Source organism: Actinoplanes sp. NPDC024001 (assembly GCF_040638955.1).
Lineage (GTDB): Bacteria > Actinomycetota > Actinomycetes > Mycobacteriales > Micromonosporaceae > Actinoplanes.
Genome location: NZ_JBEZZB010000044.1, coordinates 1 through 56,231, shown reverse-complemented (window position 1 = coordinate 56,231; position 56,231 = coordinate 1). Strand labels below are relative to the sequence as shown.

Genomic DNA, 56,231 nt, shown 5'->3' with positions numbered 1-56,231 from the left:
ACGGGTGGACCTCGATCGGGTGCACCGATGGTTGTCCGAGGAGTCGTACTGGGCGGCCGGCCGCGAGCGCGACCTCGTGGCCCGCTCCATCGAGGGCTCGCTGCCGTTCTCGGTGCTCCACGACGGGGTGCAGGTCGCCTTCGCCCGGGTGGTCACCGACGGGGCGACGTTCGCGTGGATCTGCGACGTCTTCGTGGACAGCAGCCACCGCGGCCGCGGACTGGGCACCTGGTTGATCGACAGCATCGTGGAAAGTTTGTCGTCGCAGGGCCTGCAAAGGTTCCTGCTGGCGACGAAAGACGCACAGGAGGTTTATCGGCGGTCCGGGTTTGCCGAGCTGATGGGTGCGCACCGGTTCATGGAGATCGACCGCCGGCCCACGCGCAACGCCATCCTTGGCAAGTCATGACCTGATCGAGCCGGTAAGGCAGCGCACCGCGCGGCCGCGCCCAGTTGCGGCTTGGTGTGCCGGGCCCGGTGGCGGCCGGCGAGTTCGGGCCTGTCGGGTGGGCCAGGTCGGCTTGCGCGTGGGGCGGGGGCAGGTCGGCGGCCGCGGGAGCTGCGGCCGCCGACGGGTCTTCGGTTGCGGGTGTGGTCAGCCGGCGATGGCCAGGGCGAGGGGTAGGACCGCCTCGGCGCCGGCTCGGCGCAGAGCCCGGCCGGCCAGGGACATGGTCCAGCCGGAATCGACCAGGTCGTCGACCAGCAAGATCGGACCGACGAGGCGGGTCAGCTCGTCGGCGATCGTGGGAGGGACCGTGAAGGCCTCGTGCAGAGTGCGGACCCGCTGGGCGCTGTTGCCACGGTGACCGGTTTCGCTCACCCGATCGGTGGACAGGACACCCAGGAGGGGTAGCCGTCCGACGGTCGAGATGTGCTCCGCGAGGCTGTGGATAAGTTGTGGATGGCGGTGGGAACCGACCGCCACCACGGCCACTGGGCGCTGGCGCCAGGCGTCGTCGCCGCGGGCCCACGCCTTGAGGACCTCGACGACGGCGCCGGCCAGCTCGGACGGAATCGGAGCGTCGGGTGAGTCGGGCGAGACCACACCGCGCAGTCGACTGCCCCACCCCAGATCGGAGAGGCGGCCGACGGCCCGGCCGGGCTCGATCTGCTCCGCTGAGCCGATCTTGCCCTTGAGGGTAATGCCGACCGCCGCGAGGCCGGTGGGCCACATCTTCTTCGGCGCGATCTCCACACCGGGCCGGCCGAGGAAGGCGTCCGCCGCGGCCAGGGATGCCGAGGAGACCTCGGCGTCGAAGAGCGGGCCGGCGCAGTTGTCGCACCGGCCGCACGGGGCGGCACCGGGATCGTCCAGGCAGCGCCGCAGGAATTCCATGCGGCAGGTGGTCGTCCTCGCGTACTCAATCATGGTTTGCTGCTCGGTCTCGCGCGCCTCGGCGACGCGCCGGAGCCGGGCCGTGTCATAGGTCCACGGCTCGCCGGTAGCGAGCCAACCGCCGCGTGTGCGGCGGACCGCGCCGTCGACGTCGAGCACCTTCAGCATCAGCTCGAGCCGGTTGCGCCGCAGGTCCACCAGGGGTTCGAGGGCCTGGGTGGAGAGCGGGCGGTCGGGTGACAGCTGTGCCAGGACGGCACGCACCTGGTCTTCCGGCGGGAAGGCGAGCGAGGCGAAATAGCGCCAGATCGCGGCGTCTTCCGGGCCGGGCAGCAGCACGACCTCGGCGTGCTCGACGGCGCGGCCGGCCCGGCCGACCTGCTGGTAGTAGGCAATCGGCGAGTTCGGCGCGCCGAGATGGACGACGAAGCCCAGGTCGGGCTTGTCGAACCCCATGCCGAGAGCGGACGTCGCCACCAGAGCCTTGATCTTGTTGTCGAGCAGGTCCTGCTCGGCGACCCGGCGCTCGGCATCCTCGACCTGGCCGGTGTAGGACGCCACGGCAAAACCACGGGACCGCAGGAAATCGGCGGTCTCGGTGGCGGCGGCGACCGTCAGTGTGTAGACGATGCCGGAGCCCGGGAGCCGGTCGAGGTGGTCGGCCAGCCACGCCAGCCGGCGCGCGGGATCGGACAGGCTCAGCACGGCGAGCCGCAGTGAATCCCGGTCGAGCGGGCCGCGGAGCACCAGGGCGTCGCCGAGCTGATCGGCGACGTCGGCGGTCACCCGGGCGTTGGCGGTGGCCGTGGTGGCGAGCACCGGCGTGCGGGTCGGCAGGCCGCTCAGGAAGGTGCGGAGACGCCGGTAGTCGGGGCGAAAGTCGTGGCCCCAGTCAGAGACGCAGTGGGCCTCGTCGACCACGAGCAGGCCGGTGCTCGACGCCAGGCCGGGAAGCACGTTGTCGCGGAAGTCGGGGTTGTTGAGCCGCTCCGGGCTGATCAGCAGCACGTCGACGTCGCCGGCGCGGATCTCGTGCTCGATCTCGGACCACTCGTCGAGGTTGGCCGAGTTGATGGTGCGGGCCCGGATGCCCGCCCGGGCCGCGGCGTCGACCTGGTTACGCATCAGCGCCAGCAGCGGCGACACGATGACTGTCGGGCCGGCCGGTGGGTCACCGGGCTCCGCGGTGGCGCCGCCGCGAAGCAGGGCCGTGGCCACGAAGTAGACCGCGGACTTGCCCCAGCCGGTGCGCTGCACGCAGAGCACGCGGCGCCGGTCCACAGTAAGAGCCTCGATGGCACGCCATTGGTCCTCGCGGAGCACGGCATGCTCGCCGGCCAGTTTCCGCAGCACCTCCTCGGCCCGCTCGCGCACCGCCGCTCGCTCGGCCGCACCGGCCGCCATCCGCGTCGAATCAGTCACCCGGCATGTCTATCAGCCCGCGGCGGGTGGTCCGGAGTTATCCACAGTCCGGAGTTGTCCACAGGCTGGAGGAGCAATTCGCACGCCGGGCTTGCCGACCGGCGATGCTGCTGGGGCGAACACGCATCGAGGGTTCGCAGTCCGATCGGGATCGTCGAGAGGTGGGGTGCGGGGGATGGACGGGCTCACAGCGCCGGCGCCGATTGGGGTGGATCGCCGGGCTCGGCAAGGTCCGGTGCGACGTGGCGTCTGGCCGGGGCAGCCGCGGCCTCGCCCACCACCAGGCCGGGCCGGCCGATGGCCGGCCCGGTGCCCCGACGGTCTGCTGCGCCGGCGGGCTGGTCGGCCGGCGGGCCGGTCTGCCGGCGAGCTGATCCGCCCGCGAGCTGGTCGCCGGCGACTGGCGAGCCGGCGAGCTGGTCGGCTGGCGAGCTGGTCGGCTGGCGAGCTGGTCGGCTGGCGAGCTGGTCGGCCAGCGGCTGGCCGGCCGGCGGCTTCCTTGATTGCGACGAACGAGGGTCACCAGGGTGTAAGTCTCTAAGACATGACCAAAACCATCGCCGAGAAGTTGCTGATCAAGCCGAACTCGACGCTGTGGCTCAACGAACCGGCACGGCTGCCGCTGCTGACACCGATGCCGGAGGGTGTTCGGGAGAGCGGCACGCTGGCGACCGCCGGGACCGCGGTGATCTTCGCCGAGAGCGCGGACGCCGTCCGGGAGCAGCTCACGAAGAACCAGGCTGACCTGGACAAGCCTGGTGCCTTCTGGATCGCCTATCCGAAGGGGAACAAGGCCGACATCAACCGGGACACGCTCTGGCCGATCGTCGCCGACTTCGACATGCGGCCGTGTGGGCAGGTAGCAATCGATGAGCGGTGGTCCGGACTGCGCTTCCGCCCCAACCGGCCAGGCGAGGAACGGTTCACCGGCGGCGCGGCCGGCTGACGGCGCGGGCAGCGCGACCGCTCAAAGCCGGATAGCTGACGGCGCGGGCGCGTGGGCAGCTAACAGTGCGGGCGGCGCGGCCGCTTGGGCGGGTGGGCGGCTGACAGTGTGGGCGGCGGGGCCAACTGACGGCGCGGGCCGCGTGGACGGCACGGCCGGCTGAAGGCACGGGCCGCACGGCCGGCTGAAGGCGCGGGGCTGCGCGCCGCCGGCTGAAGGCGCGGGGCTGCGCGCCGCCGGTCTGCGGCTGGGAGGCGCTGACGCGCGGGTCGGTGTGGAGGTGGAGAGGGCTGCTGGGAAGGGCTTCGTCAGCGGCCGAGGACGGAGCCGCCGTTGACGTTGATGATCTGGCCGGTTACGAAGCTGCCGCCGGGGCCGACCAGCCAGCGGACCGCCTCGGCGATGTCGGCCGGCACGCCGGCGCGCTTGACCAGGGTGGCGTCGACGCGTGACTGGTGGCCCTCCGGCGTCATCCGGCCGAGGAAGAACTCGCTGTCGGTCACATAACCCGGCGCGATCACGTTGGCGGTGATGCCTTCGCCGCCGTGCCGGGTGGCGAGGTCGAGGGCGTACCCGTGCAGGGCGGCCTTGGCCGCGGAATAGGGGCCGCCGCCGCCCCGCTGGGCGGCGATCGAGCTGGTCAGGATGATTTTGCCGCCGGGGCGGCGCAGCTGGGGCAGGAGGGCGGTGGTCATGAGCACGGCGGTGAGCACGTTCGAGTCCAGGTTGGCGCGCCAGCGGGCGGCCACGCCCTCCAGGGTCTCCTCGTCGCCGGGAAGGAACGCGCCGGCGTTGTTGACCAGCACATCGACCGTGCGCCCGGCCACGGCTTCGACCACGGCGGGGATCTGGGCCGGGTCGGCCGCGTCCGCGGTCACCGCGGTGGCCTGGGGGCCGATCCACTTCACCGCGTCGGCGAGCACATCCGGGCGGCGACCGACGATGATCACGTCGAAGCCTTCGCCGGCGAGCATGCCGGCTGTCGCCTTCCCGATGCCGGTTCCGCCGCCGGTGACCACTGCGAGTCTCGTCATGGCACCGACCCTATCGGGGGACGCACCGCGCGGCGCGCGGTCACAGGGCCAGGGAAAAGCCGGTGCTGCGCTTCGGTACGGGGACAGCCACCCGACCACTCGGCACCTCGTCGACCTGCTTGCGCGGCGTCCCCCCTCGGCGCGTGGTCGTCCGCTTGCGTTTCGGCGTTCCGTGGTCGCGCGACGGGGTCTCCTCGACGGTGGCGCTGACCGAGTTGTTATTGACCGTGTCCGGATTCGTGCTGCCGAGGACCTCCGTCCGGCAGCTCTGGTCGTTCAGCACGAACGAGAGCGGCAGCGGGTTCCGGTCCCGGTATTCGCCCTGCAGGGTGATCACGCGCGAGCGGCCCTTGCCGGTGACCACGACCCGGCGGCCGTGCTGGGCCACCGACTTCGACAGCGAGGCGAGACGTTGCGTGCCGGGGTAGCTGAACGCGACCTGCCAACCCGACTTCTGCGCGCCGGTCGCCTGCACGGTCAGTTTCGCCTCGAAGTCCGTGCCGGAGTCGTGGCGGACCTCGTACCGGATGGCGCATCGTGGCCGGCGGGTGCCGCCGGCGGCCGCCGCTCCGACCGCCGGGCCGCCAGCTCCCGCGGCGGTGGTGTGCGTCCGGTCGGCGTCGTCGGCCTCGCGCCGGGCCGACCAGCTGAGCGCGGTCGCCGCCAGCAGGATCACGGTGGCGAGGGCGGCGATCGCCGGCATCCGGTTCCGCCGGCCGCCGGCCGGCCGGTCGGCGCGCACGCGACGACCGATGAAGACGCCGCCGCCGAGCGGGCGTACGCGGCCCATCCGGAGCGCGGCGCCGATCTTCAGCCCGGCGCGCAGCCGGAGCTTCGCGGCTCGGGTTCGGCACGGTCGGATCGCGCTCAGACTGGCGCCCACGAAACTGTGCAGCGCGGTGGCCACGCGAGGCGGCGAGACCGCGCCGCCAGCGGTGACCTCCGGCTCGGCGAGCGGCCGGCGAAGCAGTTTGCGGCGGGGCTGTCCGGCGGTGGGCACCGGGACGACCGCGCGGGCGGCCGGAACCGCTGGGCGTTCACCAGCTCGCAGCGGCGGGATGATCACCCGCACGCCGACGGTCGCGGCCAGGGCCCGGGCGACTTCGGCGGCCCCGGGACGGTCGGTGGGGCTTTTCGCCAGGCAGCGCAGGCACAGGTCGGCGACGGCGTCCGGCATCCCGGGGAGTTCGGGGATGGGCTCCGGGTCGGCGTAAAGGTGGGCGCGTAGCGCCTCGGCGGTGTTCCCCGCCGGCCAGGGCAGTCGTCCGGTGAGGGCGCGGTACAGGAGCAGGCCGAGGGCGTACACGTCGGTGGCGGGCGACACGGAGGCGCCGCCGAGGCGTTCCGGAGCGAGGTAGGCCGGGGTGCCGAGCAGGCTGCCGTCGGGGGCGGCGTCGCGCTGCCCGATGGCGGCCGAGATGCCGAAGTCAACGACCTTCGCGCCGGCGCCGGTGAGCATCACGTTCGCCGGGGTGACGTCGCGGTGCACCACGCCGCGCGCGTGGGCGGTGGCCAGCGCGGACGCGACCTCTGCGGAGATCATGACGGCTTCGCGCCAGTCGAGCGAGCCCTGCCGGCTGATCCGGGCCCCGACGGACTCGCCGTCGTTGAGTTCCATCACCACGTACGGGACGGTGAGCCGGTCGGAGATCGGCGCCTCACCGAAATCGTGGATGCCGGTGATGTGCGGGTGACTGAGGCGGGCGGCGGCCAGCGCCTCCTGGCGGAGCCGGTCCCGGAAGGCCCGGTCCTCGGCGAGCCGCGGCGAGAGCACCTTGACCGCTACGTCGCGGCCCAGCGTCTCGTCGTAACCGCGCCAGACCACCGACATGCCGCCGGTGCCGAGCTTCTCGACCAGGCGATACCGCCCAGCGAGACGGAGCGATCCATCGTGACCGTTTCGCTCCGTACGCCCCATGCGCCGATTCTCGCCCGAGCGGATCGCCGCCGGTGCCGCACAGCGAAAACCCGCGTCTAAACCCTCAAATCCGACCGAAGCGCGAACGAGGCGGACTCCGCGAACGGAAGCTCGGGCTCAGCCGGCCAGGAGCTGGTCCACCGGGGCGTAGTCGTCGGTCAGGACGCGGGCATCGCCGATGAAGTCGGCCAGTTCAGCACCGGCCAGCAACGTCACCGGTGTCCTGATGCCGGCCAGCCGGGACCGGATCGCCTCGATCGGGAGCGGCCTCTGCGACGCCACGATCACGAAGTTCGCGCCCGTCTTCCCCGCGATCGCATCGGGCGGGGCGATCAGCGCGACCTCGGAGAACGCCGCCGCCACCGTCGCCAGCTCGGCCCGGATGAAACGGTTCGGCGGGTAGTCGATCACGTTCTGCGTGTACACCCCGGCCGGCCGCAGCACCCTCGCCACGTCCTCGGCCATCTCCCTGGTCGCCAGGTGCCACGGGACCACCAGGTGGCCGAACGCGTCGCCGACCACCAGGTCGTACCCGGCGTCCGGCTGGGCGGCCAGGCCGACCCGGGCGTCGCCCACCTCGACGCGCAGGTCCGGGCCCGTGGTCAGGCCGAGCCGGTCCCGGTCGAGGGTGACCAGGCCGCCGTCGAGTTCCAGCACGTACTGCGAGCTGCCCGGACGGGTGGCGCGCAGATAGTTCGGCACGGTGAAGCCGCCACCGCCCAGGTGCAGCGCGTCCATCCGCTCGCCGGACGGTTTCAGCACGTCGGCGACGGCCGCGATCCACTGCACGTATTCGAATTCCAGGTGCAGCGGGTCGGCCAGGTCGACGTACGAGTGCCGCGCCGAGTTCAGCACGAGCGTCCGCCCGTCCGGGCGGTCCGGGTCCTCGACGACGCTGGCGCAGTGGTAGGCCGTCTCCACGTCACAGGGCGTCGGCGCGGTCGCGCCCAGCCCGGCCCCGACCAGCCCGACGACTGCCAGGACCGCCCGGGCCCGCGGCGAGCCGGGCAGCTCCGGCCGGTTGCCGTCGCGCCGCAGCCACCAGCCGAGGACCAGCCCGCTCAGCGCCAGAAGCACCGCCAGGCTCAGGATGATCACGCTGCTCGGCATCGCCGCCACGAAGACGAAACCGGTGACCAGGGTGGCGGTGATCGCGCCGAGGGTGCCGATGCTGGACAGCCGGCCCACCACGGTGCCGGCCCGGCGCAGGTCGGCGAGCTGCAGTTTGACCACCATCGGCGGGATGGTGGAGAGCACCAGGGCGGGGAGGAAGACCGCCAGTGCGGCGAGCATCAGCACGGCCGGGGCGGCGCCGCCCCGCAGCAGCTCACCACCCCACCGGACCAGGGGGAGCGTGACGGCCGTACCGATGGCGCCGAGGATCAGGGCGGGGGCGAGCAGGGCCCGCGGGTCGTAGCGGTCGGCGAGGCGGCCGCCGACCCACGCGCCGTAGGCGATCGCGGCCAGCGCTACCCCGATGACCGAGCTGCTCACCTGGAGGGTGACCCCGACGTACGGGCCGACCAGGCGTAACGCCACGATCTCCAGCACCAGGACGGCGCCGCTGGCTCCGAACGCGAGGGCGGTCGCCAGGGCCGAGGGCAGAGCGCGCGGCACAGGGTCCATCGGCGGCGGAGTGTCCATCGCCGGGATGCTACCGGCGCCCGCTGTACCGGCACGGCATCGACAGGCCGCTCAACGAATCAGGTGTGCGTTCGCTTCCATGGCCGGCCCGGCGAACTCCGGCAGTTCGACCACCTCGATGCCGGCCGCGATCAGCAGTGCGACCCCCTCGCAGGTGACGAAGATGTCCGGCTCCCGCCAGGCGAGCACCACCCGTGGGATGCCCGCCGCGATGATCAGGCTGACGCAGGTGGCGTGCGGCCGGCTGCTCCGCTTCGAGCAGGGCTCCAGCGTGCTGTAGAGGGTGGCGTCACGCAGCCGCCGGTCACCGGCCGCACGCAGCAGCGCCGACTCCTCGGCGTGCACATACGGGTCGGTGTCCCGCGAGTACCCGGAGGCGATCTCAGTGTCCCCCGCGACGATCACGGCCCCGACGGCGAAAGCGGTCTCGGAGCGCGGGCAGAGGTGCGTCAGGTCGACGGCACGTCGCATCCACCTCTGGTCGTCCATGACCGGAAACGCTATCCGGGGCAACCCGGTCGGGAGCGGCCGGGTTCAGAGCATCGAGAGGTGTACGTGGTTGGTGTGCGCCGCCGACGGCCCACCGCTCCCGCTGTACGCCCGCCAGCCGCTGCTCGGCATCCAGATCTGCCGGTACCAGATCACGTACATGACTCCGAGCTTGTCGGCGTTCTTCACGAAGTAGGAGGCCAGCCGGTCACCGTAGGCCTTGTCCTCGCCGGTGGCCGCCGCGTTCTTGAAGGTCCCGACCGCCGACGAGAAGTCGCAGGCCCGGCCTTTCGGGTGTTCGCCCGACGACCGCTGGCTCCAGCACTCCGTGTAGCGCTTGAACCCGTCGGAGCGCGCCTCCTCGTAGGCGTGCAGGGTCCGCGGCGTGATGCATCCGCCGGAGGTCGGGTCGTTCACCGTGCAGGACTCCCTCGGCCACGACCCGTCGGAGTTGCGCGGCGCCGGCTTGGCGGCCGGCGAATCCACCGAGACGAAGCCGCCGGCCGAGCCGCCGCCGACCTCGGCGAGGGCCAACTCGGCCTCCCGCTTCTTCCGGGCCATCACGTTGACCTGGCGTTTCTGCTCAGCGATCTCGGCGGTGAGCGCGGTCTGCGCCTGTTTCGCGGCGTCGATGTCCCGCTGGTACTGCGCGAGGGTGCTGCTGTCCATCTGGGCGAGCACGTCGAGGCTCTGCACCTTGCCGATGAAGTCGTCCGGTGAGGCGCTGTTGAGCAGCAGCGTCACGGTGCTGATCCGGCCCATCTGGTACGACCGGTTCGCCACCGCGTTGACCTGCGCGGTGAGTGCTTTGGCGCTCGCCTCGGACGTCGAGATCGTGGTGGCGAGCTGCTTCTGACGCTTCTTGGAGGCAGCCAGTTTGTTCTTGGCCTGGTCGTATCCTTTCGCGGCGCTGTCCAGCGCGGCACGCAGCTTCTTCGAGCCGCCTTCCGGGTCGGACGGCGCCGCGACGGCGGGCGCGCCGAGGATCATCGAGAAGGCGACGGCGAGGAGCGTCAACAGGGCGATACACCTGCGCGGGAGAGTGGCCTCCACGAATACCTCCAAGTCCTAAGCGCGGGTACTTTACCGTGCCGGACCTGGGAAAAGGGAGATCGGCTAGGTGGCCGAGTAGCCACCGTCGACGAAGAGTGTCTGACCGGTTACGGCCTGCCCAGCAGCACTCGCCAGAAAAACCGCACACCCGGCGAAATCGGTCGGCATCCCGTTGCGGCCGATCATCGTCCGGGCCGCGTGCGCCGACACTTTCGTGGGATCGCTGAACACCGCTTCGGTCAGCGGCGTGTGCACCACACCGGGCGCCACCGCGTTGCAGCAGACGCCGTGCCGGGACCAGGCCTCGGCCTGCGACCGGGTCAGCCCGACGAGACCGGCCTTCGCCGCACCGTAGGCGCCACTGTTCCCATATGCCCGGAACGCCTGCTGGGAGACGACGTTGATGATCCGGCCCCAGCCGCGGCGGGCCATCGCCGGCCCGAACGCCTGCCCGAGCAGGAACGGGGCGGTGAGATTGGCGGCCAGCGTGACGTCCCAGTCGTCGTCGGTGAGCTCGTCGAGGGGCGGGCGCAGGTTCACCGCCGCCGAGTTCACGAGAATGTCCGGCTCGCCGTACCCCTCAGTGATCTTTGTCGCGACGGCCTTGACCGCCGTGCGGTCCGCGAGGTCCGCGGAGATCGCGTCCGCCTCGGCGCCGTGGCCGCGCAGCTCGGCCACCACCTCGGCCATCGGCGCTTCGCGCCGGGCCACCACCACGACCCGCGCGCCGGCGCGCCCCAGCGCGACGGCCATCGCGCGCCCGATCCCCGAGCTGCCGCCGGTCACCACGGCGACGCGCCCGCTCAACCCGAAAAGATCATCGAGGTACGAGGACATGCACGCACCTTAGATCACTCGACAGCGGGTGCCCCATCGGGAAAAAGCGTGCCGTGGGCCGAGCGCCAGATGTCCTCGTTGGCGGCGACCAGCAGACCGCGCTGCCGGTTGGTCGGCCGGTACTCGGCTCCGTCGAGGTGCCGCACCACCCCGCCGGCCTCCCGGACGATCAGCGAGCCGGGCGTGTGGTCCCACGGCAGAATCCGCCAGAACATCCCGAACTGCTGCTCGTCGGTGGCGATCGCCGGGTACTCGTATCCCGCGCAGTGCTTGCCGGCGGTGTAACCGCCGAGGCCCGCGGCGTTCGCGCGGACCCGATTGCCGAGGTCCTCGGGGAGGTACTTGTGCGACACCACGCCGTGCAGCGCCGCGGCGCCCGGGTCGTCGGTCCGGGTCTTCACCCGGACCCCGTCGCGGTACGTGCCGGAGCCCGCCTCGGCCACCGTCAGGTGGTCATCGACCACGTCGAGGATCCAGGCCGCCGCCGTCTCGCCGTCACGGACCAGCGCGACCATCACGCAGAACGGCGTGCGGCCGGCGGCGAAGTTGTTGGTGCCGTCGACCGGGTCGACGATCCAGACCGCTCCCCCGCCACCGATCAGGTCACGCACCGCGGGGTCGGCCGCGACCGCCTCCTCCCCGACCACCAGCGAGCCGGGCAGCAGCGCGGTGAGCCCGCGGGCGAGCGCCCGCTCCGACTCCTGGTCGGCGATGGTGACCAGGTCACCTGGCGCTTTCTGCTGCACCTCGTCGGCGGCGAGCCGCCGGAAGCGGGGCAGGACGATCGTCTGGGCCACCTCACGGACGAGGTCGGCGACCTGATCAAGCACGCGGCGGCAACTTCACGACGCTGACGAAGAACTCGTCGATCTGGCGGATCACCGCGATGAACCGCTCGAAGTCGACCGGTTTGGTCACGTATGCGTTCGCATGCAGCTGGTAGCTGCGCAGGATGTCCTCGTCGGCCGAGGAGGTGGTGAGCACCACGACCGGGATCCGGCCCAGATCGCCGTCTTTCTTGATCTCCTCGAGCACCTCGCGGCCGTCCCGCTTCGGCAGGTTGAGGTCGAGCAGGATCAGGTCGGGGCGCACCGCGTTCGTGAACTGTCCCTCCTTGCGCAGGTAGGCGAGCGCCTCCGCGCCGTCGGAGACGACCGTGAGCCGGTTGCGGACCTTGTGCTCCTCGAACGCCTCCTGGGTCATCAGGACGTCTCCGGGATCGTCCTCGACCAGCAGCACCTCGATCGGCGTACCGTTCTCCCGAGTAACACTCACGCTGTCATCACCTCTTCCGTGTGCTCCTGCGACTCCGCACCGGGCAGCACCGGCAGCGTGAAGTTGATCGACGCACCCTCGGGCACGTTGACGTCCAGCCAGATTCGACCGCCATGGTATTCGACGATCTTCTTGACGATGGCCAGACCGATGCCGGTGCCGTCGTAAGCGTCCCGCGCGTGCAGCCGCTGGAAGATCACGAACACCTTGTCGGCGAACTCGGCCTCGATGCCGATCCCGTTGTCCCGGACATTGATCTGCCAATCGCCGCCCTCGCGTTCCGCGGTGATCCGCACCACCGGCGGCACGTCCGGCCGGCGGAACTTCAGCGAGTTGCCGATCAGGTTCACGAAGAGCGTGGTGAGCAGCGGCTCCTCACCCTCCACCGTGGGCATCGCGGTCCAGCTGATCTCGGCGTCCTCACCGGCCCGCGCCTCCAGCTGCGATTTCACCTCGCCGAGCACCTTGTTCAGGTCGACCTCGGTGAAGCCGCTGGTGAGCCGGCCGATCCGGGAGAAGGCCAGCAGGTCGTTGATCAGGCGCTGCATGCGCTGGGCGCCGTCCACCGCGAACGAGATGTACTGGTCCGCGCGGTCGTCCAGCTGCCCGGCGTAACGCCGCTGCAGCAGCTGGCAGAAGCTGGCCACCTTGCGCAGCGGCTCCTGCAGGTCGTGCGAGGCGACATAGGCGAACTGCTCCAGGTCGCGATTGGACCGGGTCAGCTCCTCCGCCTGTGACTGCAGCTGCTGGTTCACCCACTCGACCTGGCCGCGGGCGTTGCGCACCTCGGCGAGCTCGCTGGCGATCTGCTGCCGCATCAGGTCGACGTCGGCGGCGAGCGCCGCCAGGTCGGATGACCCGTACCGGCTGACGATGTGCCGGTCGTAGTCGCCGGCCGCCACCTCCCGCACCTGCGCCGCCAGGTCCACGATCGGGCGGCTGACCAGCCGGTCCAGCAGCAACAGCAGGATCAGGCCGGCCAGCACGATGATCGCCGCGGCGGCGATCTCGATCGCCACCAGGGTCCGGCTCGAATCGCTGGCCGCGTCCGCCGACTTGGTCCGCAGCGTCTGGATGTGCTGCTGCATGACGGCGACGGCGTCCCGGACCGCGTCGAACTCGGCGGTGTCGGAGGCCTCCACCTTCTGCTGGGCGGCCTCCGTCCCCTCGGTCCGCACGGTGGTCAGCACCGGTTCGGCGATCTCGGCCCGCCAGGTCGCGGCCCGCTGCGTCACCACGTCCAGCGCGGCACGGATGTCGGTGTCCGCGGGTTTCAGCAGGCTGCGGATCCGGGCGACCTGCCGCTGCTCCTCCGCGATGCCCAGCTCGTACGGCTGCAGGCTGCGCTCCTGGCCGGTGATCGCATAGCCGCGGACCCCGGTCTCCTGGTCCACCAGCGCGGTGTTCAGGGTCTCCCCCGCCGCTCGCATCGGGCTGGCCCGGTTGAGGATGTCGTCGACGTGCCGGTTGTTCGCGGTGGCGGTGACCGCCGCGAGCACGCCGAGTGCCGCGAGGATCAGGCCCACCGCGGCGCAGAGCGCGATGATGCGCCCGCGCAGTGTCCAGCTGCGCGCGTCGAGCAGGGTCACCGCCCACCGCCCCGGGAGATCAGCAGCATCGCCACGTCGTCGGCGAGCGGGCCACCGTTGGCCTCGTCGGCGCGGCCCACCAGCCAGGCGGGCAGGGCCGGGATCGGCACCTCACGGGCGGTCGGGTCGTCCAGCAGCTTGCAGAGACCGTCCACGTCGAGGCGCTCGCTGCCGACGCCGGTGTGGCCCTCGATCAGTCCGTCGGTGTACATCAGCAGGGACCAGTCATGGCCGGTGAACTCCAACTCCGTTGCGGGTGTGGGAGCAGGACGTACCCCGAGCACGATTCCGGTACGCGCGGACACGGGTGCCACTCGCCCGCCGGAGAGCACCACCGGTGGCGGGTGTCCTGCCAGGCGTACGGTCGCGCGGTTGCCCTGGAGATCGATGCTGGCCGCGGCGACCGTGGCGAACACCTCCCGGGCTCGCCGTTCGGACATCAGCACCTGCTCCAGCGAGGGCAGCACCTGCTCCTCGGGGACGCCGGCCAGCACGAGTGCCCGCCACGCGACCCGTAACTCGACGCCGAGCGCCGCCTCGTCCACACCGTGTCCACAGACGTCGCCGACGATCACGTGCAGCCGGTCGTCGCCGACCTGCACCACGTCGTAGAAGTCACCGCCGAGCAGGCCCATCGCCCGGCCGGAGCGGTAGAACGGCTCGACCGCGACCTCGGTGGTCTGCATCAGCGGCTGCGGCAGCAGACCGCGTTCGAGGCGGGCCGACTCGGCCTGCCGCAGCTCCACCTCGCGCAGCAGCCGGGCGTTCTCGTCGGCCCGCTTGCGCTCCACCGCGTAACGCAGTGAACGGATCAGCAGAACGCCGTCGACCTGGCCCTTGACCAGGTAGTCCTGCGCGCCCTCGGCGACCGCCTGTACGCCGAGGTGCTCGTCCGAGCGCCCGGTGAGCACGCAGACCGCGGCACTGCCGGCGACCGCGAGCAGCTTGCGCAGGCCGTCGATACCCTCCGCGTCGGGCAGGCCCAGGTCCAGCAGCACGCACTCGACGCCGACCAGGAGGTTCTGCGCCTCCCGGAGGCTGCTGGCGACGGTGAGGTCGAACGGCGCCTCCGCCTCGCTGAGCAGTTCACGAACCAGGAAGGCGTCACCCTCGTCGTCCTCGACGAGCAGGATCCGCAATCTTTCCAGCTGGTTCGCCGCGTACCTGCGGGGCGCGAGCGACCGCTCCGTCATTCCGATTCCCCACTCGACGCATAGGTGACCCGCAAATCGTGTACCACGCGAGGCGGGCGCACAACTCCGGTCATCACCTCGTGACCTGCGCTCACCTCGGGCCCGTCGCGTTCTCCTCGGCGACCCGCCGTGCATGATCCGCGATCACCTGGCCGAGGATGCCGTGCAGGCGCCCGCAGTCCCGGCAGTGCAGGTTCTCGTCGAGGTGGCGACCACCACACTCGACGCACTCACCGCGATCCTCCGGGTCCCGGTAAGAAGCCAGCGCCCGGCACATCGCGCGGATAACATGATCACTGAGGGTGAAGACATCCTCGCCGAGGGCGGTGCGCACGCCGAGGACAGCGACGGGTGGGGCGTCCGGGTGCGGGTTGTAGGGAGACACCGCGTCGATGAACTCCGCGATGACGGCAGCAGGGTCGAGCGGGGTAGTCACCCGGACCACGCTATGCCACGCCGCAAAGGATCTTGGGGGTACCCGTCCGCCCTAACGACCGCTTAGATGTCTCCATGCGTGACTACGCCCTGACCCGGCCGGCCCGCCGCGGCCTCGCCGCGATCGCCGTCCTCGCCGTGCTGGCTCTCGCCGGCTTCGCCGCGATGACGGCCATCGCGCCGCCGGCCGAGCGGGCGACCTCGGCGCCCGCCACCGAGTTCAGCGCGGCCCGGGCCTTCACCCAGGTACGCACGATCGCCACCACCACGCATCCGGCGGGCAGCCCGGCGAACGACCGCGTCCGCGACCACCTGGTCGAGACCCTGCGCGGACTGGGCCTGTCCCCGGAGGTGCAGGACACCGTCACCGTCCAGGGCGGGCAGCTGTCGTCCAGCGCGGGCGGGACCGGGCTGGCCCGGGTACGCAACGTGGTCACGCTGATCCCCGGGACCGCCTCCACCGGGCGGATCTTTCTAGTCGCGCACTACGACTCCGCGCAGGTCGGGCCGGGCGGCAACGACGACGCCGCGGGTACGGCGACCATCCTGGAGACCGCCCGTGCCCTGACCTCCGGTGACGGGCTGCGCAACGACGTGGTTCTGGTGCTGACCGACGCCGAGGAGGCCTGCCTCTGCGGGGCCAAGGCGTTCGTGGACCAGCACCCGCTGGCCCAGGAGGGCGGCGTGGTGCTCAACTTCGAGGCGCGCGGCAGCAGCGGCCCGGCGATCATGTTCGAGACCTCGGAGGGCAACAGCCGGCTGGTCGAGGCGTACGGGCAGGTGCCGTCCCCGGTCGGCACGTCGTTCGCGGTGGAGATCTACCGGCTGCTGCCGAACGACACCGACTTCACCCCGTTCCTCGACGCGGGGCGGTTCCTGGGGCTGAACTCGGCGTACATCGACGGGGCCGCGGTCTACCACGCGCCGACCGACACGCCGGAGGCGATGGACCGCGACAGCCTCCAGCATCACGGCGACAACGCGCTGGCGCTGACCCGCGAGCTGGGCGGCCGCGACCTGACGGCACTCGAGAGCGGCGGTGACGCCACCTACTTCCCGGCCGCCGGTCTGCTGGTGCGCTACCCGGGCGCACTGGTGTGGCCGCTGGCCGTCCTCGCCCTGGTCGCGGTGGCCGCGCTGGCCTGGCTGGTCCGCCGGCAGGGCCGCAGCACCGCACGGCGGATGATCGCCGCCGCCGGGCTCACCCTGATCCCGATCCTGTCCGCTCCGGCTCTCGCTCAGGGCCTGTGGGCCCTGCTGGTCCTGATCCGGCCGGAGTACGGCGGGATGCCGATCGACCCCTACCGTCCACTGTGGTACCGCCTCGCGGTGATCGCCCTGGCCGCTGCCACCGTCCTGGCCTGGTACGCCCTGCTGCGCCGGCGGATCGGCCCGGCCGCGCTGGCCGTCGCCGGGTTCGGCTGGCTGGCCGTGCTCGGCGTGGTGCTCGCCGCGGTAACCCCAGGCGGCGCCTACGTCGCCACCCTGCCCGCCCTGGCCGGGGCGCTCGCCGGCCTGGTGGCCATCCACGTCCCGGACGGCGTCGCGGTCGCCGTGATCGCCGCCGGCGCCGCGGTCGCGATGGTGATCCTGTTGCCCACCGTCTGGATGCTCTTCCCCGCGCTGGGCATGCCGATGGCGGGTGTCGGCGCGTTCCTCACCGTGCTGCTCGGGCTGGCCCTGCTGCCGGTCGCCGACCTGATCCACCCGGCCGCCGGCGGCGCCCGCGGGATGGAGGCGCTCCGGGCCCGGCGGCTCGGCGCGGTGCCCACCCTGGCCGCCGTGCTCGCGGTGCTGGCCTGCACGGTGACCGGTCTGGCCGTCGACCGGTTCGACGCGAAGCACCCGTCGCTCACCCACCTGATGTACGCCCTCGACGCGGACAACAACACCGCCCGCTGGCTCAGCGAGGAGGCCGAGCCGCAGGAGTGGACCGCCCAGTACGTCAGCGGCTCCCCGGAACCGGTCACCGCGTCGCTGCCGGCCTTCGGCGACGAGAAGCTGCGCAGCGGGCCGGCGCCGGCTTTCGCCGACCTGCCCGCGCCGAATCTCACCCTGGTGGCGGACACCCGTTCCGGTGACACCCGGACGCTGCGCGTGCGGTTGACGCCGCAGCGGGCCGCCCGGTTCGTCACGTTGCACGTCTCGCACGAGACCAAGGTCTTCTCCGCGACGGTCGGCGGGCAGCCGGTGGAGACGACCGGCGAGGCCGGCGGCGGCTGGAACTTCGGCATCGTCTTCCACGCCCCGCCGCAGGAGGGCGTGGAGGTGGAGCTGACCGTGCACGGAACCGGACCGGTCCGGTTCCGTGCGATGGACGCCAGCGACAACGTCACCGAGGTGCCCGGCTTCAAGCCGCGGCCGGAGGGGGTCGGTGTGCTCGGCTCGCACAGCAGCGAGATGGTCGCCGTCGCCAAGACCTACTCACTGTGACGACGCCTGGGCAGCAGCGAGGCCCCGGTCGCCGACGCCCTCCGGTTCAGCGTCAGCGACCGCGGCCCCGCCGGCCGGTAGGCGCGTCGAACCGGAAGTGCACGAAGAGCCGGCCCCAGTTGTCGCCGTCCTTCTCCACCCGGTGATAGAGCTGCTTGATCTCTTTCTGGTCGAGGAAGCGGAGCACCTTCTTCTTCAAGGCGCCGCTGCCCTTGCCCGGGATGATCTCGACGAGCGTGGCCTTCTTCTGGATCGCCTCGTCGATGATCCCGCGCAGGGCCCGATCGATCTCGTTCCCCTTGTTGAAGATGTCGTGCAGATCCAGCTTCAGCTTCACGATCGAGAACCCTACGCTTCGCTGTTCTTGCCGAGCCAGGTCTCGACCCGGCGCAGGGCCTCCTGATAGTCGGGCTGACTGCTCATCGCGGCGGCCAGGCGCAGGTGCGGCAGCGCCTCACGGAATCGGCCGGCCCTCTCCAGGGTCCGGCCGAGCACGTGATGCGCGTAATGATCCGAGGGATCATGTTCGATCAGTGCTCGGAGCTGCGTTTCCGCGCCGTTGAGCTGGGCCGAGTTGAAGTAGGCCCGGGCCAGGAGCTGGCGGACCGCGGTGTTGTGCGGCTCGGCCTCGACTATCGGTTCGAGCAGGCGGGCGGCACCGAGCGGGTCGCCGGACTCGAAGAAGAAGGTGGCCCTGCGGTACTCCTCGAGAAGATCCACGTGCTCACTCCCCACGCTCGCGTCGCCGATCTCAACGCTCGCACAACATCCGGCGTACAGCGAGTGTTCCGCCGGCCGAGTTACGGGTCAGCGCTTGAGCAGCAGCAGCGCGAGACCGCCGGTGAGCAGGTAGCCGCCGATCGCGGCGAGCAGCATCGGACTGGTCCCGCCGCCGGGCAGTTCGGGCGCGCCGATCGTCTCCGGCGCCCTGGGGTCGGCGTGCGCGGCCTCGGTGGTGGCCGGGAGCAGGGAGAGCAGCAGGAAGGCGAACGCGGAGAGCACCGCCACCAGCCTCGGTCCGCTTCTCATCCACCCATTATGAGTGTTATGTCTGTTTCATCCGGGATGCCACACCGGCGAATGCCTCAGGGGTACGAGGCGACTTGCCGAACACCATGACAGCACTGCACAGCTGCTACACAGGAAACGGAAAGCCGGCGCAGAGCGTCGCCCACGACAGTTGGGGCATGACGATGGCGAACGCAGACTCCAGCACCGAACTCCGGCGCCCGGACGGGACCCCGGTTCGCGTGCTCGTGGTGGACGACGAGCCGACCCTGGCCGAGCTCCTGTCGATGGCACTGCGCTACGAGGGCTGGGAGGTCCGCAGCGCGGGCGACGGGATGACCGCGGTGCGCACCGCACGCGACTTCCGGCCCGACGCCGTCGTCCTGGACATGATGCTGCCCGACATCGACGGCCTCGAGGTGCTGCGCCGGCTGCGCGGCGAGACGCCCGAGGTCCCGGTGCTCTTCCTCACCGCCAAGGACTCCGTCGAGGACCGGATCACCGGGCTCACCGCCGGCGGCGACGACTACGTGACCAAGCCGTTCAGCCTGGAAGAGGTGGTGGCCCGGCTGCGCGGGCTGATGCGGCGGATGGGGCACGCGCCGATGCGTAGCGAATCGCAGCTGGTCGTCGGTGACCTGACGCTGGACGAGGACTCGCACGAGGTGCGCCGGGCCGGTGAGCTGATCACGCTGACCGCCACCGAGTTCGAGCTGCTGCGCTACCTGATGCGCAACCCGCGCCGGGTGCTGAGCAAGCCGCAGATCCTGGACCGGGTGTGGAACTACGACTTCGGCGGGCAGGCGAACGTCGTGGAGCTCTACATCTCGTACCTGCGGAAGAAGATCGACGCCGGCCGGGCACCGATGATCCACACGATGCGTGGCGCCGGCTATGTCCTCAAGCCCGCAGACTGACGGTCGCCCCGCCCGCTGGCGCAGCCCGGCGGGCTGGTCCCTGCGAGCCCGGCTGGTCGCCATCATGATCGCCCTGCTGTCGGTGCTGGGCCTGGTCGTCGGCAGCACCGCCGAGATCTACCTCTACAAGTCCCTGCACCGGCAGATCGACGTCGAGCTCGACGACGTCTCCCGGCGCATCGGCTTCCGTCCCCTGCCGAGTGATGCCTCGGACTGGCCGAGCAAACCGGATCCGTCCGGTCAGAGCGGTGACGGCCTGCCCGGTGGCATCCCGGGCGACGCCATCGTGTTGAAGCAGAACGCGGACGGCTCGCTCGAAGGCGGCGTCGTCAAGTTCTCCGAGGCGTCGGACGATCTCGTCGAACTCACCGAGGCGCAGGACGCCATCGTGCTGAGCGAGGTGCCTGCAAACGGCGACAACATCGACGTGGACCTCGGCGGCGACCTTCCCTCCTACCGGATGACCAAGGTCGTCAAGAAGGACGGGACCGTCTTCTACGTCGGGATCTCCCTGGACCAGGTCAACTCGACGCTGGTCACGGTCGCCGCGTTCACCGGCTGTGTGATTGCCGGGTCGCTGCTGATCGCCGGCTGGGGCGGGGCGCTCATCGTCCGCCGTACGCTCAAGCCTCTCGATCGTGTCGCTGCCACCGCGACCCGCGTCTCCGAGCTCAAGCTCGACGCCGGCGAGGTGCGACTCGCGCAGCGAGTCCCCGAAGCCGACACCGACCCGCGCACCGAGGTCGGCCAGGTCGGCGCCGCGCTGAACCGCATGCTCGACCACGTCGGCAACGCCCTGGAGGCCCGGCACGCCAGCGAGACGCAGGTACGCCAGTTCGTCGCCGACGCCAGCCACGAGCTGCGCACCCCACTCGCCGCGATCCGCGGATACGCCGAGCTGAGCCGCCGCAGCCGGCAGGCCGTCCCGGACGAGATCGCGCACGTGCTGACCCGGGTCGAGTCCGAGGCGAAACGGATGACCGCCCTGGTCGAGGACCTGCTGCTGCTCGCCCGCCTGGACGCCGGCCGGCCGCTCGCGCAGGACCCGGTCGACCTGACCATGCTGGCCGTCGACGCGACCAGCGACGCGCACGCCGCCGGCCCGCGCCACTTCTGGCAGCTCGACCTGCCCGAGGAGCCGGTGTCGGTGGTCGGCGACGGCGCCCGGTTGCACCAGGTGCTGGCGAACCTGCTGGCGAACGCGCGCACCCACACGCCGGAGGGTTCGACGGTGACGGTCAAGGTCGGCTCCATGCCGGACGCCGCCGTGATCCAGGTGAGCGACGACGGTCCCGGCATCAACCCGGACCTGGTGCCGCGCATCTTCGAACGGTTCGCCCGCGGGGACAGCTCCCGCTCGCGCGCCGCCGGCAGCACCGGCCTGGGGCTGTCGATCGTGCACGCCGTGGTGACCTCGCACGGCGGGAAGGTGGACGTGCAGAGCCGCCCCGGGCAGACCGTGTTCACCGTCATGCTCCCGCTCGTCCCAACTTTTGAACACAAGCCGCAGGAGTTGGAGACTGCGGCTTGAGAGCGGCTATGCTGGCGGGCGTGTCTCAGACGTGGTCGTTTTATTGGTTTACGAGGCCGGCTCGCGCCGGTGCCTCGGCCATGACCGCATGACCTGAGACACCCCCGCCAGAGCCGGCAAAGGCAGCGACGTCGTCGCTGCCTTTTTGTTTGCGACGAGCAAGCCGGCTCTCGCCCTCGGGCGCCGGCGAAGGAGAGAAAATCATGACTGCCCCCGAGGTTCAGCGCGTCCGCGACCAGCGCATCGAGAAGGTCGTCCCGCTGATGAGCCCGGCCCTGCTGCACCACGAGCTGCCGCTCACCGCGGAGCTTCACGACACCGTGGTGGAGGCCCGTAAGCAGGTCGAGGACGTGCTCAACGGCCGAGATCAGCGGCTGATCACGGTCGTCGGCCCGTGCTCGGTGCACGACGTCGCGGCCGCCGGCGAATACGCCTCTCTGCTGCGGGAGCAGGCCGAGCGGCTCAGCGACGACCTGCTGATCGTGATGCGGGTGTACTTCGAGAAGCCGCGCTCCACGGTCGGCTGGAAGGGTCTGATCATGGACCCGTCCCTGGACGGCACCGGTGACGTCGGCACCGGCCTGCGGGTGGCCCGCAAGCTGCTGCTCGAGGTGGTCGGCCGCGGGCTGCCGGTGGCGGTGGAGTTCCTCGACCCGATCACCCCGCAGTACATCGCGGACACCGTGGCGTGGGGTACGATCGGCGCCCGTACGGTCGAGTCGCAGGTGCACCGCCAGCTGGCCTCCGGTCTGTCGATGCCGATCGGCATGAAGAACCGCCCCGACGGCAGCGTCTCCACCGCGGTCGACGCGATCCAGGCCGCCGCGGCGCCGCACGTCTTCCCCGGCATCGACTACTCGGGCACCCCGGCGATCCTGCACACCGCCGGCAACCCGGACTGCCACCTGGTGCTGCGCGGTGGCGGCGGCAAGCCGAACTACAGCGCGGCCGACGTCGCCGCGTCGCTGGAGCTGCTGCGCCGGGCCGGTGAGCCGGAGCGGCTGGTCATCGACTGCTCGCACGGCAACAGCAACAAGGACCACCTGCGGCAGCCGATCGTCGCCGAGGACGTCGCCCAGCAGCTGGAGGCCGGCCAGCGCGGCATCAGCGGCGTGATGCTGGAGAGTTTCCTGCAGCCGGGACGCCAGAACCTGGGCGGTGCACTGGTGTACGGCCAGTCGGTGACCGACGCGTGCATGGGCTGGGACGCGACCGTCGGTGTGCTGGAGCGGCTGGCCGCGGCGTCGGCGAAGCGCCGCACGGTCTGACCTGCGCATCCGGGCGGTCCCGTTTCACAGGGGCCGCCCAGCAGGTCCACAAGGGCGCGACAGAGGCCGGGCCGAACGTTCAGGCATGACCTTGCTGTTGCCGGCGGCGCCCGCCGCGCCGCCCCGCTCGGACGCGCGCTGGGTCCGGCCCTCGCTCATCGTGCTCCTGCTGCTGACCGCCGTGCTCCACCTGTGGGGGCTGGGCGAGTCCGGCTGGGGCAACGCGTTCTACTCCGCCGCCGTGCAGGCCGGATCGGAGAGCTGGAAGGCTTTCTTCTACGGCTCGTCCGACGCGGCGAACGCCATCACCGTCGACAAGACACCCGCCTCACTGTGGATCATGGCGCTCTCGGTGCGGATCTTCGGGCTCAGCTCGTGGAGCATCCTGGTGCCCCAGGCGCTGCTCGGCGTCGCCACCACCGGGCTGCTCTTCGCCACCGTCCGCCGCTCGTTCGGTCCGGCCGCCGGCCTGCTCGCCGGTGCGGTCTCCGCGCTGACGCCCGTCGCCGTGCTGATGTTCCGTTTCAACAACCCGGACGCCCTGCTGGTCCTGCTGATGGTGGCCGGCGCCTACGCCACCCTGCGCGCCGTCGAGAGCGGCGGCACCCGGTGGATCGTGCTGGCCGGCGTGTTCGTCGGCTTCGGGTTCCTGACCAAGATGCTGCAGGCGCTGCTCGTGGTGCCGGCGTTCAGCCTCGCCTATCTGATGGCCGGCCCGCCGAAGCTGGGCAAACGCCTCTGGCAGCTGCTGCTCGCCCTGGTGGCGGTGGTCGTCTCGGCCGGCTGGTACATCGCGATCGTCGAGCTGGTGCCGGCCTCGATGCGGCCCTACATCGGCGGCTCGCAGAACAACAGCCTGCTGGAACTCACCCTCGGCTACAACGGTCTCGGCCGCCTCAACGGTGAGGAGACCGGCAGCGTCGGCGGCGGCACTAGCCGCTGGGGTACGGCCGGATGGTTCCGCCTCTTCGACAGCGCCCAGGGCGGTCAGATCTCCTGGCTGCTGCCGGCCGCACTGATCGTCCTCGCCGCCGGGCTGGTGATCACCGCGCGGCGGGTGCGGACCGACCGTCAGCGGGCCGGCCTGATCGTGTGGGGCGGCTGGCTGCTGATCACCGGGCTGGTCTTCAGCTTCATGCAGGGCATCTTCCACTCGTACTACACGGTTGCCCTGGCGCCGGCGGTCGGCGCGGTGGTCGCCATGGGCAGCGCGCTGCTCTGGCGGCACCGGAGCAACCTCGTCGCTGCGGCCACGCTGGCTGCGGCGATCGCGGTGACGGCCTGGTGGTCGTACACGCTGCTGGGCCGCAGCGCCGACTTCCTGCCCTGGCTGCGCCTGCCGGTCCTGGTGGCCGGTCTGATCGCCGCGGTCGCGGTGATCGCGACCTTCCGCCGGGCGCAGCGGTTGGCCCTGCTGGCGGCCGCGGTCGCGCTGGGCGCGTCCCTGGCCGGACCAGCGGCGTACGCGGTGCAGACGGCGTCGGAGCCGCACACCGGTTCCCTCCCGTCCGCGGGACCGTCGGTGTCCGGCGGTTCCGGGGCTGGGCCGGGCGGTCTCCCCCGGGCCGGAGGCGGTGGCCGGACCGGCGGCGGGTTCCCCGGAGGCGGCCGCGGCACCGCACCCGACGGCACCGCACCCGGCGGGAACGCGGCCGGCGGGAACCGCACCGGTGGTGGCGCCCGCGGTGGCGGCATGAACGGGCTGCTCAACGCCGCGGAGGTCAGCGACGAGATGAAGGCGCTGCTCGAAGCGGACGCCGATCAGTACACCTGGGTGGCCGCCGCGATCGGTTCGCAGAGCGCCTCCGGCTATCAGTTGGCCACCGAGAAACCGGTGATGGCGGTCGGCGGCTTCAACGGCACCGATCCGTCGCCCACGCCGGCCCAGTTCCAGGCATATGTCGCGGCCGGTGAAATCCACTACTTCATCGGGGGCGGGAGTTTCGCCCGCGGCGGCGGCAACGGTGGCAGCAATTACAGTTCGCAGATCAGTGAATGGGTGGCCGCCAATTTCACGGCGAAGACGGTCGGCAACACCACGATCTACGACCTCACCGCCCCGATCAGCACCACGTCCGGCGGCGCCACCGCCTGAGCGATTCGCATCCGGCCTCCGGCTCGCGCTCCCCGCGCGGCCGGAGGCCACAGTGGTGTGTGCCGGGGCCGGCGCCGGCCCTCGCTAGATCTTGATCGCGCAGCGTGGCCGCGGTAGCGCCGAAGGCGGGTTGTTCTCCTGGCCGTACCTTCCGATTCGAAGTCTCAGAGTGCGCACAGCAATGCCCTGATAAGCGCAAAGCCGGACCCCGGATTTTTGTCGCATGAGCCTTTCGACGCTGCCTTCGCACGATGCCGACCCGCGCCGCGTCAGCGCGCCGGTTCTCGATGTGGTGATTCCGGTCTACAACGAGGAGACCGATCTGGAACCGTGTGTGCGCCGCCTGCACGGTTATCTCACAGAGCATTTCCCCTTCCCTTTCCGGATCACGATCGCGGACAACGCCAGTGTCGATTCCACGCCGACCGTGGCGCGGCGGCTCACCGGCCGGTACGCGGAGGTGGCCGCCGTGCACCTGCCGGAGAAGGGCCGCGGGCGCGCCCTGAAGCATGTCTGGACGAGATCGGACGCGGCCGTCCTGGCTTACATGGACGTAGACCTGTCGACCGATCTGGGTGCGCTGCTCCCGTTGGTGGCTCCGCTGATCTCCGGGCACTCGGATCTGGCGATCGGGTCGCGGCTGGCTCGCGGTTCCCGGGTGGTACGGGGCGCGAAGCGGGAGTTGATCTCGCGCGGCTACAACCTGATCCTGCGTGGCACGCTGGCCGCCCGGTTCTCCGACGCGCAGTGCGGGTTCAAGGCGATCCGGTCGGACGTGGCGGCGCGGCTGCTGCCGATGGTGGAGGACACCGGCTGGTTCTTCGACACCGAGATGTTGATCCTCGCGGAACGCGCCGGCCTGCGCATTCACGAGGTGCCGGTGGACTGGGTGGACGATCCGGACAGCCGGGTCGACATCGTGGCGACGGCGATGGCCGACCTGCGGGGGATCGTCCGGGTCGGCCGGGCGTTGAGCACGGGGCGTCTGCCCCTCGCTGCACTGCGTGAGCAATGGGGACGGAACCCGGGCGGGCTGACCGGGCAGCTGATCCGGTTCGCCGGGGTGGGTGTCGCGAGCACGCTCGCCTATTTGGTGCTGTATGCCATGCTTCGCAGTGGTTTGGGGCCACAGGGTGCCAACCTCATCGCGTTGCTGGTCACGGCCGTCGCGAACACCGCGGCGAACCGCCGGTTCACGTTCGGGGTGCGCGGGAGCGGCGGGGCGTGGCGGCATCAGGCGCAGGGGCTGGTGGTGTTCGGGATCGGACTCGGCCTCACCAGTGGCTCACTCGCGGCGCTGCACGCGGTCACCGCGGCGCCCGCCCGGCCGGGCGAACTGGCCGTGCTGGTGCTCGCCAACCTGCTAGCCACCGCCGTCCGGTTTCTCATGTTGCGTGTCTGGGTCTTCCGCTCCTGATCGGATTCCGGCCGAATCGCGTCATCCAGTGGCGGCTCGCCCGTTGTACCCGTTGCGGGGACCGCCATCTCCCGCCCGGGACGGGCCGGGCGGGAAAAACGGCACACGCGGGCGTATCACAAATGCAATTCAGAGGTAACAATGGGCTCTGATCGGGATCGCTTCCTCTCGATCCATGCTTCACCGGCGCGGCGGACCGGAGGGTAGTGCATGCTCAGCAAAGAGGACAGCAGGCGACTGGCACAGCTCGAACGACAGCTCCAACGCGACGACCCCGACTTCTGTGCCCGGATGGGCGGCGGCAACTTCAGCGTCACCACGTCCGGACGTCCGCCCCTTCCTCTGTTCATCACCGCCGCCGTGATCGCCGTTGCCGCCGTCCTGCTCGGGCTGGCCGGCTGGTGGATCGCCGCGGCGGTGGTCGCGACCTGGGCGGCGATCACCGCCACCGCGGCCGGCTTCCGGATGCGAAAGGCCCGCAACCGGGCGCGACCCTGACGCTCCTCATCTCCAGGACGGTCCGACCGATCACTGAGTCGGCATCGTTCCCGTCCTGGAGGATTGAGTGGCAACCCTGTTGTACCGGCTGGGCCGGTTCTCGTTCCGGCAGCGCCGGCTGACCCTGGCGATGTGGGTCACCGTGCTCGCCCTGTTCGGGGTCGGGGCCGCCACCCTGTCCGGACCGACCAGCAACGCCTTCTCCATCCCCGGCACCGAGTCGTCGCGGGCCATGGAGGTGCTGGCGGAGAAGTTCGGCGGCGGATCGGACGCCGCCTCCGCCAAGGTCGTCTTCACCGCCACCGGTGACGCCAAGCTCACCGGCGCCGAGCAGAAGGCGGCCATCGAGGCCGCGGTCGCCGAGCTGGCCAGGGCCCCGCAGGTCGCGTCGGTGGCCGGCCCGTTCGAGGCGCAGACCGTCTCGCAGGACCAGCAGACCGGGTACGCGACGGTCACCTACGCGGTCGCCGCGACGGACGTGACCACCGAGGCCCGTGCGGCGCTGATGAACGCCGGTGCCGCCGCGAAGTCGGCCGGCCTGGGCGTCGAGCTCTCCGGCGAGGTCACCCGCGCCGCCGAGGGCAGCCACGCCGCCGAGGCGATCGGCATCGCGGTCGCCGCGTTCGTCCTGCTGATGACGTTCGGTTCGCTGGTCGCGGCCGGGCTGCCGCTGCTCACCGCGCTGATCGGCGTCGGCATCGGGATGCTCGGCATCCAGATCGCCACCGGCTTCTTCGACCTGTCGTCGTCGACCTCCGCGCTGGCCACCATGCTCGGCCTGGCGGTCGGCATCGACTACGCGCTGTTCGTGGTCTCCCGCTACCGCCACGAACTGGCCCAGGGCCACGACGGCGAGGAGGCCGCCGGCCGCGCGACCGGCACCGCGGGCTCCGCGGTCGTCTTCGCCGGCCTCACCGTGATCATCGCCCTGGCGGCGCTGTCGGTGACCGGCATCCCGTTCCTCACCGCGATGGGTCTCGCCGCGGCGGCCACCGTCGCGGTCGCCGTGGTGATCACGCTCAGCCTGGTCCCGGCCATCCTCGGTTTCGCCGGCCGGCGGATCCTGCCGCGCCTGCGCAAGGTCGACGTCGCCAAGGTGCCGTTCGGCGAGCGCTGGGCCCGCAACGTGCTGCGGCACCGCTGGGTCGCCCTGCTCGTCTCGCTCGGCCTGATCGGCGCGGTCGCGGTCCCGGCTCTGGACCTGCGGCTGGCGCTGCCCGACGACAGCACCGCGGCGGTCGACTCCACCCAGCGCAAGGCGTACGACCAGCTCGCCGAGGGCTTCGGCGCCGGTTTCAACGGGCCGCTCGTGCTGGTCGTCCCGGCCGCCGGCGCCGAGCAGGCGCAGCAGGCCGTCGGCAGAATGACCGACGTCGTCATGGTCACCCCGCCGACCGTCAACCCGGCCGGGGACACCGCGATGCTCACCGTCATCCCGGCCTCCGCCCCGACCAGCGAGGCGACCAAGGATCTGGTCCACGCCATCCGGGACGCGGCGATCCCCGGACTCGCGGTCACCGGCGCCACGGCCGTCAACATCGACATCTCGGAGAAGCTGACCTCGGCGCTGGTCCCCTACCTGGCGATCGTCGTCGGGCTGGCGTTCGTGCTGCTCATGCTGGTCTTCCGGAGCATCCTGGTGCCGATCAAGGCGACCGTCGGCTTCCTGCTCAGCGTCGCGGCCGCGTTCGGCGCCCTGGTGGCGGTCTTCCAGAACGGCCACCTGGCCGGCCTGATCGGCCTGGAGTCGACCGGCCCGATCGTCAGCATCATGCCGATCTTCCTGATCGGGATCCTGTTCGGCCTCGCCATGGACTACGAGGTCTTCCTGGTCACCCGGACCCGCGAGGACTTCGTGCACGGGGCGGCGCCGAACGACGCGATCATCAGCGGCATGCAGCACGGCGCCCGGGTGGTCACCGCCGCCGCGCTGATCATGATGAGCGTCTTCGCCGGGTTCATCCTGGCCGACGACACGATCATCAAGTCGCTCGGCTTCGCTCTGGCGTTCGGGGTGGCGGTGGACGCCTTCCTGGTCCGGATGACCATCGTCCCGGCCGTGATGTCGCTGCTCGGCCGCTCGGCCTGGTGGCTGCCGAACTGGCTGGACCGGATCCTGCCCAATGTGGACGTCGAGGGTGAGCAGCTCACCCGGCAGCTGGCGGCTGAGCCCTCGTACCGGGAGGAACTTCCCACCGCCGCGTGAAACAGTGAGGCCCCCGCCGGGATGGCGGGGGCCTCAGTGCTTACAACCGGTTACTTGACGATCTTCGCCGTGTGGACCTTGGCGGACGAGGTGTTGCCAACCTTGTCCTCAGCCCAGTAGGTGATCTTCAGAGTGCCCTTGTCGACACCGGTGAGCGGGAAGCTCCACACGCCCTTGGCGTCCGGAACCGCGGTGATCACCGCGGCCTTGGCGGTGGCGTCGCGCTCCGAGGCCGCCTTCGTCCACGTGCCGCCGGCGAAGTAGTACCACTTGCCGGACCGCTGCTGGACCGCCTTCGCCTCGACCGCGGTGACGCCGGTGCCCAGGTCGTAGGAGGTGCCGGTGACGGTCTGCCAGGACGACGCCCGGTCGTCCTGCCGCGGCTCGATCAGGCGGGCCTCCGGCTTGAAGACGTCCATCAGAACCGTGACCACGCCGGCCGTGACGGTCTTGCCGGCCCCGGCCGGGTTCACCGGCGTGACCTTGACCTGGAAGAACCCGGGCTTGGTGTACGCGTGCGCCACGCTCGCGTTGTCCGCCGACGCCGTCGTGGTGACGCCGTCACCCCAGTTCACCGTGAACTCGGTGGCACCGGTCAGCCCGGTGACGCCGAGCGTGGTGGTCTCGGTCTGCCAGATCAGCTTCGGGTCCAGGCTGAACTTGCCCGCCTGGGCCGCCACCACCACGGTCGACGAGCCCTGGAACTCCGCCGCGCCGCTGTTGCCCGCCGCGTCGGACAGGGTCACCGACACCGGGTAGCTGCCCGCCGCCGCGTAGGTGTGCGTCGCCGAGGTGGCGTCCGCGGCCAGGGTCTGCGGCGCGCTGCCGTCACCCCAGTTGACGACCCGGGTGCTCACGTCGTCGGCAATCGCCTTCTGGGTGAGCGTCACCGCCTGGCCGGGCCAGAGCGCCGCCGCGTTCAGGGCGTAGGTGCCCGTCGGCGGCGTGGTGTCCTCGACACCCGGAGTGCTTCGCGGCTTGGGGTCCGCGGTGACCGGCGAGTGCTCGGCGAAGTAGTTGACCAGCATGGTGAGGTCGTTGTCGCCGGTCGTCTTGCGGTCGGTGCCCTTGCCGAGGGTGGCGAAGTTGTCACCACCGGAGGCGAGGAACGAGTTCGACGTCACCCGGTACTTGCCGTTCGGGTCGAGGGTGACCCCGTTCAGCTTGAGCGACGACGCGATGATCTTCGAGCCACGCGGCTTGCTCACGTCGTAGGAGTAGGTCAGCCCCTTCGACGAGCCCAGGTGCAGCACCGGCCGGGAGGCCCCGTCCGGCTGCCACTGCTCCTCCAGCACCTGCTTGATTTGGGCGCCGGTGAGCGTCTGGGTCACCACGTCGTTCGAGAACGGCTGCACGGCGAAGGCGGCCGAGTAGGTGACCGTGCCGTCGGTGCCGTACTTGAGGTCCGCCCGCAGGCCGCCCGGGTTCATGAAGGCGATCTGCGCCCCACCACGGCCGGCGTCGCTGGTCTGGTCCAGCTGCACGTCGGCGATGAAGTTGCCCAGCACCGACTCGGCGCCCCGGTCCTCGTTGCCGGCGGCGTTGTACGCCCGCAGGACGTCCGCGGTGATCGAGCCGAGCTTCTGCTTGCCCAGCTCGGTGGCGGTCTCCTTGGCCTTCGCCACGATGCCGGCGACGGTCGTGTTCGGCGTGAAGCCGGTGACGTTGAGCAGCTCAGCGGTCGACTTGGTCACCGACTTGGTGGCCGGGTCGACGGTCAGCACCGACTTGCCCAGCTTCAGGCCGTAGTCGCCGGCCTGGATCACCGGACGGGTCTTGTCGGTGCCGGGGACCGGCACCTGGAACGCGTACGGCTGGTGGGTGTGACCGCTGAAGATCGCGTCGATCTCGGCGCTCACCCGGGTGAAGTCACCGAAGACCGGGTCCTTGCTCAGCGCCTCGGCAGAGGTGATGTTCTCGGTCGCCGCGCCCTCGTGGGCCAGCAGCACCAGCACGTCGGCCTCGCCGTTGGCGGCGTTGCCGTCGGAGAGCTGGGTCGCCAGCGCGTTGGTCTCGGCGATCGGGTCACGGAACTCCACGCCGGCGATGCCGTCCGGGCTGACCAGCGAGGCGGTCTGCTCGGTCACCACACCGATGTAGCCGACCTTGACGCCGCCCAGGGTCTGCACGTGGTAGCCGGGCAGCACCCGCTCGCCGTTCTTGTAGACGTTGGCGGCCAGATACGGGAAGTTCGCCCGGGTCTCGACGCGGCCCTGCAGGTCGGCCAGGCCCTTGTCGAACTCGTGGTTGCCGACCGCGGAGACGGCCAGGCCGCCCGCGTTCAGCACGTCGATCGTCGGGTTGTCGGCGTCGATCGCGGAGATGAACGTCGACGCGCCGATGTTGTCACCGGCCGAGATCCACGCGGTGTTCGGGTTGGCCGCACGCAGCTGGTCGACCATCCCGACGAGCTGGGCCGCGCCACCGTTGCCGGCGGTCGGCGACTCGAGCCGGCCGTGGAAGTCGTTGATGCTGAGCAGCTGCAGGTCGACCGGGCCGGCGGCGCCGGTCTCCAGGCCGACGACCACCGGGTCGTGGTCGCTGGAACGGTACGGGTGGTCGGCGTAGAACGGGCCGTAGCCGTCGTACTGGTAGGCGAACGACTCGACCGAGTTGATGTTCCAGATGTCCACGCCGGTGACCCGGTCGGCCAGCGCCGGAGTGGCGATCGCGTGGTCCAGCGAGCCGGTCTCGCCGCCGAAGACGTACGAGTACTGCCCCGGCTTGTGCAGGTTGCGGAAGCCCTTGCCGTAGAGAACCTGGAGCGGGTCCTCCTGGGAGTACGAGTTGAAGTCGCCCAGCAGGATCACGTTGTCGGTGCCGAGGCCCGCGACGAAGGTGGCGAGCGCGTTCGCCTGGCGTACCCGGTCGCCGTTGTAGGCGCCCTGGCCGTCACCGGTGTCGACGTTGTCGCCGGTCGGGGTCACCGAGGTGCTCTTCGACTTGAAGTGGTTCGCCACCACGGTGAAGTCGGTCGCGCCGGCGGTGAAGGTCTGCGCGATCGGCTCGCGGGCGTTGCCCCAGACCGTCTCGTCGTTGACCGACTTCGAGGCGCCCTTCGGGGTCACCGCGGCCGGCTTGTAGATGATCGCGCTGGTGATGAAGTCCTGCTCGGTCGCGGCCGGCAGCTCGGCCGGGGACCGGACGTAGTCCCAGGTGCCCGCGCCGTCGACCTCGTTGAGCGCGGCCACCAGAGTCTTCAGCGCCAGCTGCGGGTCGTTGTCCTCGAAGCGGACCGAGTTCTCGATCTCCATGAGGGCGATCACGTCGGCGTCCAGCGAGGTGATCGCCTTGACGATCTTCGCTTCCTGCTTCTCCTTGGCGGCCTCGTCGGTCGCGCCGCGCGCCTCGCCACCGAAGTGGACGAAGTAGTTCAGCACGTTGAAGCTCGCCACGCGGATGTCGCCGCCGACGTTCTCCGGCGCCGCCGTACGCGGGTTGCTGTCCTTGAAGGTGCTCAGCTGCCCGGTCGGGGACACCGGCTGCAGCCGCCACTCGCTGAAGCCGTAGCTCAGCACGCTCGGGGCGAACGTCTCCACCACATCGCCGACGCGGACCGGGTCGTCCTTGGTCAGGTACGCCGGGGCCAGGCCGGCCGTGGCGAGGTTCGTGGTGCGGGCGTCGTCGATCAGCACCCGGCCGGCCCGGTTGGCGGCCTTCTGCTGGTTCGCGGCGTCACTGCCGGGCCGGGCGACGTCGGTCGGGATCCGGGCCGGGGTGTCACCGGCGGCCAGGATGATCTCGCCGTACCGGTTGGTGTTGTAGACGTCCGACACCGAGTACGTGCCGAGCGGGGCGACCAGCATGCCCTCGGCCGACTCGCGGGCCGCGTCGTCCAGCGGCAGCGTCAGCGCGACCGGGGCGGGCAGCGGAGCGCCGGTGGCGCAGACCTGCACGTCGGACTTGGCGCCGATGGTGATCTGGGTCAGCGAGTTGAACTCGCTCACCGTGCCGGTCACCCGGACCCGGTCGCCGATGGCCACCGACGGGTGGTTCGCGGCGGTCGAGGTGAGGTAGACGAAGATGCCGTCGGACGCGGTGCCGGCGGCGACCGGGCGGTCCCCACCGCTGCCCGCGGTCTGCACGTAGATGCCGTTGTAACCACCGGTGCGGTGGTCGGCGGTCACCACGCCCTCGACGGTGACCTTGGAATCGGCCAGGCCGGTCGCCGAGCCGGTGCCCTGCACCTGGGCGATCGTGTGGGTCGCCTCGGTGGTGCAGCCGGTGCCCGGCTCCTCGGGCTCCTCCGGCTCCTCGGTCTTGGTGTTGACCGTGCCGAAGCTGTGGGCCGCCGGAGCCTGCCAGGTGCCGTCGATGCGCTGCAGCGACTGGCCGGCCGGAGTGGTGTCCGGCTCGGAGACGCCGATGTCGACGCCGGTGACGCCGGCCGCCGGGCCGTTGGTGGCGGCGAACGTGCCCTCGTACGTGAGGAACTCGGCCACCGTGCCGTCCGGCTTCACCAGCGCGACGCCGTCCGGCGCACCGTTCTGGATCCCGGTGAACGGCTGGACGACCACGCCGGCCGCCGGCACCGCTCCGCTGAGCGTGGAGGTGCCGTAGCTCTGCCCGTTGGACCCGTTGTAGTAGACGATCTGCCAGCCGGTCAGATCGAACCCGACGGGCGCCTCGATCTCGACGGACTCGCCGCTGTCGGCGCCGGTGTTGTCATAGTGCAGTTCGCTGATGATCGGCGTGTCCGTGGCCGCTACGGCCGGACCGGCGAGAGTGAGACCGAGCGCGGTGACCACAGCGGTCGCGCCCAGCGCACGGAACCCTGGACGGGAACCGAGTGCTGAGCGGGACCGCGCGGCCGAACCCACGCTGCGTATGTATGGACGCATCGAGGTAGGTCCTCCGTACGAAGTAGATCCGCCGGAGCGTAAGTATGCCGAATGACGATCGATTCTCGTTCAGGTAACGAAAAAGCATTCACCTGGTGAGCACAGTCCCCTTATTGTTCGTTTTTGTTCGGCTGCGGTGGCGACGTAGGTCACACCCGGTGTCCTGGTCGTGGCGCACGCGCGTCCGGCGAGCCGCCGGCTCGCCCGGCACGATCCGCCGCCGGGCGGCGCGCGATTCCGCCCTCGACTTCCCGGCATTCAATAAAACCGATGCAGTCTCCTCCGGCGCCAATCGTTGCACCGCTGCTCCGACATTCGGTCGCCCGCCTCCCCCATTTGGCGGAAGCCCTTCCTCGGAGTCCGAAAAGGATTGCCGTTTATCGGACATCGCGATAAAGGCGAGCGGCATCAATTCGGACCTTCCCGCATTGCGCGGCAGATCGGTCAGGCGTGTCGCCGCAGGCACGAGCTCGGGCATTGATCGAGCAATCGGAACCGTCCTAGCTGGTGAAATGCGCCATGGACCCAACGTGATCATGGTGCTACGGTCCAGCGCCGTAAGGGCACCCGAGCCCATCGTGGACTTACCGGTCCGCACCATTTCGATCCAATTTCATAAGCGCCGCCAAACAGCGCTGCAGGACCTTGGAGCATCATGTTTACCCGCCAGGCAGTTACCTTTCTGAATGTGGACCTCGACTCCGACAGGCGGGCACACTCCGTCGGCAACGGCGGAGTGGCGATTCTTCCGGTGACCGGTGTGGCCGCTATCGGCGGCGGCAACCTGATGGTCCAGTTGCTGGGTGTGGCGCTGATCGCCATCTTCGCCGGAATTCTCCTGTTCCGCTGGGGATCCTCCCGTAGCCGGGCCGTCATGCAGGCCGGAGTGAACCCCACCCGGCACCGCGCCTCTCGTGGATTCCGCCGCGGCTCAGGCTCATGACGGCGGATCGGTTTCTGCGCTACGCCGCCGCTGCGGCGGCCAGCGCGGTACCCGTCGGCTACCTGAAGTACGTCGGGCTCGGCGGCGCTGACAAGATCTTCTCGTTCGCCGTGCTGCTGTACCTGCTGGCGTTCACCTTCATGGCGCTGTTCCAGAGGCAGCCGCACCTGCCGCTGCCGGCCGGCCGGGTGATCGCAATCGTGCCGTTCTACAACGGCGACGCCCAGCTCCTGCACGACTCGATCCGGTCGCTGCTCAACGGCAGTGTCGTCCCGGACGTGATCCACGTGGTGGACGACGGGTCCGCCTCCGCGCCGCCGGTGTTCGACCACCCGCGAGTGGTGTGGCACCGCCAGGCCAACGCGGGCAAGCATCACGCGCAGGCCCGCGCCCTCCGCGCCGAACTCTCCGACGGTCTTCCGTTCGACTACGTGGTGACCGTCGACGACGACTCGGTCGTCGACCGCTACGCGGTGGAACGGTTGCTGCGCCGCATGTCGGACCCGCGGATCAACGGTGCGACCGGTGTCGTCTACGCCATCAACCGGGCGAAGAGCATCATCACCAAGGTCACCGACCTGCACTACGTGCACTCCTGCCTGATCGTGCGGCAGGGCCTGTCCGCCAAGGGCGACGTGTTCACCACCTCCGGCGCGCTCGCCGTCTACCGGGCCCAGGTGTGGCTCGACAACATCGACGAGTACCTGGAGCGCGGCAACGCGGACGACCGGCACCTGGCGCACATCTGCCAGCGCACCGGACTGACCGCGGCGGTTCCGGACGCCTTCGTCTACACCCACGCCCCCGACAATGCGCCCGACCTGTTCCGTCAGCGCATCCGCTGGGCCCGTGACTACTACCGGATGCTCGCCCTGGACCTGCGCTACCTGCAGGGCTGGTCGCTGTGGATGCGCGGCACCGACTTCGCGCTGATGTGCCTGGCCCCGGTGCTGGCGCTGACCGCGCTGATGGTGTTCCCGTTCGCCCAGTGGCGGGTGCCGGTCGCCGGTGTGGCCCTGTGGGTCTTCTTCCTCTACACCCAGACCTTCGCCTACGTGCTGGAGCGGCGCGGGGTGGCGCTGCGGCACCGCCTGTGGGCCTGGCTCGCCTACACGCCGGTCCTCTACTTTTTGCAGATCGCCCTGATCGGACCGGCGATGCTGGTCGCGCTGATCAACCTGCGGCACCCGTCGTGGCAGACCCGGAACGCCAAGGAATCCATCAAGGCCAAGATCGGCGGCGGTCGCTCGCGCTGGCTGGACCTTCTCCGTACGGTGGCGATCTTCCGCGTGGTGACCTTCCACGCGACCGGCTGGGGCTGGCTGTCGTACCTGTTCCCCAGCATGGGCATCATGTTCGGCCTTGCCGGCTCGCTCATGGCCAGGTCGCTGACGAAGGTCGGGGACCGGGCCGAGCTGGCCGTCTGGTCCCGCGTGAAGCGGCTCCTGCCGGCCGTGTGGCTGCTCGGCGCGCTACTCATCCCCACGATGCTGTTCATGGGCTGGGACGGTGACGACGCCCGGCCGTTCAACGAGGCCGCCGTCATCGCGTGGATCTTCCCGCTCTCCGACCCGCCCGGGAACGACTGGGCCGCCCCGATGACGGGTGTGCTGTGGTACATCCGTACCTATCTCTGGTTGGTCCTGCTCTCGCCGGCGTTGTGGGCCTCGTTCCGGCGGTGGCCGGTGGCCACCACCGTGCTGCCGCTCGGGCTGATCGCGGTGGCGCCGCTGGTGGCGCCGGTCTCCACCTGGGGATCGGACATCCTCACCTCGCTCGGCACCTACACGCCCTGCTGGGTGCTCGGCTTCTGGCATGCCACCGGCCGGCTCCGCTCGGCGCCGTTCCTGAAGATCCTCAGCTTCGCGGTGGTCTGCGCGGGCATCTCGTTCACGTGGACCCGGTTCTATCCGCCGGAGCAGGGATCGCTCCAGGAGAGCCCGCTCGGCCAGGCGCTGTGGTCGGCCGCGTTCATCCTGCTCCTGCTGCGCTACGAGCCGAAGCTCGACTGGCTGCGCAAGCTGAAGCCGCTGGACTGGCTGGTCTCGAAGATGAACAGCCGCGCCGTCACGATCTACCTCTGGCACCAGTTGGCGATCATCTCCACGGCGCCGCTGCTGGCCGCGTCGGGCGTCTTCGAGCACGGGCCGGTGGCGTCCTGGTCGCTGAAGATGGCGATGGTCTGGGCCGGCGTGATCCTGGCGTGCTTCCTGTTCGGCCGGGTCGAGGACCTGACCAGCCCGACGAAGCGGGACGCGCACGCGAGCGCGGATCTGGGACGGACGCATCCCGAGGTGGCCCACGCGATCACCCCGCGGCCGGAACCCGGCCAGACAGCGGTGATCCAGCTGGCGCCGCCGCGCGCGGCCGGTGCGGTGGCGCACGTGCAGACCCAGCGGATCCGTCGGCCCGGCTACCCGCCGGCTCACCCCGTCGCCCATCAGAGGCAACCGGGCCGGTCGCAGCCGGCCAGGACGATGGCGGGCGACCGCGGGTGGTGGACACCCTGACGTGCCGGTGAGGCCCTGCCCCGTGTGGAGCAGGGCCTCATCGCCCCCGCGTGAAGCGACATCGTATACGATTTCGCGCAGGCGGGCCGCGCATCCATGGCTTTGGATGGCATCCTCCCGCCATGATTTCTCGCTGGAAGTACACCGCCGCCGCCGCGGCAGCCCTCCTCTGCGTGACCCTCACGCCGACCGCCGCCAACGCCGACGACTACCGCTACGACGGCGAATGGCCTGATCAGGCCGGCTGCACCAACATCCGGACGCTGCGCGAACGCACCCTGCTCACCCCCGCCGGCAGCGGCCAGATCGGCCGGCTCGTCGCCCGCGTCCAACTCCGCTACAGCGCCACCTGCCGTACGGTCTGGGCGCGAGTCCTCTACTACGGCAACGAGGCGCCCCCGTGGGGGCGGGTGGAGCGCGTCAACGACGGCAAGGCCTACCTGTGCGACCACACCGGCTGGAGCGACGACCTCGGCGCCTACTACTGCCTGTCACCGATGCTCAACGACGCCAACATGAGGTCGTGGGTGTGGGGCGAGGCCATCATGGACCGCAAGAGGTATTCCGGCCAGACCGAAGCTGCTTGAGCCTGTTGGTGCAGGTGAATCGTGGTGCCCCCGGTAGGAATCGAACCTACGACACACGGTTTAGGAAACCGTTGCTCTATCCCCTGAGCTACGAGGGCGCGAAGGGCATGCTACCCGACTCACCATCGACCGGGGGTGACCACTGCCAGCCCGCAACGCCGGGTCTGTGACGAGGCTGATCTGCGCAGGCCCCGGCCGGCGGAAACCGCATCTCCGCAGGGCAGCCAAGGAGATCAGCCTGTCCTGATACGGCGCGATATCTCCTCGAGTGTTCTGCGCGCCTTTCTCGGCTCGTCAGCAAGGATGACCAATTCGCTCATGGCGAGCCGATACAACTCCGAGGCCTTGCGGCCCTCCGAGAAATGGGCGCAGTCCAGGTGCTCCTGGTAGACGACCTCGGAGTCCGCCAGCTGCAGGATGGAAAATGAGTCGCCCCTGAAGGCAAGGCCACCCGCACCTGGCATCAGCACCTGAATCTTGACGTTCGGGCGCTTGGAGGCCCAGATCAGAAAGTCGATTTGGTCCTGCATGACGCCACGATCGCCGAGCCCGTCGTCCAGGGCCGCATATTCGACGATCGCCCAGAGTTTGGGTGTCCCTCGCTGCAACAGCATCTGCTGCCGCCGCATGCGCACGTCGACCAGCCGGCACGCCTGCTCTTCGTCCCGATGGGCAGACCGGATCACCGCCTCCGCATACGGCCTGGACTGCAGCAGCCCGGGAACGAATCGTACTTCGTACGTCCAGATGTATTTCGCTGCCGACTCCAGGACCAGGTAGGAGCAGTACCATTCCGGGAGGTCGCTGCTGTAGGAATTCCACCACCGGGGTTCCCGCAGACGGTAGCTGCTCTCCAGGAAAGCAAGCCGGTCATTGTTGTCCGCTACCCCGTACAGGGTCAGGAGGCTGTCCAGATCGGACTACTTCTGGCCGACTCGCCCATTCTCCAGCCGGCTCACCTTTGACGCCGACGCTCCGATGTGCCGCGCTGCGGCCTCCTGGGTCAAGCCGCAGGACTCCCGCAGCGCACGAAGCTTCCGCCCGAGGATCTGGTAGGCGTCGCTCGGCCGCCCACTACTGTCCGGCGACGGCGTTGTGGATGGCACGTCATTCCCTCACGACGTCGGAATGAGAGACTGCGTTCAGCGCGCCACGCCCGAAGGGGCGGCTCGGGTCAGGTTGAGGCCCAGCCCAAGCGCGGTGTCGGTTTCTTCTTGTCAGGCACGCCGCGTATGGTGCCGAGGCTCCCGACGCAGGGCAAGGTCGATTGTCGGATCTTCTCGTCACCTAGGGCTTACGCCCGACACCGCAGTAGCCGTCCAAGGCGGAACGCACCGGACCAGGCCCCGGCCGCCAGTGCGGTATGGAAACCACACCGGGTTCCACCAGGTCAAGCCCGGTGAAATATCCGGTGATCTCCTCCGGGCTGCGCAGATGATAGGGATGACCGCTCTGATTGGCGATCCGCTGCCCCTCAATGATCGCCTTGCTGGTGTTGGTGCCATCGGAGACGGCAAGGAAGCTGCCAGAAGGCACCTCGTGGAGCAGATGATCGACGATGGAACGGGCCTGCGCATAGTCCGCGACATTGCCCAGGATGCCGAGCATGGTGATCCCGACAGGCTCGTCGAAGTTCAGGGTGCGGCCGGCCTCGGCCACGATCCTGGCCGGGTTCTCGACATCGGAGTCGACATAGTCGGTGGCGCCCTCGGGGCTACTGTCCAGAAGAGCTCGCGCGTGCGCGAGGACGAGCGGGTCGTTGTCGACGTAAACCACCTTTGAGGTGGGCGCCAGACGCTGCGCGACCTCGTGCGTATTGTTCGCGGTTGGCAAGCCGGTGCCGATGTCCAGGAACTGCCTGATCCCCGCCTCGACGAGATAGCCGACCGCGCGCACGAGGAACTTCCGCTGCTCCTGCGCGACCTCCACAATGGCCGGAAACGACTTTCGGACTTGATCGCCGACCATGCGATCGATTTCGAAGTTGTCCCGGCCGCCCAGAATGTAATTCCAGACTCGTGCACTGCTCGGCTTGGTCGTGTCGATGTTCGGCTTGGTCATCTACAACATCCTTCGCAGGAAGGCGAGACTGACATCGAACTGAAGAGGGATTCTACGGCCACCAGCTTCATGGGAACCAATCTGGTTGAGGGTCGGCGTCGGGCGACACTCGAACCCACCCACAACTGCGACCCTAGTCGCTTGCCCAGCTAGGCGCTAGCCCAGTGGCGGTGCCGTTTTCCAGGCCGGCAGTTTTCTTGATTCGCTCCAGAAAAGCTTGCCCTCCGTACCGAAATGTCAGTGGAAAGCGGCCCGGCAGTGCCGCAGGAAGGCGGCCAAGGCCGGGCTGCTGCGTTCCTGCCAGACCAGCGCGAGCAGCGCTGGGATCTCGATCCCATCGATCGGGATCGCCGTCAGCTCGGGGTAGGCGCCGGCCATCGATTCGCTGAGCACGGCGACGCCGAGGCCTCGCCGGGCGAGGCCGGCGACGGTGTCCGGCGAGGTCGCCACCAGGGCGACCGCCGGGCCGATGCCGAGCGCGGCGCGGGCCTGGTCGAGCACGTTGCGGATGCCGGTTCCCACCGGCAGCGAGATGATCGGGTACGCCGAGAGTGCGGTCACCGAGAGACGGCCACTATGGGCCAATTCGCTGTCGGACGGCGTCAGCGCCACCAGCCGCTCGCTGGCGATCACGTGAGTGGCCAGGTGTTCCGGTGGCTCGCCGGCCAGGCCGACCAGGGCCAGGTCGAGGCTGCCGGAGCGCACGCCGGCGACCAACTGGTCGGAGTTCGCCTCGACCAGCTCCAGCTCGATGTCGGGGTGCTCGCGGTGGAAGGCGGCGAGCGCGTCGAAGAGCGGCGCGACCTCGCATCCGATCACCATGCCGAGGGTGAGCCGACCGCGGATCAGGCCGTTCACGTCGTCGATCGCGTCGCGCAGGTCAGCGGTCGCATCGAGCGCCGCGCGGGCGTGGCGCAGGGCGGCCGAGCCGGCTTCGGTGAGCCGCGCGGTGCGCCCGGTCCGGTCGAACAGACGGGCGCCGAGCTCGTGCTCCAGCGCCTTGATCTGGGCGCTCACACCGGACTGGGTGATGTGCACTCGCTCGGCCGCGCGGGTGAAGTTGGCGGTCTCCGCGACCGCGACGAAGTACTCGAGCTGCCGCAGATCCATGACTGTCGATTGTAGTAGCCATGAGAACTATGCGTTGGACTTGTCATTCCCCTCACGGAAGGCTGGACGCATGACCGATCGAGAGAAGGCATTGCGACCCGAGGATCTGACCCGGCTGTTCGTCGAGCGCGCCAACGCCAAGGACGCCGAGGGGCTCGCCGAGCTCTACGAGGAGGAGGCGGTGATGGCCTTCCCACCGGGCAGCCAGACACGCGGGCGCAAGGCGATCCAGCAGCTCTGGGAGCAGTTGCTGCCCCAGATGCCGCAGTTCGAGCCGGAGCAGCCCCTGCCCACCCTGATGAGCGGCGACCTGGCACTGACCTCCACTCCGCCCAGGGACGGCTCGGGGGCACGTGCGCAGGTGGTGCGGCGTCAGCCCGACGGTTCCTGGCTGCGCGTGCTCGACCAGCCGGAGTTCGTCCGGCCGGATGTCCACTGAGGTCGGTTCCGGCCGTCCCGCGACGGGACGGCCGGAAACCCGTGTTCAGATCGCGAGTCGCTGACCTGCGTAAAGGCGGTGCGGGCTGGTCAGGATCCCGTCATTCGCCCGATAGAGGGCCTGCCACCCACCGCTCACGTCATAACGGTCGGCGATGCCCGCGAGGGTGTCCCCGGGGCGCACCACGTGCGTGCGAGACGCACTGTTCGTCACGCGTGGTGTGGCCTTGCGCTGGGTGGCCTTCGCGGTCGCGCTCGGCTTGTATGCGTTGCGCCTGCCGCAATGCGGCCAGGCACCGATTCCCTGCCCGCGGAGCACCCGCTCAGCGATCAGGATCTGTTCGGATTTGGTGGCCCGGTTGGCCGTGGTTGCGAACTTCGTGCCGCCGTAAGCACGCCACGTGCTGCGGCTGAACTGAAGGCCGCCGTAATAGCCGTTGCCGGTGTTGATGCGCCAATTGCCACCGGATTCGCATCGTGCGATGGCGTCCCAGTTCACGCTTGCAGCCTGGGCGGGCGCGGCAGGAGCGAGCAGTCCCACGGTGCCGGCGAGGCCGGCGGCGACCATGCCGAGTGCACGGTGGAACCGCTTGTTGATCTGAACCATGAGTTGTCCTCCACGCCTGCGAGGTCAGCTGTCGGGTTCGGGCAGAGGTGCCCGGCCGCCAGTGGCGGCTTCACCCCGAGGCGCCTGAGCGCCGAGGAACTTGTGGGTCCCCCGCTCCATGCCGTTGGGTTTCGATCCGTGGTCGGCGGCAGGACTCGGCGTTCCGGCCACGGAGTCCGCCATCGCGGACTGCCGACGGTGGTCACCGCCCGACGAGGCTGGCCATGCCTGAAAGCGGGACCGGTGACCTTGTTCCCACAAATTAGCCGCTTTGATCTTCCTTTGTGTGAATAACTCAGCAGATTTTCGTGCCATCACTACTGATCGGTAACGAGTGCTGCGGACCCTCCACCGAGGGGGCACAATCGGCAGCCATGAGCGATGGAGCGCGCGACTTGGACGTGATCGTCTACGGTGCCACGGGGTTCGTCGGTGTCCTGGTAGCACGGCATCTCGCCGGCCACGCACCGAAGGGCACCCGGATCGCACTGGCCGGGCGCTCAGCGGAGAAACTGGAATCCGTCCGTGCCCGGCTCGGCGTCGACTGGCCGATCATCGTTGCGGACGCGGCCGATGCAGCCGCGCTGGCCACGATGGCCGCTCGCACCCGCGTCGTCATCACCACGGTCGGTCCTTATGCGAAGTACGGCCGGGTTCTCGCGCGTGCGTGCGCCGAGGCCGGCACGGACTACGTGGATCTCACCGGTGAGGTCCTTTTCGCCCGGGACAGCATCGACGAGAACCACGAGATCGCCCGGCGCACCGGGGCACGAATCGTGCACTCCTGCGGGTTCGACTCGATTCCGTCCGACATCGGCGTCCACGTGCTGCATCAGCGCGTCCAGGCAGACGGTGCCGGCGAGCTCACCGACACCACGCTGGTGGTGACCTCCATGCGCGGCGGGATCAGCGGCGGGACGATCGACTCGATGCGCAACCAGGTCGACGTGATGAAGAAGGACCGCCGGTTGCGCAAGGTGGGCGCCAGTCCGTACTCGTTGAGTCCCGACCGCGCCGCCGAACCGGATCTCGGTCGCCAGCCGGACATGTTCACGCTCCCCGCTTCCGAAGTGGACCCGCGCCTGCGCGGCCACCTGGCCCCGTTCGTCATGGCGTCCTACAACACCCGGATTGTCCGGCGCAGCAACGCCCTGCGAGATTGGGCCTACGGTCGCCGCTTCCGCTACCGCGAGGCCATGAGTGTCGGCGCTTCCCCGCTCTCCCCGGTGCTGGCCCTCGGCACCAAGGTCGCGCTGAACGGCCTGGTCGTCGGGCTGGCGCTGCCGCCCACCCGCTTCTTGCTCGACAAGGTCCTGCCGAAACCGGGCACCGGCCCGAGCGAGAGCACGCAGCGCAACGGCCACTTCACCATGGACCTGTTCACCACCACCACGGAGGGCGCGCGCTACACCGCACGCTTCCGCGCCAAGGGCGACCCCGGCTATGCCGCCACCGCCGTCATGCTCGGCGAGTCCGCCCTGGCCCTGGCCTTCGACCGGGAGAAGCTGCCGCCGTCCGAGGGTGGCGTGCTCACCCCCGCCACCGGCATCGGCGACGCCCTGGTGGATCGGCTCCGCGCGGCCGGCATGGAGATCACCGCAAGCAAGCTCTGACGCGCGCCCGACCGGCTGTCATGCGAGGCGGCGGGCGATCAGGTCGAAGACGTGCCAGTGCTTCGGTCCGCTGAACGCCGGGCCGGGCGCGTCCTCCTCATGCCAGTGCTCGATCTCCCAACCGTCGGCGAGTGCGCGTGCCTCGGCACCGTCGAGGAACGTCATGGTGGGGTCGCCGGCCCAGGAGTCGTGCACGCCGAAGACGTTCACCGCTGCCCGGCCGCCGGGCCGGACAGCGGAGCGGATCACCGTCCACAGCTTCTCGAACGACGGGCGGGGCTGGAAAGGCAGGGCATAGCCGGCATAAACGAGGTCGGCGCCGGGCAACTCGGACACGTTCTCGAAGCCGCACGTCCGAACCGTCAGTGCGGGATGCCGCCCACCGACGGTCCGCAGCAGGCGGGCCTCGGTGCCCGGCTCGCTGTCGATCGCCAGGACATGCCAGCCGTCGTCAAGCAGCGCCCGCGTCTCCCGGCCGGCCCCGCAGCCGAGGTCGATCGCGGTGCGCCCGGCACCGGGTCCGGCCAGGCTCATGGCCCGCCGGCACAACTCCCGCACGGCGCGCGTGCTCTGGCGGGCGTTGTATCCGGCCCAATGTGCCGTGCTGTGACGATCCGACATGCCCCGATCATGCCTACCGGCGCGGTGCCCTTCAGCAGGCTGCGTGCCGCCCCTCGCCTGCCTGCCGAAGATCTGGCAAAGGCGGCAAAGCCTCCGGCATCCCCTCGAACCTCAGCAGCTCAAGACCGGTATCAGGGATCCGACCCGAGACGGCCAAGGAAATGTTCAGGCCTTCATATCGAGCGCTACTGGCACCAACCAGGTCCATACGGGCAGGATTCTGACGTGACCGCCAGTCCTCTGCCCTATCCGCTGAGGTTGACGGGAACCGGCATCGTCCTGCGTGAGTGGCGGCCCGACGATCTGGACGACCTGGTCGCTCTGCTGGACGAACCGGAGATCGCGCGCTGGACGCCGATGCCGTCACCGTTCGACGCCGAGTCCGGCCTCGCCTATCTCAAGCGTGCCTATCACGGCCGCACCAACGGCAGCCGCATTCAGCTCGCCATCACCGCCGACGGTGGGCGGCCGCTCGGGGAGGTGTTGCTCTTCGGCGTCAACACCGACCTCCGCGAGGCGGAGCTCGGCTATCTGGTGGGCCGGCCCTACCGGCGGCGCGGCCTCGCCTCGGCCGCGCTGGCCACCCTTTCCGGGTACGCGTGTGGCACGCTCCGCCTGCGCCGGCTGCTCCTGCGTATCGACCCGGGGAACACGGCGAGCACGTCGGTGGCGCGACGGTGTGGTTACTGGCTGACCGGTGAGGCGCCCATCCGGCAGGAGGGCCCTTACGGACCGATCTCCCTGGAGACGTGGGAATTCGTCGACGGGCGCTCCGGCACCCGCCCGGAACGCCGCGGAAATGTCGCAGCCCGGCGGTACGGTCGCCGGTAAGTCGACTCGGGGAGCTCCGATGATCAACGTGGATCGTGCGCGCGTCATGGCGTTCCGGGTGCGCGCCTTGGGCCTGGCCGACCGCGCGGCTGCGCGGCCGGCTGACCTTCCGTCACTGGATCTCGGCATCCAGGAGTACACGCCGGGTTCCGCGCGGGTCGCGCTCACCGCGCGGACCAGCGCCGAGCCGGAGGACGATCGGCTGATCAGCGTCTGGGCCGCCCGCGGTGCGCCCCACCTGCACCGGCGCTCCGACCTGGCCGCGCTGGTGCGTCAGCTCTGGCCGCTCACCGACGCCGACGCCAGCGCGCGGATCAACAGCGCGCAGATTCCCGACGGGTGGCCGATGGGCATCCGCGCGTTCACCGTGACCGCCGAGGCCTTCCGTGCGGTGGTGACCGAGCCGATGCCACGCGGGGCGGCGAGCACCGAGGTGAGCCGCCGGGTTCCGCCCGAGCTGACCTATGACTGCCGCGGCTGCAAGGCCCGGCACATCGCCGGCAACGTCTGGCAGCACGCCGGGCTGGCCGGTGGTGTCGAGGTGCTCTCCCGGGGCCGCGACGCCCTGCTCGGCCCGATTCCGGACGCTCCACCGATGCCCTCGGCGAACGCCGGGATCGACCGGATGATCGAGACCTACCTGCGGTTCCTCGGCCCGGCGACGCCCGCCGAGGTGGCGAAATATCTGGGCAGTTCCACCGCCGAGATCCGCAAGGTGTGGCCGGCCGAGCTGGTCGAGGTCCGGGTGGACGGGCGGGCCGCCTGGGTGCCGGAGCCACAGGTCGCCGACCTGGAAACGGCCGAGACGCCACCCGGTGTGCGCTGGTTGCCCGGCATGGATCCGCTGCTGCAGGCCCGCGACCGCGACCTGCTGTTGCCCGGGCGGGATCGCCAGAAAGAGGTGTGGCGCCCGCTGGGCAATCCGGGCGTCCTCCTGGTCGACGGCGACATCGCCGGCGTGTGGCGGGCCCGCATGGCCGGCCGCAAACGCGTGGACCTGGCCGTCACCGCGTTCGGCACGCTGAGCGCGGCACAGCGCAAACGCGTCGACAGCGAGGCCGCCGAGGTGGCCCGCGCCCGGGGCGTCCCCGACGCGGCCGTCTCCTGGGAGTGAGCAGGGCCGGGGCAGCACTGCGGGTAACTGACTTGGGAGACTGCGGCATGGCCACGATCGGGTTTCTGCATACCGCGGATGTGCACATCGCGACGTTCGGGCGGATTGTCGCCGAGGTGGCACCCGAGATTGAGGCTCGGCATCTGGTCGATGCGGGGTTGTTGGCCGACGCGCAGGCCGGCGGACTGACTCCGGAGATCGCCGGGCGTGTCCGGGAGCGGCTTGACGAGCTTGCGGCCGACGGCGCTGACCTGATCGTCTGCACCTGCTCCACGATCGGCGCGGTCGCGGAGACCGCCGCAGTTGCGGTTCCGGTGCTGCGCGCGGACCGCCCGATGGCCGATGCCGCCGTGGCCGCCGGGCCGCGAATCGGGGTGCTGGTCACCACCGAGTCCACTCTGGAACCGACGTTGGATCTGTTCCGGGAAAGCGCAGCCCGGGCCGGCATTGAGGTACAGCTCGTTGTGGGGCGCTGTTTCTCCGCATGGCAGCACTTCGAGAGCGGCGACCTGGATCGCTATCACGCGGAGATCGCGGAGCAAGCCCGGAAGCTGGCGTCCGATGTAGACGTGCTTGTCCTGGCGCAAGCCAGCATGACGCCGGCCGCAGCCCTGCTCGACGATCTTCCCGTGCTCACCAGTCCACGCTCAGCGGTGACCGCGGCAGTAACCGCGATGAGAGGCGGCCCGGAGGGCACCGCACGCCGCTCCGGACACCACTCGCTCGGGCAGCCGGCAGCTACACGCACGACCAGCACGCACGGCAGCAGGCGCGCACGAATAACAGACGATCACCGGCAATAGAAGCGCAGGAGGTGAAGCGCAGAAAGGGGCTCGGCAGGCAGGTGCGCCAGAGGAAGGGCTCGGCAGGGCAGACACGCCAGCGGAGAAACCCTCGACCGAGCAGATGCGCGCCGGCGTGAGGCCGAGAGGGTCAATGCGCCGGCGCGAGGCCGAGAGGGTCGATGCGCACCGGCGTGAGACCGAGAGGGTGGATGCGCACCGGCGTGAGGCCGAGAGGGTGGATGCGCCGGCGGCGGAGGGTTCGGCGCGGCGTTGCAGTAATCCCTTTCCGCAAGGGGGATCCGGCGGGCAAGGTCACCCCATGCAACCCATACCACCAAGCGTCACCGAGGCCATCGCTCGCGCTGAGGCGGTCGCATTCGCGTACTCATCGGAACCGGAAGCGGGCCGGCTGCTGGCCGCACTGAGTGCGGCCGTGCCGGCCGGTGGGCGAATCCTCGAGTTGGGGACCGGGACCGGCGTCGGCACCGCCTGGATCCGGCACGGGCTCGGCGAGCGCACCGACGTCGAAGTCGTCACCGTCGAGTTCGACCCGGCGACCGCCGCGGTCGCCGCCGAGGCCGGCTGGCCGGCGTGGGTGACGCTGCACATCGGCGACGCGGAGGAGCTTCTGCCCGGCCTGGGCACCTTCGATCTGATCTTCGCCGACGCCCCGGCCGGCAAGTGGACCGGGCTCGACCTGACCATCGCCGCCCTCGCGCCGCGCGGTGTGCTGCTCGTCGACGACATGGATCTGGGCCGCTACACCGAGCCGGAGCAGGTGGCGAGTGTCGAGACCGTCCGCCGGACCCTGCTGACCGATTCGCGCCTGGTCGCCGCCGAACTGCCCACAGGGAGCGGCTTCATCATCGCCTGTCGCTCAGAACGGTAGCGATATATCGTTAGCGTCATGAGAGGCTACGGCGGCCGGCGGATGCCGCGCGGCGACGTGCGCACCGCGGTCCTGCTGCTGCTCGCCGAGCAGCCCATGCACGGCTATCAGCTGATGCACGCGATCGCCCACCGCACCGGCGGGCGGTGGCAGCCGAGTCCGGGCGCGATCTACCCGACGCTCAGCCAGCTGGAGGACGAAGGGCTGGTCTCCGTCACGGCCGGCGCCGGGCGCAAGCTCGCCGCCCTCACCGACGCCGGCCGGCAGCACTTCACCGAGCATTCCGATTCCTGGTCGGACCCGTTCGCCGCCTTCCCGGAGCGATCCGGCTCCACCGACCTGCGCCCGCTGCTGGAGCAGGTGCACGACGCCGCCCGCCAGGTCGGCCGCACCGGCAGCGAGGCGCAGGTCTCGGCCGCCGCACGGATCCTGGCCGACACCCGCAAGGCGCTCTATCTGCTGCTGGCGGAGGGGCCCGACGGACTTGAGGAGACACCGTGACCACCACCCCGCGCACCGCGACCGCCAGCGTCGCCACCGACAACGCCCCGCGCTACGCCAAGCAGCTCGCCTCCCACCTGGGCCGGCGCAGCGAGATCCGCGAGCTCGGCGAGGACATCGCCATCGTGCTCACCGTCGGCGAGTGCCGACTGCACAGCACCGAGTCGGCTCTCGAGCTGACCGCCACCGCCGGCAGCGACGACGACCTGAGCACGGTCACCCGGGTCGTCGGCTCCCACCTGGAGCGCTTCGGCCAGCGCAACGAGCTGACGGTCGACTGGCAGTTCATGCGGTGAGAAATCCGGCGGGGCGGAGCAACCTTTCTCGCCTCAGCGACCACTCCCCCGTGTGCTCAACTCCTCTCGCAATCGCCGCAAGGCGCTGGCCGGTGGCATCGCCACCGTGGCGGTCCTGGCCGGCGCCGGCCTCTTGGGCGTCGGCCAGCCGTGGGCCAACGCGGCCGCCAACGTCAGCTTCGACACCGGCACCGGCCTGTCGTTCACCATCAACGGCGCCAACGGCAACATGACGTCGCTGAAGCACCGCGGCACCGAACTGGCCGCCTCCGGGCAGGCCGCGGGCCAGTTCCAGTCGGGCTGGTCGTCCGCGACCGTGACCAGCAAGACCTTCAACAACGGCAGTTCAATCCTGGTGAGCGTGGCGAACAGCGCAATCGGCGTCACGCAGCACTACTTCGCCCGGAAGAACGACAACACCGTCTACCTGGCCACCACCATCACCAAGGCGCTGAACCCGGGCGAGGCCCGGTTCATCAGCCGGCTCAACTCCTCGCTGTTGACCACTTCGCCGGCGGCCGCCAAGACCGGCGGCGCCACCAGTACGGTCGAAGGCTCCGACGTCTTTGCCTTCACCAACGGCCGGACCGCCTCGAAGTTCTACAGCTCGCAGCGGCTGATCACGCAGCAGCCGTTCGGCGCCAGCGGCAGTGGACACGGGGCGTACCTGATCCCGGCGTACACCGACATGACTCCGGCGGGCCGTTCTTCCGGGACATCGAGGTCAACGACACCGGCAGCGCGGTCAACCTGACCCACTACATGTTCAGTGGGCACCAGCAGACCGAGGCGCTGCGGTTCGGGCTGCACGGCCCGTACGCTCTCGCCATCACCGACGGTGCCGCGCCGGCGGCCCGCAGCATGGATTTCCTGGCGTCCTTCTTCCCCGGCATGCTCTCGAACGCCCAGCGCGGCGGGGTCAGCGGCACGGCGAGCGGCACCTGGAACGGCCTGCGGGCCACGGTCGGCCTGGCCGGCCCGACCGGGCAGTACTGGGGCCAGGTCAAGGCCGGCAAGTTCGTGATCGGGCACGTCAAGCCCGGCACCTACCGGGCCACCCTGTACGCCGGTGAGCTGGAACTCTCCACGAAGACGGTGACCGTCACCGCCGGCGCGACCGCCCCGCTCACGATGACCGGCAACGTCCCCGCCGCCGGCAAGCTGTTCCAGCTCGGCGCTTTCGACGGCACCCCGGCCGGCTTCCGCAACGCCGACAAGATCGAGACGATGCACCCGTCGGACAGCCGGATGGCATCGTGGCCGGCCGGCACCCACCAGGTCTCCGCCGGAGCGGCCGGCTTCCCGATGGCCGAGTTCAAGGCGGTCAACTCGCCGATCGCGCTCAGCTTCACCCTGGCGTCGGTCCCGGCGAACGGCGCGAAGCTGCGCATCGCCACCACCTCGAACTTCGCCGGCGGGCGTCCCGCGGTGGCGATCGGCGGCTGGACCTCGCCCGCCTCCGCCTCGCCCGCCCCGGTGAACCTGAACTCGCGGGGCGTCACCCGCGGCACGTGGCGCGGCATCAACACCACCTACACGTTCACCGTCCCGGCGAGCGCGTTGAAGGCCGGCAGCAACACGCTGTCGATCTCGGTGCTGAGCGGCAGCAGCGGCGCGACCTTCCTGAGCCCGAACTTCGTCTTCGACGCCCTCGCGCTGGATCCGGCGTAGGGCGTCGCACCGCAGAGGGGTCCGGCCGCCTTTCGAGGGGAGCGGCCGGACCCCTCTCCTCACTTCTTCTTGAAGGTGAAGTACTTCCAGGGGCCGTAGGTGGTGTAGTTGACGTTGTCACCGGACGTGCCCCGCACATATTCGGTGCGGACCCGGAACTTGGCGCCGGCTTTGAAGGTGCCGTTCAGAACCACCGACGACGTGCCGTGGTGGTCGAGAGGCGAGTATTCGGAGTAGAAGTTCCGCCATTTGCCGTTGCGGTAACGCTGGACGACGGTGTGCGCCGACCGGCCGGGATGCAGGGTCACCGAGTTGGTGAACCGCGGATCCTTCGACGTGCGGAAGACGTGGTAGCGGATCGAGCCGATCTTCTTCATGGAGGAGTGCCGACTGATCCGGGTGCCGGCCCAGACCTTGCTGTAGACCACGGACGTGACGGCGCGCGGGCTGTACGCGGCATCACCGGCGAACCTGGCGGTCACCGTGGTGTTCGACGTCAGCGTGAAGCTGCCGCTCACCTTGCCGGCGCTGTTCGCCCTCGCCGACACGATCAGCTGCCGGCCCGACAGGTCGCCGTGCGGCTGCGCCCAGAGCTCGACGACCCGATTCGTGGCCGTGCTGCCGAGGGTCGCCGTGAAAGTGACCTTCGACCTGTAGTTGTGCACGGTCCCGTTCCGGTCCAGGGACAGCGTGGGCGTGAGGGTGGAGACCTTGACGGTGACACTTCCCGAGACGCCACTGCGGCCCTCGTAGAACGCGGTGTATTTGATCGTGCCGGTGTCCGGCGGAGCGTCGACGAACCGGAATGCGCCGGAGGCGTCGGTCGTCACGGTCGCGATCTCGGGGTCCTCGTACACGATCCGAGGGTCGGTACGAGTGATCATGAGTGAGCTACCGCCCGGAATGTCCGTGGTTGTTCCGCTGATCGTCAGGGGCCTGCCGCGAACCGCACTGGCCGGCCCGTGCACTTTGATTGCCGCTGTGATCGGAGTCGCCGGCCGCTCGGGCGCCTGCGTCTGCGGCGGCGCCGACTTCTGGGGCTGGAGCGCATGAAGGGCGAACTGGTCCCCGTTCTTGGTGACCGCGAAAAGCTGAGTCCCGCTGGGCTCCCAGGCGAGACCGCCGGTTGCCAACGGGTGAGGTAACGTCACGCTCCATTCGGCCAATCTCAGCGCCGAGAGAACCTTGACGGCAGCGCCCTTGCCGACCGCGAACCGGCCATCGCCGGCCATGTCGATTTCCTTGGTGAACGCCGCGCAGGGGAACGGCTGCAAGTTGATCGAAGACCCCAGCTGCCGGCAGACGTCGCCGACCAGAACCCATCCGCTGCCGCCCGGGACGAAGAGGGCATCCTCGATGCTGAAACCGTTGGCGCTCATCATGAAGGTCGCTCGCTCCGTGCCGGAGGAGACGTCGTAGATCTTGGTGAATCCGGCCTCCGCACCGCCATCGAGCGCGACCAAAAGCTGACCCGGTGCTGCCGGACTGGCGAAGACCCTTGGCGGATGGTGGTACACGTCGCCACCCAGCTCATGCAACCGCACCGTGCCGGACGAGTCCACGGACCCGAAGTTTCCGGTGGCACGACCCGTGGAGTCGTCGTAGCCGAACCAGATCCTGTCCCCAGCAACCGTCACGTCCTGCGGATACACCGCGTCACCCAGCGGATAGCGGTCCACTTCCGTCAAGGTTTCCGTCGACACGGTGACGACTGCCCGGGCCTCGTCCACCGCGGCATAGAGCATGCTCGAGTCGGCGGAGAGTTCCAGCCCGCGCACTCCGGGCAGATTCGCCAGCCTGGCTTTCACCGCACCGTCGTAGCCGGCGGCGACGATCTCTCCGGATGAGGGATCACTCAGGAGGATCTGTTGGTGCAGGCCGTCGACGACGACATCGCCGAGCGAGGTGACCGGGAGCGCCGAGGATTGATCGGCGGACGCGGTGCCGGCGGAGAACCCGAATCCGACAGCGGTCGTTGCGAGGAGAACTGCGGCCGCGAGGACGGCACGAGAGATGCGCATGGGACCCCGAATTAATCAGGCGGAAGAACCCGCCCTGGCAGAGTATGCGGAGATCCAGGCGAAGTTGATCATCCAAATGGGCGAGCCGGGGCCGGTTCGTCGCGACGCCCACGGATCGACGACGCGGGGCTTTCTCCGTACCCCTCTGGGGGTTTCTTGTGGGCCTCGGCGGGCATGCCCGCCGCATGCCTGTCGAGCTGGACCCGCCGCTCCCCGCCCACCTGCAGGTGAAGGTCACCGCAGCGTGCAATCTGCGCTGCACCATGTGCCTGGTCCGCTATCGCCCGCCGGTGAACAAGCTGGCCGGCGCCATGCCGCCCGAGCTGTTCCACCGCCTCGTCGACGAGGTGCCGCTGCGGCAGCTCACCCTGCAGGGGCTGGGCGAACCGCTGCTCTCGCCCTACCTGCCGGAGATGATCGCGGCCGCCGTCGGCCGCGGCATCCGGGTCGGGTTCAACAGCAACGCGACGCTGCTGAACCGGCGCCGGGCCGAGGAGCTGGTGGCGAGCCGCGTGGACTGGCTGCACGTCTCGCTGGACGGGGCGAGCGCGGGCGCCTACGAGGCGATCCGCGAGGGCGCCCGGTTCGACACCGTGATCGAGAATCTGCGCGGGCTGGTCCGGGCCAAGCGGGAGGCCGGCAGTGCCACCCCGTGGATCCGCGTGGTCTTCGTGGCGATGCGGGACAACGTCGCCGAGCTGCCCGACCTGGTGCGCCTGCTCGGGGAGATCGGTGTCGACGAGCTGCGCGTGCAGAACCTGTCGCACAGCTTCGACGACACCGACCCGGCCGGGCGTTACGAACCGATCCGGACCTTCACCGCCGACCAGGCACTGTGGACCGGTGAAGACCTGGACCTGGCCCGGACCGCGTTCGCCGAAGCCTCCCGCACGGCGGCCGCCCTGAACGTCCGGCTACGGCTGCCGAACTTCCACGACGAGGGCGGCGGTGGCTGCACCTGGCCGTGGGACGCGGCCTACATCACGAGTTCCGGCACGGTTCAGCCCTGCTGCATGGTGATGGGCGACGACCGCGTGTCACTCGGCACCCTGACCGAGAGCGGCTTCCCGGAGATCTGGCGCGGCGAGCCGTACCGGGATTTCCGCCGGCGGCTGGCGAGCGCCGAACCGCCGGCGGTGTGCCGGGGCTGCTCCCTCTACCACCACACCTTCTAGGGGATGAAGACCGCGCGCACGCAGCCGTCCTCCTTCTCCTTGAAGATGCGGTAACCCTCCGGCGCCTCGGACAGCGGCATCACATGCGTGGCGAGGTGCTCGGTGGTCAGCTCCCCCCGGGCCATCCGCTGCAGCAGCATCGGAATGTAGCGCTGGCCGTGCATCTGCGCGCCCCGGACGGTCAGGCCCTTGTTCATCAGCGCGCCGAGCGGGAACTTGTCGACGAACCCGGCGAAGACCCCCAGGACGAACACCGAGCCGCCCTTGCGGCAGGCGTGGATCGCGTCGCGCACCGCCACCGGACGGTCGGTCTGCATCCGCAGCTGCTGTTTGAGCTGGTCATATCCGAACTGCGGGCCCGGCGAGTGGGCCTCCATGCCGACCGCTTCGATGCACACGTCCGGCCCCCGGCCACCGCTGCGCTCCCGCAGCTCACCGGCGACGTCGGTCTGTTCGTAGTTGAGCGTCTCGGCGCCGATGTGTTTCTCGACCTGCCGCAGCCGGTTGTCCAGACGGTCGATCACGATCACCCGGTCGGCGCCGAGCAGGACCGCGGCCCGGGCGGCCATCTGCCCGACGGCTCCGGCGCCCCAGACCGCCACCACGTCGCCAGGCTGTACCCCGCCCAGGTCGGCGCCCATCCAGCCGGTCGACGCGGAGTCGGATGCGAACAGCGCGCGCTCGTCGCTCACCTCGTCCGGGATGGCGAACGCGCCGACGTCGGCGAAGGGCACGCGGATGTATTCGGCGTGGCTGCCGGCGTTGCCGCCCATCGCGTGCGAGTAGCCGTAGCAGCCGCTCGGCGCCTGGCCCCACAGCGTCTCGGTGAGGGCCGGGTTGGTGTTGCCGTTGTCGCAGAGCGAGTAGAGCTTCTGGTCGCAGTACCAGCAGCTGCCGCAGGCGATGAAGGACGAGACGACCACCCGGTCGCCGACCCGGTGCCGGCGTACGTCCGGCCCCACCTCGACGACCTCGCCGATGAACTCGTGCCCGAGCACGTCACCCTTCTGCATGAACGGGATGTAGCCGCCGAGCAGGTGCAGGTCGGAGCCGCAGGTGACGGTCCGGGTCACCTTGATGATGGCGTCACCGGGGTTGCGCAGTTCCGGGTCGGGGACGTCACCCACCGCCAGCCTGTTCACTCCCTGCCATTGCAGCGCCCTCACAGCAGTCCTCCCTCACGGCCGTGCCGGGTAGCCGCACGCAACGGCCGGTTGAGCAGTGTCGGCACCGTGGTGGGTGGACCGTGGGGCAGCAGCACGTCGCCGGCTTCCAGCAGCGACCGGGTCTCGCGCAGGGCGCGGCGGACCTCACCGCTGGTGATGTCGGAGCCCTCGGGGATGCGCACGGCGATCTCGGTGCCCCGGCCGCCCGGCGCGGCGCTGAGCTGGATCTCGACCCGGTCCGCGATCTCCTTCAGCGATCCGGGCAGCTGCGTGGCCTCCAGCTCGGACAGCTGCCGGTAGACGGTCACCACGTGGCGACGTCTCCGCTCCTCGCGCGGCGAACGCCGCTTGCGGACCGCGATCGCGGCGCCGGCAGCGATCGGCACGATGATCAAGAATGTCCTTTTGATACGCACCGTCCGGGCTTACCGCAGGGACCGGCGGCTAAACCGGAACATCCGGGGTAGTCGGGCCGGCATGAGACAGCTGCTCCGCACCCCGGGTCTTCTGCTCGGCATCGGCCTGGGTGGATTCCTCGACGGCATCGTGCTGCACCAGATCCTGCAGTGGCATCACATGCTCTCCGGCTGGCGCTCGCCCGACACCCTGCCCGGGCTGCGGATGAACACCCTGTGGGACGGCCTGTTCCACGTGGTGGCGTGGCTGTTCGTCCTCGCCGGGATCGGCACGCTCTACTCCCGGGTCGCCCGGGATCACCGGCAGGCCTGGACCTCCGGCGCCCTCTGGGGCTGGGCCCTGGTCGGCTGGGGACTCTTCAACCTGGTCGAGGGACTGATCGACCATCACCTGCTGGGCGTGCACCACGTCCACCCGGGTCCGCATCAGCTCTGGTGGGACCTCGGTTTCCTGCTTCTGGGCGCCGCGCTGATCGGCGCCGGCTGGGCGGTGCAACGGCGCGCGGCCCCATGACGGGGCACTCCCTCAGCGGCGGCACCGGGCCGCTGCTGGTCCTGCTTCTTGCGCTGGCGTACGAGCTGAGCGCCCTGCACGTGGCCGGTTGGAGCCGATGGCGAGCCGCCTCGTTCCAGGCCGGCTGCCTCGTCCTGCTCGTCGGGCTGACGCTGCCGGCGCACACCATGACCGAGCACATGCGCGCCCATCTGCTGATCGCCATGGTGGCGCCGATCGGGCTCGTCCTCGGCGCTCCGGTGACGCTGCTGCTGCGCACCCTTGCGGCGCCCACCGCGCGGCGCCTCACCCGCCTGCTGCGTTGCGGCCCGGCCCGGTTCGCCGCCCACCCGGCGACCGCCCTGCTGCTGGTGGTCGGCGGCCTGCCGCTGCTGACCGTCCCGGCGGCGCACGCGCATCCGCTGGTCGTCACACACTTCGTGCTCTCCGGCTGCCTGTTCGCCTGGGTGATCGCCGGCCCCGACCCGGCGCCGCACCGCCCGGCGGTCCCGGTCCGCCTGATCTACCTCGGGGTGGCGATCGCGGCCCACGCCGTCTTCTCGCAGGTCCTCTTCGCCACCGCGACCGGCACCGACCAGCGCACAGCCGCCACGCTGATGTACTACGGCGGCGACCTCGCCGAGCTGCTGCTGGCCTTCGCCGTCGTGCAGTCCCGCACCGCCCGGCGCGTCTCGATGGCCTAGAGCAGACCGGCGCTGCCCGCGTACGCCGCGGCCTCGGTACGGCTGGAGACTTGGAGCTTGCGCAGCAGGCCGGCGGTCAGCCGCTTCACCGTGCGCTCGGAGACGTGCAGCCGGCCGGCGATGTCGCTGGTCGACGAGCCACCGGCGATCAGCCGCAGCAGCCGCAGGTCGGCCTCGCCGAGGTTGCCGACGGCCTCGTTCGCGGCGCGCGAGGCGGACGGCCGCACCAGCGCGGCGAGCAGGTGGGGCGGCAGCACCGCCCAGCCGTCGAGCGCGGCCAGCAGCGGCTGC

Annotated in this window: 52 protein-coding genes, 1 tRNA gene and 1 riboswitch (1 of these 54 running past the window's edge); of the genes, 26 read left to right on the top strand and 27 right to left on the bottom strand. The window is 70.2% G+C overall.

The window, feature by feature from the left end; genetic code table 11:
• Positions 1 to 409, top strand: the 3' portion of a protein-coding gene (locus AB0F81_RS19195) for a GNAT family N-acetyltransferase (RefSeq protein ID WP_360198965.1). The gene continues 47 nt to the left of window position 1, outside the view; 409 of the gene's 456 nt are visible here — the last part of the coding sequence; its start codon lies beyond the left edge, outside the window; the stop codon is at positions 407 to 409.
• Positions 410 to 595: 186 nt separating this feature from the next.
• Here the strand turns inward: AB0F81_RS19195 and AB0F81_RS19190 are convergent, their stop codons facing one another.
• On the bottom strand, positions 596 to 2,743 hold the full coding sequence (locus AB0F81_RS19190) for a DEAD/DEAH box helicase (RefSeq protein WP_360198988.1): 2,148 nt from the start codon (positions 2,741 to 2,743) through the stop codon (positions 596 to 598).
• A 562-nt stretch (positions 2,744 to 3,305) separates the two neighbouring features.
• On the opposite strand from AB0F81_RS19190, the gene AB0F81_RS19185 reads away from it, so the two are divergent.
• The gene (locus tag AB0F81_RS19185; protein ID WP_360198963.1) at positions 3,306 to 3,707 is read left to right on the top strand and encodes a hypothetical protein; all 402 of its coding nucleotides are present in this window, start codon (positions 3,306 to 3,308) and stop codon (positions 3,705 to 3,707) included.
• 308 nt (positions 3,708 to 4,015) lie between these two features.
• On the opposite strand, the gene AB0F81_RS19180 is transcribed toward AB0F81_RS19185, so the two are convergent.
• The 11 genes from AB0F81_RS19180 to AB0F81_RS19130 all read right to left on the bottom strand — a co-directional run bounded on the left by AB0F81_RS19180 (position 4,016) and on the right by AB0F81_RS19130 (position 15,175).
• A complete protein-coding gene (locus tag AB0F81_RS19180; RefSeq protein ID WP_360198961.1) occupies positions 4,016 to 4,741 on the bottom strand; it encodes an SDR family oxidoreductase in 726 nt (241 codons plus the stop codon).
• Positions 4,742 to 4,781: 40 nt separating this feature from the next.
• Positions 4,782 to 6,659 (bottom strand): serine/threonine-protein kinase, encoded by a 1,878-nt coding sequence (locus tag AB0F81_RS19175; protein ID WP_360198959.1) that lies wholly within the window; start codon positions 6,657 to 6,659, stop codon positions 4,782 to 4,784.
• A 117-nt stretch (positions 6,660 to 6,776) separates the two neighbouring features.
• Positions 6,777 to 8,303, bottom strand: a complete 1,527-nt coding sequence (locus tag AB0F81_RS19170) for a fused MFS/spermidine synthase (protein WP_360198957.1) — start codon at positions 8,301 to 8,303, stop codon at positions 6,777 to 6,779.
• Positions 8,304 to 8,354: 51 nt separating this feature from the next.
• Complete coding sequence (locus tag AB0F81_RS19165) at positions 8,355 to 8,792, bottom strand: deaminase (RefSeq protein ID WP_360198955.1); 438 nt, start codon at positions 8,790 to 8,792, stop codon at positions 8,355 to 8,357.
• Positions 8,793 to 8,837: 45 nt separating this feature from the next.
• Positions 8,838 to 9,782: a hypothetical protein gene (locus tag AB0F81_RS19160; RefSeq protein WP_360198986.1), complete on the bottom strand. Its 945-nt coding sequence runs from the start codon at positions 9,780 to 9,782 to the stop codon at positions 8,838 to 8,840.
• A 126-nt stretch (positions 9,783 to 9,908) separates the two neighbouring features.
• Positions 9,909 to 10,682, bottom strand: a complete 774-nt coding sequence (locus AB0F81_RS19155) for an SDR family oxidoreductase (protein ID WP_360198953.1) — start codon at positions 10,680 to 10,682, stop codon at positions 9,909 to 9,911.
• A 14-nt stretch (positions 10,683 to 10,696) separates the two neighbouring features.
• Positions 10,697 to 11,512 (bottom strand): inositol monophosphatase family protein, encoded by an 816-nt coding sequence (locus tag AB0F81_RS19150; protein WP_360198951.1) that lies wholly within the window; start codon positions 11,510 to 11,512, stop codon positions 10,697 to 10,699.
• Positions 11,505 to 11,957 (bottom strand): response regulator, encoded by a 453-nt coding sequence (locus AB0F81_RS19145; RefSeq protein WP_360198949.1) that lies wholly within the window; start codon positions 11,955 to 11,957, stop codon positions 11,505 to 11,507. The genes AB0F81_RS19150 and AB0F81_RS19145 overlap by 8 nt, the downstream gene beginning before the upstream one ends.
• Positions 11,954 to 13,546 (bottom strand): CHASE3 domain-containing protein, encoded by a 1,593-nt coding sequence (locus AB0F81_RS19140; RefSeq protein WP_360198947.1) that lies wholly within the window; start codon positions 13,544 to 13,546, stop codon positions 11,954 to 11,956. The genes AB0F81_RS19145 and AB0F81_RS19140 overlap by 4 nt, the downstream gene beginning before the upstream one ends.
• Complete coding sequence (locus AB0F81_RS19135; RefSeq protein ID WP_360198945.1) at positions 13,543 to 14,739, bottom strand: SpoIIE family protein phosphatase; 1,197 nt, start codon at positions 14,737 to 14,739, stop codon at positions 13,543 to 13,545. The genes AB0F81_RS19140 and AB0F81_RS19135 overlap by 4 nt, the downstream gene beginning before the upstream one ends.
• 91 nt (positions 14,740 to 14,830) lie before the next feature.
• Entirely contained in the window at positions 14,831 to 15,175 is a 345-nt protein-coding gene (locus tag AB0F81_RS19130) for a hypothetical protein (protein ID WP_360198943.1), read from the bottom strand.
• Between the two features lie 74 nt (positions 15,176 to 15,249).
• Between AB0F81_RS19130 and AB0F81_RS19125 the strand changes: the two genes are divergently transcribed.
• On the top strand, positions 15,250 to 17,607 hold the full coding sequence (locus AB0F81_RS19125) for a M28 family peptidase (protein WP_360198941.1): 2,358 nt from the start codon (positions 15,250 to 15,252) through the stop codon (positions 17,605 to 17,607).
• 52 nt (positions 17,608 to 17,659) lie between these two features.
• On the opposite strand, the gene AB0F81_RS19120 is transcribed toward AB0F81_RS19125, so the two are convergent.
• From AB0F81_RS19120 to AB0F81_RS19110, 3 genes are all read right to left on the bottom strand, one after another.
• Positions 17,660 to 17,944, bottom strand: coding sequence for a Smr/MutS family protein (locus AB0F81_RS19120; protein WP_360198939.1), 285 nt, complete (start codon positions 17,942 to 17,944; stop codon positions 17,660 to 17,662).
• Between the two features lie 11 nt (positions 17,945 to 17,955).
• Positions 17,956 to 18,327: a tetratricopeptide repeat protein gene (locus tag AB0F81_RS19115; protein WP_360198937.1), complete on the bottom strand. Its 372-nt coding sequence runs from the start codon at positions 18,325 to 18,327 to the stop codon at positions 17,956 to 17,958.
• An 87-nt stretch (positions 18,328 to 18,414) separates the two neighbouring features.
• Positions 18,415 to 18,636, bottom strand: a complete 222-nt coding sequence (locus AB0F81_RS19110; protein ID WP_360198935.1) for a hypothetical protein — start codon at positions 18,634 to 18,636, stop codon at positions 18,415 to 18,417.
• A 158-nt stretch (positions 18,637 to 18,794) separates the two neighbouring features.
• Here AB0F81_RS19110 and AB0F81_RS19105 point away from each other — a divergent pair, with 158 nt between their 5' ends.
• The 7 genes from AB0F81_RS19105 (at position 18,795) to AB0F81_RS19075 (ending at position 28,547) form a co-directional block, all read left to right on the top strand.
• Positions 18,795 to 19,532: a response regulator transcription factor gene (locus AB0F81_RS19105; protein ID WP_360198933.1), complete on the top strand. Its 738-nt coding sequence runs from the start codon at positions 18,795 to 18,797 to the stop codon at positions 19,530 to 19,532.
• Positions 19,510 to 21,063, top strand: a complete 1,554-nt coding sequence (locus AB0F81_RS19100; protein WP_360198931.1) for a HAMP domain-containing sensor histidine kinase — start codon at positions 19,510 to 19,512, stop codon at positions 21,061 to 21,063. The genes AB0F81_RS19105 and AB0F81_RS19100 overlap by 23 nt, the downstream gene beginning before the upstream one ends.
• Before the next feature lie 203 nt (positions 21,064 to 21,266).
• The gene (locus AB0F81_RS19095; RefSeq protein ID WP_360198929.1) at positions 21,267 to 22,331 is read left to right on the top strand and encodes a 3-deoxy-7-phosphoheptulonate synthase; all 1,065 of its coding nucleotides are present in this window, start codon (positions 21,267 to 21,269) and stop codon (positions 22,329 to 22,331) included.
• Positions 22,332 to 22,416: 85 nt separating this feature from the next.
• Entirely contained in the window at positions 22,417 to 24,426 is a 2,010-nt protein-coding gene (locus AB0F81_RS19090; RefSeq protein ID WP_360198927.1) for a glycosyltransferase family 39 protein, read from the top strand.
• A gap of 223 nt (positions 24,427 to 24,649) precedes the next feature.
• A complete protein-coding gene (locus tag AB0F81_RS19085; RefSeq protein WP_360198925.1) occupies positions 24,650 to 25,843 on the top strand; it encodes a bifunctional glycosyltransferase family 2/GtrA family protein in 1,194 nt (397 codons plus the stop codon).
• 210 nt (positions 25,844 to 26,053) lie between these two features.
• Positions 26,054 to 26,341 carry a DUF3040 domain-containing protein gene (locus AB0F81_RS19080; RefSeq protein ID WP_360198923.1) on the top strand — a complete coding sequence of 96 codons (288 nt, stop codon included), beginning with the start codon at positions 26,054 to 26,056 and terminating at the stop codon, positions 26,339 to 26,341.
• A gap of 67 nt (positions 26,342 to 26,408) precedes the next feature.
• Positions 26,409 to 28,547, top strand: coding sequence for an MMPL family transporter (locus tag AB0F81_RS19075; protein ID WP_360198921.1), 2,139 nt, complete (start codon positions 26,409 to 26,411; stop codon positions 28,545 to 28,547).
• 50 nt (positions 28,548 to 28,597) lie between these two features.
• Here AB0F81_RS19075 and AB0F81_RS19070 read toward each other — a convergent pair whose 3' ends face one another.
• Positions 28,598 to 33,388 (bottom strand): ExeM/NucH family extracellular endonuclease, encoded by a 4,791-nt coding sequence (locus tag AB0F81_RS19070; protein WP_360198919.1) that lies wholly within the window; start codon positions 33,386 to 33,388, stop codon positions 28,598 to 28,600.
• 655 nt (positions 33,389 to 34,043) lie between these two features.
• Here AB0F81_RS19070 and AB0F81_RS19065 point away from each other — a divergent pair.
• The 3 genes from AB0F81_RS19065 (at position 34,044) to AB0F81_RS19055 (ending at position 37,428) form a co-directional block, all read left to right on the top strand.
• Positions 34,044 to 34,331, top strand: a complete 288-nt coding sequence (locus AB0F81_RS19065; protein WP_360198917.1) for a hypothetical protein — start codon at positions 34,044 to 34,046, stop codon at positions 34,329 to 34,331.
• Complete coding sequence (locus tag AB0F81_RS19060) at positions 34,328 to 36,841, top strand: acyltransferase family protein (RefSeq protein ID WP_360198915.1); 2,514 nt, start codon at positions 34,328 to 34,330, stop codon at positions 36,839 to 36,841. Before AB0F81_RS19065 ends, AB0F81_RS19060 begins: the two co-directional genes overlap by 4 nt.
• A 122-nt stretch (positions 36,842 to 36,963) precedes the next feature.
• The gene (locus AB0F81_RS19055) at positions 36,964 to 37,428 is read left to right on the top strand and encodes a DUF2690 domain-containing protein (protein WP_360198913.1); all 465 of its coding nucleotides are present in this window, start codon (positions 36,964 to 36,966) and stop codon (positions 37,426 to 37,428) included.
• A 22-nt stretch (positions 37,429 to 37,450) separates the two neighbouring features.
• On the opposite strand, the gene AB0F81_RS19050 is transcribed toward AB0F81_RS19055, so the two are convergent.
• The 5 genes from AB0F81_RS19050 to AB0F81_RS19030 form a co-directional block, all read right to left on the bottom strand.
• Positions 37,451 to 37,526, bottom strand: a tRNA-Arg gene (locus tag AB0F81_RS19050).
• Between the two features lie 135 nt (positions 37,527 to 37,661).
• Positions 37,662 to 38,198: a DUF5753 domain-containing protein gene (locus AB0F81_RS19045; RefSeq protein WP_360198984.1), complete on the bottom strand. Its 537-nt coding sequence runs from the start codon at positions 38,196 to 38,198 to the stop codon at positions 37,662 to 37,664.
• Between the two features lie 150 nt (positions 38,199 to 38,348).
• On the bottom strand, positions 38,349 to 38,534 hold the full coding sequence (locus AB0F81_RS19040; RefSeq protein ID WP_360198911.1) for a helix-turn-helix transcriptional regulator: 186 nt from the start codon (positions 38,532 to 38,534) through the stop codon (positions 38,349 to 38,351).
• Between the two features lie 181 nt (positions 38,535 to 38,715).
• Entirely contained in the window at positions 38,716 to 39,489 is a 774-nt protein-coding gene (locus AB0F81_RS19035) for an SAM-dependent methyltransferase (protein ID WP_360198909.1), read from the bottom strand.
• A 237-nt stretch (positions 39,490 to 39,726) separates the two neighbouring features.
• Positions 39,727 to 40,599, bottom strand: coding sequence for a LysR family transcriptional regulator (locus tag AB0F81_RS19030; RefSeq protein WP_360198907.1), 873 nt, complete (start codon positions 40,597 to 40,599; stop codon positions 39,727 to 39,729).
• Positions 40,600 to 40,690: 91 nt separating this feature from the next.
• Between AB0F81_RS19030 and AB0F81_RS19025 the strand changes: the two genes are divergently transcribed.
• Positions 40,691 to 41,038, top strand: coding sequence for a nuclear transport factor 2 family protein (locus AB0F81_RS19025; RefSeq protein ID WP_360198982.1), 348 nt, complete (start codon positions 40,691 to 40,693; stop codon positions 41,036 to 41,038).
• A 45-nt stretch (positions 41,039 to 41,083) separates the two neighbouring features.
• Here AB0F81_RS19025 and AB0F81_RS19020 read toward each other — a convergent pair whose 3' ends face one another.
• Positions 41,084 to 41,644 carry a transglycosylase family protein gene (locus AB0F81_RS19020; protein ID WP_360198905.1) on the bottom strand — a complete coding sequence of 187 codons (561 nt, stop codon included), beginning with the start codon at positions 41,642 to 41,644 and terminating at the stop codon, positions 41,084 to 41,086.
• Positions 41,643 to 41,791, bottom strand: a riboswitch (cyclic di-AMP (ydaO/yuaA leader). It overlaps the preceding gene by 2 nt.
• A gap of 227 nt (positions 41,792 to 42,018) precedes the next feature.
• Between AB0F81_RS19020 and AB0F81_RS19015 the strand changes: the two genes are divergently transcribed.
• Positions 42,019 to 43,257 carry a saccharopine dehydrogenase NADP-binding domain-containing protein gene (locus AB0F81_RS19015; protein WP_360198903.1) on the top strand — a complete coding sequence of 413 codons (1,239 nt, stop codon included), beginning with the start codon at positions 42,019 to 42,021 and terminating at the stop codon, positions 43,255 to 43,257.
• A gap of 18 nt (positions 43,258 to 43,275) precedes the next feature.
• Here the strand turns inward: AB0F81_RS19015 and AB0F81_RS19010 are convergent, their stop codons facing one another.
• On the bottom strand, positions 43,276 to 43,878 hold the full coding sequence (locus tag AB0F81_RS19010; protein ID WP_360198901.1) for a class I SAM-dependent methyltransferase: 603 nt from the start codon (positions 43,876 to 43,878) through the stop codon (positions 43,276 to 43,278).
• A 225-nt stretch (positions 43,879 to 44,103) separates the two neighbouring features.
• Between AB0F81_RS19010 and AB0F81_RS19005 the strand changes: the two genes are divergently transcribed.
• The 8 genes from AB0F81_RS19005 (at position 44,104) to AB0F81_RS18970 (ending at position 49,965) form a co-directional block, all read left to right on the top strand.
• Entirely contained in the window at positions 44,104 to 44,709 is a 606-nt protein-coding gene (locus AB0F81_RS19005) for a GNAT family N-acetyltransferase (protein WP_360198899.1), read from the top strand.
• Between the two features lie 19 nt (positions 44,710 to 44,728).
• Positions 44,729 to 45,823, top strand: a complete 1,095-nt coding sequence (locus tag AB0F81_RS19000; RefSeq protein WP_360198897.1) for a crosslink repair DNA glycosylase YcaQ family protein — start codon at positions 44,729 to 44,731, stop codon at positions 45,821 to 45,823.
• Between the two features lie 47 nt (positions 45,824 to 45,870).
• Positions 45,871 to 46,626, top strand: a complete 756-nt coding sequence (locus AB0F81_RS18995; RefSeq protein WP_360198895.1) for an aspartate/glutamate racemase family protein — start codon at positions 45,871 to 45,873, stop codon at positions 46,624 to 46,626.
• A 301-nt stretch (positions 46,627 to 46,927) separates the two neighbouring features.
• Positions 46,928 to 47,497, top strand: a complete 570-nt coding sequence (locus AB0F81_RS18990; protein WP_360198893.1) for a class I SAM-dependent methyltransferase — start codon at positions 46,928 to 46,930, stop codon at positions 47,495 to 47,497.
• Between the two features lie 18 nt (positions 47,498 to 47,515).
• A complete protein-coding gene (locus AB0F81_RS18985) occupies positions 47,516 to 47,998 on the top strand; it encodes a PadR family transcriptional regulator (RefSeq protein WP_360198891.1) in 483 nt (160 codons plus the stop codon).
• Positions 47,995 to 48,294: a DUF2218 domain-containing protein gene (locus AB0F81_RS18980; RefSeq protein ID WP_360198889.1), complete on the top strand. Its 300-nt coding sequence runs from the start codon at positions 47,995 to 47,997 to the stop codon at positions 48,292 to 48,294. The genes AB0F81_RS18985 and AB0F81_RS18980 overlap by 4 nt, the downstream gene beginning before the upstream one ends.
• A gap of 52 nt (positions 48,295 to 48,346) precedes the next feature.
• A complete protein-coding gene (locus tag AB0F81_RS18975) occupies positions 48,347 to 49,048 on the top strand; it encodes a rhamnogalacturonan lyase B N-terminal domain-containing protein (protein WP_360198887.1) in 702 nt (233 codons plus the stop codon).
• Positions 49,012 to 49,965: a polysaccharide lyase family protein gene (locus AB0F81_RS18970; protein WP_360198980.1), complete on the top strand. Its 954-nt coding sequence runs from the start codon at positions 49,012 to 49,014 to the stop codon at positions 49,963 to 49,965. The genes AB0F81_RS18975 and AB0F81_RS18970 overlap by 37 nt, the downstream gene beginning before the upstream one ends.
• A gap of 59 nt (positions 49,966 to 50,024) precedes the next feature.
• On the opposite strand, the gene AB0F81_RS18965 is transcribed toward AB0F81_RS18970, so the two are convergent.
• On the bottom strand, positions 50,025 to 51,986 hold the full coding sequence (locus AB0F81_RS18965) for a hypothetical protein (protein ID WP_360198885.1): 1,962 nt from the start codon (positions 51,984 to 51,986) through the stop codon (positions 50,025 to 50,027).
• Positions 51,987 to 52,171: 185 nt separating this feature from the next.
• On the opposite strand from AB0F81_RS18965, the gene AB0F81_RS18960 reads away from it, so the two are divergent.
• Positions 52,172 to 53,161: a radical SAM protein gene (locus AB0F81_RS18960; RefSeq protein WP_360198883.1), complete on the top strand. Its 990-nt coding sequence runs from the start codon at positions 52,172 to 52,174 to the stop codon at positions 53,159 to 53,161.
• Here the strand turns inward: AB0F81_RS18960 and AB0F81_RS18955 are convergent.
• Together AB0F81_RS18955 and AB0F81_RS18950 are read right to left on the bottom strand one after the other, a co-directional pair.
• Positions 53,158 to 54,327: a zinc-dependent alcohol dehydrogenase gene (locus AB0F81_RS18955; protein WP_360198881.1), complete on the bottom strand. Its 1,170-nt coding sequence runs from the start codon at positions 54,325 to 54,327 to the stop codon at positions 53,158 to 53,160. The two genes, AB0F81_RS18960 and AB0F81_RS18955, sit on opposite strands and share 4 nt — an antisense overlap.
• On the bottom strand, positions 54,324 to 54,713 hold the full coding sequence (locus tag AB0F81_RS18950; protein ID WP_360198978.1) for a hypothetical protein: 390 nt from the start codon (positions 54,711 to 54,713) through the stop codon (positions 54,324 to 54,326). Before AB0F81_RS18950 ends, AB0F81_RS18955 begins: the two co-directional genes overlap by 4 nt.
• Positions 54,714 to 54,804: 91 nt before the next feature.
• On the opposite strand from AB0F81_RS18950, the gene AB0F81_RS18945 reads away from it, so the two are divergent.
• Together AB0F81_RS18945 and AB0F81_RS18940 are read left to right on the top strand one after the other, a co-directional pair.
• Entirely contained in the window at positions 54,805 to 55,257 is a 453-nt protein-coding gene (locus AB0F81_RS18945; protein WP_360198879.1) for a DUF2243 domain-containing protein, read from the top strand.
• Positions 55,254 to 55,940, top strand: a complete 687-nt coding sequence (locus AB0F81_RS18940) for a cytochrome c oxidase assembly protein (protein ID WP_360198877.1) — start codon at positions 55,254 to 55,256, stop codon at positions 55,938 to 55,940. Before AB0F81_RS18945 ends, AB0F81_RS18940 begins: the two co-directional genes overlap by 4 nt.
• Here the strand turns inward: AB0F81_RS18940 and AB0F81_RS18935 are convergent.
• Positions 55,937 to 56,231 (bottom strand): LuxR C-terminal-related transcriptional regulator (locus AB0F81_RS18935; protein ID WP_360198875.1); only part of this gene is annotated, 295 nt, incomplete at its 5' end. The genes AB0F81_RS18940 and AB0F81_RS18935 overlap by 4 nt on opposite strands.

What these genes read in the sequence shown, in the direction of transcription:
- AB0F81_RS19190 (WP_360198988.1), bottom strand. Translation starts at nt 2,743, where the DNA reads ATGGCGGCCGGTGCGGCCGAGCGAGCGGCGGTGCGCGAGCGGGCCGAG.
- AB0F81_RS19185 (WP_360198963.1), top strand. Translation starts at nt 3,306, where the DNA reads ATGACCAAAACCATCGCCGAGAAGTTGCTGATCAAGCCGAACTCGACG.
- AB0F81_RS19180 (WP_360198961.1), bottom strand. Translation starts at nt 4,741, where the DNA reads ATGACGAGACTCGCAGTGGTCACCGGCGGCGGAACCGGCATCGGGAAG.
- AB0F81_RS19175 (WP_360198959.1), bottom strand. Translation starts at nt 6,659, where the DNA reads ATGGGGCGTACGGAGCGAAACGGTCACGATGGATCGCTCCGTCTCGCT.
- AB0F81_RS19170 (WP_360198957.1), bottom strand. Translation starts at nt 8,303, where the DNA reads ATGGACACTCCGCCGCCGATGGACCCTGTGCCGCGCGCTCTGCCCTCG.
- AB0F81_RS19165 (WP_360198955.1), bottom strand. Translation starts at nt 8,792, where the DNA reads ATGGACGACCAGAGGTGGATGCGACGTGCCGTCGACCTGACGCACCTC.
- AB0F81_RS19160 (WP_360198986.1), bottom strand. Translation starts at nt 9,782, where the DNA reads ATGATCCTCGGCGCGCCCGCCGTCGCGGCGCCGTCCGACCCGGAAGGC.
- AB0F81_RS19155 (WP_360198953.1), bottom strand. Translation starts at nt 10,682, where the DNA reads ATGTCCTCGTACCTCGATGATCTTTTCGGGTTGAGCGGGCGCGTCGCC.
- AB0F81_RS19135 (WP_360198945.1), bottom strand. Translation starts at nt 14,739, where the DNA reads ATGACGGAGCGGTCGCTCGCGCCCCGCAGGTACGCGGCGAACCAGCTG.
- AB0F81_RS19125 (WP_360198941.1), top strand. Translation starts at nt 15,250, where the DNA reads ATGCGTGACTACGCCCTGACCCGGCCGGCCCGCCGCGGCCTCGCCGCG.
- AB0F81_RS19110 (WP_360198935.1), bottom strand. Translation starts at nt 18,636, where the DNA reads ATGAGAAGCGGACCGAGGCTGGTGGCGGTGCTCTCCGCGTTCGCCTTC.
- AB0F81_RS19105 (WP_360198933.1), top strand. Translation starts at nt 18,795, where the DNA reads ATGACGATGGCGAACGCAGACTCCAGCACCGAACTCCGGCGCCCGGAC.
- AB0F81_RS19100 (WP_360198931.1), top strand. Translation starts at nt 19,510, where the DNA reads ATGTCCTCAAGCCCGCAGACTGACGGTCGCCCCGCCCGCTGGCGCAGC.
- AB0F81_RS19095 (WP_360198929.1), top strand. Translation starts at nt 21,267, where the DNA reads ATGACTGCCCCCGAGGTTCAGCGCGTCCGCGACCAGCGCATCGAGAAG.
- AB0F81_RS19090 (WP_360198927.1), top strand. Translation starts at nt 22,417, where the DNA reads ATGACCTTGCTGTTGCCGGCGGCGCCCGCCGCGCCGCCCCGCTCGGAC.
- AB0F81_RS19085 (WP_360198925.1), top strand. Translation starts at nt 24,650, where the DNA reads ATGAGCCTTTCGACGCTGCCTTCGCACGATGCCGACCCGCGCCGCGTC.
- AB0F81_RS19080 (WP_360198923.1), top strand. Translation starts at nt 26,054, where the DNA reads ATGCTCAGCAAAGAGGACAGCAGGCGACTGGCACAGCTCGAACGACAG.
- AB0F81_RS19070 (WP_360198919.1), bottom strand. Translation starts at nt 33,388, where the DNA reads ATGCGTCCATACATACGCAGCGTGGGTTCGGCCGCGCGGTCCCGCTCA.
- AB0F81_RS19065 (WP_360198917.1), top strand. Translation starts at nt 34,044, where the DNA reads ATGTTTACCCGCCAGGCAGTTACCTTTCTGAATGTGGACCTCGACTCC.
- AB0F81_RS19060 (WP_360198915.1), top strand. Translation starts at nt 34,328, where the DNA reads ATGACGGCGGATCGGTTTCTGCGCTACGCCGCCGCTGCGGCGGCCAGC.
- AB0F81_RS19055 (WP_360198913.1), top strand. Translation starts at nt 36,964, where the DNA reads ATGATTTCTCGCTGGAAGTACACCGCCGCCGCCGCGGCAGCCCTCCTC.
- AB0F81_RS19035 (WP_360198909.1), bottom strand. Translation starts at nt 39,489, where the DNA reads ATGACCAAGCCGAACATCGACACGACCAAGCCGAGCAGTGCACGAGTC.
- AB0F81_RS19030 (WP_360198907.1), bottom strand. Translation starts at nt 40,599, where the DNA reads ATGGATCTGCGGCAGCTCGAGTACTTCGTCGCGGTCGCGGAGACCGCC.
- AB0F81_RS19020 (WP_360198905.1), bottom strand. Translation starts at nt 41,644, where the DNA reads ATGGTTCAGATCAACAAGCGGTTCCACCGTGCACTCGGCATGGTCGCC.
- AB0F81_RS19015 (WP_360198903.1), top strand. Translation starts at nt 42,019, where the DNA reads ATGAGCGATGGAGCGCGCGACTTGGACGTGATCGTCTACGGTGCCACG.
- AB0F81_RS19010 (WP_360198901.1), bottom strand. Translation starts at nt 43,878, where the DNA reads ATGTCGGATCGTCACAGCACGGCACATTGGGCCGGATACAACGCCCGC.
- AB0F81_RS19000 (WP_360198897.1), top strand. Translation starts at nt 44,729, where the DNA reads ATGATCAACGTGGATCGTGCGCGCGTCATGGCGTTCCGGGTGCGCGCC.
- AB0F81_RS18995 (WP_360198895.1), top strand. Translation starts at nt 45,871, where the DNA reads ATGGCCACGATCGGGTTTCTGCATACCGCGGATGTGCACATCGCGACG.
- AB0F81_RS18990 (WP_360198893.1), top strand. Translation starts at nt 46,928, where the DNA reads ATGCAACCCATACCACCAAGCGTCACCGAGGCCATCGCTCGCGCTGAG.
- AB0F81_RS18985 (WP_360198891.1), top strand. Translation starts at nt 47,516, where the DNA reads ATGAGAGGCTACGGCGGCCGGCGGATGCCGCGCGGCGACGTGCGCACC.
- AB0F81_RS18965 (WP_360198885.1), bottom strand. Translation starts at nt 51,986, where the DNA reads ATGCGCATCTCTCGTGCCGTCCTCGCGGCCGCAGTTCTCCTCGCAACG.
- AB0F81_RS18960 (WP_360198883.1), top strand. Translation starts at nt 52,172, where the DNA reads ATGCCTGTCGAGCTGGACCCGCCGCTCCCCGCCCACCTGCAGGTGAAG.
- AB0F81_RS18945 (WP_360198879.1), top strand. Translation starts at nt 54,805, where the DNA reads ATGAGACAGCTGCTCCGCACCCCGGGTCTTCTGCTCGGCATCGGCCTG.
- AB0F81_RS18940 (WP_360198877.1), top strand. Translation starts at nt 55,254, where the DNA reads ATGACGGGGCACTCCCTCAGCGGCGGCACCGGGCCGCTGCTGGTCCTG.